Source organism: Arthrobacter ulcerisalmonis, assembly GCF_900609065.1.
Classification (GTDB): Bacteria; Actinomycetota; Actinomycetes; order Actinomycetales; family Micrococcaceae; genus Arthrobacter; species Arthrobacter ulcerisalmonis.
In genome coordinates, this window is the sequence record NZ_UXAU01000019.1 from 55,440 (window position 1) to 112,182 (window position 56,743).

Here is a 56,743-nt window from a genome sequence, read left to right on the forward strand (position 1 = left end):
CAGGGCTTTGCACGGTGCCTGCGAGCTGGGGCAGGAAATTCCCCTGGACCTCTATCAGGCGGTGGCGGGGGTGCTGGCCTTTGTGATGGCTCTCAAGAAGCGCGGCTCCGCCGCTGGGGTGCATCGAATGGTGGCGGCATGAATCGGGCAGTGATGAGCGTACGACACGAACAAAGGACCGCACCATGAACAAGGGACTATCCCGGCTGGTAGTGCCGATTGGGATTGTGGGCATTGTGCTCCTGCTGGTGGTGCCCGTGCCGGCGCCCCTGATGGATTTCCTCATCGTCTGCAACATCCTGCTGGCCTTGCTGATCCTCCTGACCAGTATGTTCGTCAAAAAGCCGCTGGACTTTTCGGTCTTCCCGTCGCTGCTGTTGGTGGCCACCTTGTTCCGTTTGGGACTGAACGTGGCCTCCACCCGGCTGGTGTTGGGGGAGGCCTACGCGGGGCAGGTGATCGAGGCCTTCGGCCACGTTACGGTGGGCGGTTCGCTGATCATCGGTGCCGTGGTGTTCTTGATCCTGGTGGTGATCCAGTTCGTGGTGGTCACCAAGGGTGCCGAACGCGTGGCCGAGGTGGGCGCCCGCTTCACCCTGGACGCCATGCCGGGCAAGCAGATGGCCATCGACGCGGACCTGAACGCCGGGCTGATCACCGATACCCAGGCACGTGAACGCAGGGCCGAAGTTTCCGCCGAGGCCGATTTCTACGGTGCCATGGACGGTGCCTCGAAGTTCGTCAAGGGCGACGCCATTGCTGGCATCATCATTATCATCATCAACTTTGTGGGTGGCATCGCCATTGGCATGCTGCAGCGGGGCATGGAGATGGGCGACGCACTCAGTACCTATGGCCTCCTGACCGTGGGTGATGGCCTGGTCACCCAGATCCCGGCGCTGCTCATGGCAGTGTCCACCGGCATGATCGTGACCCGCTCCAACGCAGAAGCGGACATGGGCAGCACGGCCTCCGCCCAACTGATGCAGGCACCCAACGCGCTCATGATTGCCGGTGTGGCAGCTGTGGCCATGGCCCTGATCCCGGGCATGCCGCCGCTGCCGTTCGTGCTGGTGGGCGCCGCACTGTTGTTCGGCTCACAGCGGGCCAAGAAATCCCAACGCTCGGACGCGGCCAGCAAAGAGTCCGAGCAGGCTGCCCTGGCACACGTGCCAGTGGATCCCAACGAGCAACTGATGGAAGAAATGCGGATCCATCCCGTAGAAATCCTGCTGGCCCCCGACATGGTGGACATGGTGTCCGGGTCCGCCGACGACCTGCTGGCCCGCGTCCGCTCCCTCCGGCACAAAATCGCCATGGACCTGGGCATCGTCATCCCGCCCGTGCGCACCCGCGACAGTGTTGAATTGGCCTCAGGTACCTACGTGATCCGGATCGCGGGGGTGGAAGCTGGCCGAGGCTCCGCTCCGGGCGGACGGATGCTGGCCCTGGGAGACTCGCTGTCCGCATTGCCGGGCCAATCAATGGTGGAGCCGGTGTTTGGGCTGGCCGGCAAATGGATCCCGGGGGAGTTGCGCCACTCAGCCGAGATGTCCGGCGCCACCGTCATCGACAGGGTCTCGGTGCTGGTCACCCACCTTTCCTCGGTGGTCACCGCCAACGCCGCGCGGCTACTCTCCCGCGAGGATGTCCGTGTCCTGACCGAAGGGGTGCGTGCTATCAGTCCGTCCGCCGTGGAAGAGCTGACCCCGGGCCTGCTGTCCCTCGCGGAGCTCCAACGCGTCCTGCAGGGACTCCTCGAGGAACAGGTCCCCATCAACGACCTCACCAGGATCTACGAGGCGTTGACCCTCCGCGCGAAGATCTCAACCGACGCCGAATCCCTGGTGGAGTCGGCCCGGCAAGCCTTGGGGCCGGCGCTCGCCGCCGGGCACCTCGATGGGAGCACGCTCAACGTGATTATGATCGATCCCTCCTTGGAGCAGTCAATGCTGGAGGACATGCGGCCGGCCGAAGGCGGTACCCAGATTGTGATGGGTCAGGACAAGCTGGATACCGTCCTGGGTTCCCTGTCGGAAGCGATCGCTGCAGCCGCCGCGGCCGGCAGGCAGCCGGTCTTGGTCTGCGCACCGACCCTGCGGCCGGCGGTTCGCCGGTTGGTGGGCCCCGGCTCCATCGCTGTCCTGTCCTACCGGGAAGTCACCAGCGCCAACGTCCGGATTGAGACGATAGGGGTGGTTCGCTATGCAGGGCAGCTTTCGGCTTAAGGGCGCAAGCCTCGAAGAGATCCATTTGAAGGCCGTGGCCAAGTATGGTCCCGGCGCGCGGATTGCCGCCGCGGAACTCGTCACCACCAAAGGCGTGGCCGGGCTCTTCGCCGGGAGTAAATACGAGGCCGTGATCCACGTTGATCCCACTGTTATCGCCGGCAAACCGGTAGGAACCGTCGACGCCGGAACACCGGAAGGTGGGACAGCGCCTGCTGGACGGTCGGCACTGTCCGGGGCGGCCGCCGTCGTGCCTCAGCCGGAAAGCGGGCCGCACCTGCTGCAGCGATCGGCGATTGCCTCGCTCCTCGCCGCCGCGGACGCTACCGAATCACGGAGTAATGCCCCGTCCGGTGCCGGCGGGGACACCGTCTCCACTGAGTCCGACGTGTTTGCGAAGGTCCTGGAACAGTTCACTGCACTGTCAGTCCCGGAACCTGCTGAGACCCCAATCCCGTCACCCGTGCCGGCCATTCCTGCAGTGGCGCAGCGACCTGCGGAACCTTCCTCCCGCACTGCCGCCGCACCACGGGTCCCCGCCCCGGCAGTCCTGGCGGGTGCCGGCGACCTGATCGTGCTCCTGGGGCTCGGCAGCGACGCGCTGGACGCTGCGCTGGAGATGTCGCTCTCGCGCGGCGGCGCTGACGTTCGAACGGCAGGGGAGCTGACCGCCTTCGGTCACCTGCATGTTGACGGTCGGGTAGCGGCGACGGCGGCCAGGGCGCAGGCGGTGGAAAACCGCCAGACCGTCATCCTCGCCGTTGGGCTGGGACGGCGCCTTGCGGCGCTGCCCCGGATGATCCCCGCCATCGAAGCACTCCGCGCGGACCAGGTCTGGGCCGTGGTGGATGTGGGACGGAAGAGCGCAGACTCCCGGACGTGGTTGGACGCCATCGCCGGCGCGCTGGAGCTCAGTGGGCTGATGTCCGTGGGCGCGGCTGGAACCAGCACCCCTGAATCCATTGATGACCTCGGCTGGCCAGTCAGCGACGAAGATCGCCATGACTGACCCCAGCAGCAACGAACCCATCATCACCACGGCCCGAAAGGTAGATTGAGAGCATGCTGGTACTCACACGCAAGCCGGGCGAACAAATCATGATCGGCGACGGAATCGTCATCACGGTACTCGAAGGCAAGGGCGACGGCGTACGGCTGGGCATTGAAGCGCCGCGCGGGGTTTCCATCCAACGCAAGGAAGTCATTGAAGCAATCGCAGCGGCCAACATGGCCGCGGCGGCCTCGGGAGCAGTGGGCGACGGCGGCGAGGGCATCCTCAAGACGCTGAGACCCCCCGCCTCCCGGCCGGCCAGCCAGCCGTCGTCGGGCCAGCCTGAGGTTTAGGCCAGGCCCAGGTATTGGGCCAGCAACGGCAGATCGGTGCTTTTTGCGGCTGCCTTTGCCCTGGCCACGGTGCCGCCGGCCAGCAAAGCTGCCAGATCGGCGTCGGGCTCCACCGGCGCACTGGCCTTCGGTGCAGCAGCCTCCACGCGTCTGAGGAACGCCAAACGGTTGGCCGCGCTACCCGCCTGGATGGCTGCATAAAGCCGCCGCAGCTCCGCGAGGTGCTCGCCCAGGAGAGTGGGCCAAACGCCAGGTGGGGCAAAGACAATGAGAGTCGGCAGCGGCGCGCTCGGCGGCGCACCCCACAGCGATGCGACGGCCGCCGACTCCACATGGCAGGACAGCAGTTCCATATTCAGCCGCTCCACCACCGACTCAATATCGGCGGCAGTAATCTTCAGCCAAGCCATGGTTTCGTCACCGGCATGCAGCGCCTGGGTATCCAACCGAAACTGGAGGAGTTCGAGGTCGGTGCGCTGTTTCCACAGGGCAGCAGAGAGGTCTTCAGCGCCCATAGCCCACACCCCCTGCGTGACTCGACGATTTGGCTCAGGAAGTTACCAAGTATTCTTCGTATTTGAGCCTACACGGCGGCGAGATGGGCTATGGTCACGAGCCGTTGCCTGGAGATGATAAATTACGTCCATAGAGTGCCATTCTGGGGGCTACTTTCGCACTGTTCTGGGGAATGGTGGGTTGGCAAGGCTCCAGTGAATTGGTGCTTCGTCTTTATGTCTCGTGGGGGGACACCGTTGAATCTCGTTGAACGCAACGAATTGGTCACCCAGCATCTTCCTTTAGTGGGATACCTGGTCTCAGATCTCTGTTCCAAAGCCTCGCATCTTTCGCGCGAGGACCTTGCATCGGTTGGTGCGATCGCCCTGATTACCTCAGCGGAGTCGTTCGATCCGACCCTTGGCGTGCCTTTCGGCGCCTTCGCCCGCCGGCGTATTGTTGGCGCTTTTGCCGATGAGATGCGCGCCAACGATTGGGCAACCCGATCGGCCCGGCGGCGGATGAAGGAAACGGCCTCCGTACAGGAGATGCTGCTGACGTCACTGGGACGTAAACCCACCGTGGCCGAGATGGCTGCAACGTTGGGCGTGGAGCGGACAGCCGTCGAGGCCGCCCTCGCCGATTCCGCCCGCACGGTGACGCCGCTGGACGATGCCGTGGTGGACACCCTGGCCTCGGACACACTTTCGCCGGAGAACTCCGTGCTGGCCGACGAACGGCTCCGCTACCTGCGGGCCGCCGTCGCCGCACTCCCGGATCGGATGCGCTTCGTCGTTGAGGAGATCTACTTCGGTTCCAGGACCGTGAAGGACCTCGCCGAGGAACTGGGCTCAACCCATGCAGCTGTCTCCCAGCAACGCTCCGAAGCCATTCGCCTTATCAGGGATGGCCTCAACGCGCATTACCCAGACACTCCGGGACAGCCTTTCGTCCCGGAGTCCCGAATCACTGCCCGCCGCCGCACCGAATACCTTGACAACCTCTCTGCCGCAACGTTCACCGGGGCCCCTGCCGCCGGCGCCAGCTCAGCCCGGTTGGACCAATCGGGCTAGTGCTGCGCCGGCTTGTCTGTTGAGGTAGCCCGCGGGATCTTCCGCAGGAACGTTGCGGCGAGGGCTGCCGTGAGGGCCATCAATACCAGTGCGATGGTGGCAGTGATGTGCACCCCGGAGTCAAAGGCCGCCCGTGCGGTGGCCAGCAGTTCCCGGGCCCCGGAGGCATCCAGGGACGCCGCAAGGTCAACGGCACCGGCAAGGGTTTCGCCGGCCTGATGGGTTTCGCCGGCTGGAAGTGACCCGCCGACTCCCTCCGGCAGGATCAGGTTCCGTTGGTAGGACGCGGTGAGGATGGATCCCAGGACTGCCGTGCCCAGCAATGCACCCACCTCGTAGCCGGTTTCGGAGATTGCTGCTGCCGCGCCGGATTTCGACGCCGGGACGGAACCCAGGATGAGGTCGTTGGAGATGGTCTCGGCGGCACCGACGCCCAGTGCCAGGATCACCAGCGCGGCCAGCAGGATTGCCGGTCCGGCACTGTGGTCGCCGAAAGCCACCAGCGCGTAGCCGGCCGCACTCAGGGTCAGGCCACCCGCCACCACGAACCCGGGCCGCACCTTGCGGACCAGCGGCACCACCAGGAGGCCGGCAACCACGGTAGCTACGAGGGCAGGGATCATCGCCACGCCGGATTCCGACGGCGACATCCCCTCGAGGAGTTGCAGGTGCTGAGCCAGGAAGAAGATGAAGCCGTTGAAGGAGAACACGGCAAGCACGTTGGCCACGATTGCCGTGCTGAAGACGGGGTTGTTGAAGAGTCCCATGTCCAGCAACGGAGATTGCAGACGCAACTGCCGGCGCACGAACACCCAGCCCATGGCCAAGCCAAGAGCGATGATGGCGATTGCCTCAGGCTCGAATCCCTTGGTAGCGATTTCCTTGATGCCATAGACCACGGGCACCATCACCAGCATTGAGAGGACGATGCTGGGGATGTCGATCCGGCCGGGTTGCGGGTCGCGGGATTCCGGGATGAAGAACGGACCCAGGACCAGCAGTGGAAGCATGATGGGAACGGCCACGAGCAGGATGGCTCCCCACCAGAAGTGCTCCACCAGCCAGCCACCAAAAATGGGGCCCAGTGCGGCGCCGCCGGAGAAGCCCGCTGCCCAGATGGCAATGGCAAGGCGGCGACGGTTGGGGTCGGGGAAGATGTTTCGGATCAGTGACAGCGTTGACGGCATCAGCATGGCGCCGAAGAAGCCCAGCCCCGCGCGGCCAGCGATCAGCCATTCGGCGGACGGCGCAAAGGCGGTGACGGCAGAAACAGCGGCAAAACCCAGGCTGCCGATCAGGAGCAGTTTTCGACGGCCAATCCGGTCGCCCAGGCTGCCCATGGCTACGAGCAAGGCGGCGAGGACCAAGGGATAGGCGTCCACGATCCACAGCAGCTGCACTCCGGTGGTCTGCAGGCTCCGCGCGATCTCCGGCAACGCAAAGGTCAGGGCAGTGTTGTCCACCGCAACCAGCAGGACGGGGAACATCAACAGTCCTAACGCCGTCCAGTCACGCCACGAGCCGCCCTTGGCGTGTTGGATTCCCAGGCCGGTTGCCTGTCCAGGGCTCATCGATGTCGTCATACTCTAACTATACCGTCCAGACGGTACAGTTACGAAATTTTTCTGGTTGCGGGTTTTTCTGCCCGTGTGTGCATGATGGGAAGCATGCCTAGAAAACCAGTCGCCCGGGACGCTGTTCTCGACGCCTACGAACGCCTCCTGATTGACGTGGGGGAGCGGGCGGCCACGCTGGATGCGGTGGCCAAGGAGGCTGGCGTTTCCAAGGGCGGCCTGCTGTACCACTTTCCCAACAAAGAAGCGCTGATCAGCGCCCTGCTGGAAAGGTTTGTCGCCCATGCTGAGGACGACCTCGCGATGATGAAGGCGGCTCCGGAAGGTGCCGCCGAATATTTCATCTCAACCTCGATCTTCGCCGATACCCCCATGGACCGGGCCTTCGTGGCCGCCAACCGATTGGCCGAAGTGGCGCACGCCGAGGCGCGGCAACGGTTCACCGCGATCCAGGGCCGGTGGCTGGATCTGATAGCCGACGACGTCGGTGCTGCCGCTGCCAAGGCGGTCCTCTATATGGGGGACGGGATGTACTTCAACGCGGTCTGGGAGAGCAGGGCTGGGATCGCCAGCCCTAACCGGGAGGCCGACGTCGAAAGCCTCATCCAGGCGGTCCGCAAACTGCGCAACTGACCTTGAGCAGCACGGTTGCAGCTGAGGGCAAGGCATAGGACAATAAGAGTCCTGTGAGACCTGTCACCTGGGTCCGCGGACACCATCCCATAATTAAATAAGCCTTTGATCTGTGGCGGGAGAGTCCTGCTTTTGGTTTGCAGGCGCCGTAGGAGCAAATCCTCCCCAGGAATCTCTCAGGCCCATGTACCGCCACGCGGAGGCGTCTCTGGAAAGTAACCCCTTGGTTTTTGGGGTTCACCGACGGTGCAAGTACACCCCTGTGGGTGCTACGGAATCTCTCAGGTTTTCGACAGAGTGGGGAGGAACCCGAACCGTTGTGGCGCTGATCGCGTTGCCTGAGTTTTTGGAGTTCCTTGTGTTTGTTCATGCGCCAACGGTGCCTCGTAGATCAGTGTCCGCTGACATGCCAATGCCTGGTTCGCGTGGTTCAGCCGTGACCGTGGGTAACCTGTTGGCCACCCAACCTTGACTCAGGCGCCTCATCGGCGCGCACCCGATTCGGTAGCACCCCAAACAGCAGCGTTGCTGGGCTGTCCACGGCGTACGTCGTGGACCAGCCACCTGAACTTTTCCTCAATCAGTTAGGACCCACACACATGGCCGTCGGAGTCTTCGATCTATTTTCCGTGGGTATCGGGCCGTCCAGCTCGCACACCGTTGGACCCATGCGGGCTGCCGCGGTGTTTGCCGAAGAACTCAAGGGTTCAGGCAAGCTGGCCGACGTAGCCTCGCTGCGCGTGGACCTTTATGGTTCCTTGGCTGCCACCGGTCACGGCCACGGCACCATGACGGCTATCCTCCTTGGACTGGAAGGATTCCACCCCGAACTGATCCTGCCGGAAGAAGTGGAGGTGCGCCTGGCCACCATCGCTGACACCGGAACCCTGCAGCTGGGGGGATCACAGCCGCTCCCATACGGTGTCGCTGACATGGTCCTGCGACCGCTCACCATCCTGCCGCGGCACACCAACGGGATGACGTTTACCGTGTCCGACGACGACGGCACCGTGCTCCACGAGGCTACCTTCTACTCCGTGGGTGGCGGCTTCATTGTCCGCGACGGAGAACAGGACGCCGCCCAGAAGGAACTTGACGAGTCAAAAAAGGAGCTGCCGTTCCCCTTCCGGACCGCAGCCGAGCTGCTGGGACGATGCCAGTCCAAGGGGCTGTCCATCGGCGAGATCATGCTGGTCAACGAGAAGGCATCGCGCACCGAAACTGAAATCCGGGACGGGCTGTTGCACATCCACTCCGTCATGGAAGCCTGCGTTGCCACCAGCCTGAAGCGCGAGGGCCTGCTGCCCGGCGGACTCAAGGTCCGTCGTCGTGCGCCCGACTGGCATGACCGGCTCCTGAAAGAAGACAAGGATCGCGACCCCAAATACTGGCAGGAATGGGTAAATCTCGTTGCCTTGGCGGTTAACGAGGAGAACGCGTCCGGCGGGCGGGTAGTGACGGCGCCCACCAATGGTGCAGCCGGCATCATTCCGGCGGTGCTGCACTATGCCTTGCATTTTGCGCCCGGCATGGACAAGGCGACGCAGCAGGATCGCGACGACGTGGTGGTGAAGTTCCTGCTGACTGCCGGTGCCATTGGCGTCCTTTACAAGGAGCAGGCCTCGATTTCCGGCGCCGAAGTTGGCTGCCAGGGTGAGGTGGGCTCGGCGTCGTCGATGGCCGCTGCTGGCCTCGCCGAAGTCATGGGTGGTTCGCCTGCACAGGTGGAGAACGCCGCGGAGATTGCCATGGAACACAACCTCGGCCTGACCTGCGATCCCATTGGCGGACTGGTCCAAGTGCCGTGCATTGAACGTAACGCGATCGCAGCTGCCAAGGCCATCAACGCGGCCAAGATGGCGCTCTGGGGTGACGGGACGCACCGGGTATCTCTGGACGAGGTTATTGTCACCATGCGCGAAACTGGCCGCGACATGTCGTCCAAGTACAAGGAAACAGCGATGGGTGGGCTGGCGGTCAACGTCGTCGAGTGCTGAGCAAGCCTCCCGGAGCTTCTACGGCCGTTTCATCATCCCTCCCGGAGCTTTTACGAGTTTTGGGTATCCCTCCCGGCGGTCTGCCGCTGCGCGGATTTCCGGCCGACGACGGCGGCCCTCCGGAGCGATGTCGCACCCACCCAGGTGCGTGACCGGTCTGCCGTGGGCCGCCGTCGTGATTTACCTGCGGCCACGGGATCTCTGGGAGGGTGGCAGCTCAGCCGCAAAAAGCTCCGGGATGGTTCGGGAAACGGTCGCGGGATCTCCGGGAGGGTTGGCAGTTCGGCCGTAAAAGCTCCGGGAGGGTCAGTTGTTGATGGCTGCCCACAAGTTGAGGGTTGAGGCGTAGGCCACCCAGGCGATGTAGGGCAGCAGGATCAGACCGGCCGCGCGGCTGAGCGGGAACGCCCACCGGATCAGGACCACCAGCACGACGGCGAGAGTTGCGATATCGACGAAACCCAACCACAGCGCCGGGGTGCCGAAGCTGGGGTACAGAGCGAAGAAAAGGGGCGTCCAGAGGAGGTTCAGGACCAATTGGACCCAGTAGAGCCGCAGGAAGCGGCGGCTGGCCGGGCCGCCCTTTCGCCAGACCAGCCACGCGGCAACGGCCATCAGGAGATAGAGCACTGTCCAAACCGGGCCAAACACCCAGTTAGGCGGAGTCCAGGGGGCCTTGCTGGCGGTGCTGTACCAGCCGTCCACGTTGCTGGTGGACGCCAAGCCGCCCAGCCCGGCCACCACAAACGAGGCGGCAATGAACCCCACCAGCACCAGAACCTGCTTCATGACGCTCCGATGCGCCGGCGCTTCGGCCGACGCTGACAGTGTCCGCTCCCCATGTGTCTGCATCATTCCACCCTTGCGAACGCAGCACGCACAGTCAAGGCGGTGGGCCAGGACGTGGCAGGCTTTAGACTTGAGGTTGCATGTCCGCACGCAGTAGCGGGGACAGTACGCGCACAAACCCTGAGATTGGACACGGCTCCCTTGCGAGAATTCACGGCACGATTCGCCACCGCCGAGGAAATTGAGAACTGGGACGAACTCGTCACGGCCAACCCCAACGGCGGCAACATGCTCCAGTCGGCGGCCTACGCGGCGGTCAAGAACGGTAGTGGATGGAAGGTCCTCTTCCTCGTGTTGGAAAGCGGCGGTACCGCCAGCTACAACCTGATGCTCGAACGATCGTTCCCTGTCCTGGGCCGGCTCTGGTACCTGATCAAGGGCCCGGACCTTGCAGTGAACACCGCCGCGACGCCCGGTGCCGACCTTGTCGCCGCGCTGGAGGCGTGCAAAGCGCTGGCCCGCACCGCGAAACTCCGGGTCTTCACCATCAAGGTGGAGCCAGACATTGTGGACTCGGAAGAGTTGCGGGCAGAGTTGGCCCACTTGGGCTTAGTCAAGGCACCCAACATCCAGTCCAACGACTCCACCGCCTTGCTGGACATCTCGGCCGACACCGAGGCAGTGCTGAAAGCTATCTCCTCCCGGGCCCGCAACGCGGTCCGCCGTGCCGAGCGTGAGGGCTGCGAGGTGGTCCGGCAAGAACCCACCCCCGAGACCTACCGGGCGTTGTACGACCTGATGGCGGACACCGTCAACGCTAAAGGCTCCATGCCGTTGCGCAGTTACGAGTACTACACGCGCTTCTGGGACGAGTTCTGCAGCCGTGGGCAGGGGAACTTCTTCTTCGCCTACGAAGATGGCAAGCCGAGCGTTGGCGCCTTCGTCATCAACTACGGCAGCAAAGCCACCTACAAGGACGGCGGCTCCGTGCAGAACCGCAAGCAGTACGGCGACTCGCACCTCGTCCAATGGACGGCCATCCAGCGCATGCAGGAACTCGGCTGCCGCGAATACGACTTTTGCGGCACCCCACCGGCCGCCCGGATCAAGGACAAGACGCACAACCTTCACGGGATGGGAATGTTCAAAACGAGCTTTACCAAGACCGTCACAGACTTTGTGGGCTGCTACGACTACATCCTCTCGCCACTGCGGCACCGGCTGTGGGTGCAGGGCGGGGAGAAAGTCTTCCGCCGGATCGAAACCGCCCGCACCGGCCAGCAGTTCTACTGACCGCGCACCCCGCAATGACAAAGGAATCCACCTTGAACGCAACCGCCACTACGGACCTCGAGTTCGTCCTCCTCAGCGACGCCGAGTTCGAGGCCTACGTACTGACCCACCCGCAGAACAGCTTCCTGCAGTCGGTGGACTTCGCCAGGTTCCAGCGCGCCCGCGGCCAGCAGGTTGAGCTTTTCGGCGTTCGTCAGGGCGGCGATCTCGTGGCTGCCGGCAAGGTGAATTACAGCACCAACCGGCTCGGTTACACGGTCGCCGAGTGCGCCAAGGGACCACTGATGGCGTACGACGACGACGCCTTGCTGGCCGCCGTCGTCCGCCTTCTGCGTGGCCGCGCGGCGGAGCGGAAGGCCGCTGAACTGCGGATCTCGCCGAACCTGCCCTACCTGGCCCGCGACGAAGACGGTGCCGAACACCCGGAACTGTTGGACAACCGGCCCCTCCTTGCCCGGCTGGGAACGCTGGGTTTCCGGCACCAAGGCCTGGACATGAACTTCGTCAACGTGAACTGGATGTTCATCAAGGACCTCGTGGGTGTGGCGGACGCCGAGGAACTCATCATGAGTACCAACTACCGCACCCGCAAGGCCATCCGTAAGGCCGAGAAAAACGGGGTGTTCCTTGAACAGGCCACCCTGGAAACCCTCGACGAGTTCTACACCGCCCTGCAGACCGCCGGCGACGAAAAGGGTTTCACGTACCGCGAGCGGTCCTACTACGAGAACCTGCTGCGCACCACCACTCCCGAATTCACCAAGCTGATGATGGCCAAGATCGACATCCCGGCCTACCGGAAGTCCATCACCGAGCGCCTGGCTGTTGAATCCGAGAGCGCAGCGCAGTTGCGCCGCGAGGTTGAGGAGACGGGCAGCAAGAAGAAAGCCAACCGGCTCAAGGTGGTCCAGGACCTCGCGGACAGCTACGAGCGGAGCCTCAAGGACATTGAGCGCTTCCCTGATTCCGTCGGGGTAGCCACCGTGGCCGCCATCCATTTCGTGTGCTACGGCGATGAGGTGGTGTGTGTCATTGGCGGCACCGTCCAGGACTACATCTACTTCAACGGCGCCACCTCGCTGTACTGGGGGATGATGCTGCACGCATTGGAGCAGGGGTACCCCAAGTACAACTTCTACGGCACGTTCGGCATCTCCGGCCAGGATGAAGAGGGCCATGGCGGCTACGAGTTCAAGAAGGGCTTCGGCGGCACGGTGGTGCAACTCGTGGGCGACTTCGTCCTCCCCGTTCGTCCCCGGATCTTCCAGGCCAACCGCCTCCTCAGGTTGGCGGCAGGTTCGGCCCGTACCCTGAAGGCTAAGCTGCCGATCCGTCGGGGCTGAGCGCCCAGCAACCACCACACCGGGAGGAGGGGCATGCCCCACCGGCCAGATCACCCAGAAGCACGGCCACACACCGACGGCCTGCCCAAAACGCAACCTCTCACAGCAGCGCAGATCCGTCAGGACGTAGCAGCAAAACGCATGCTGCGCCGGCTGGTGCAAGGCGAAAACCCGCCCACGGCACCCTTGAGCATTGTTGACCGATTGGCCGGCAGCCCTTACGCCAATCCCACCATCCAGGTGGGCGGCGTGGACACGTCTGCCCGGAAAACGCTCGACTTCGCCCTGCACCTCGCCGAAACCATGTTCCGGTACGGGGCGGGCGCCCTTGAGGTGGAGACCAGCATTATTGCCGTGACGGCTGCGCTGGGTCTGAAGAACATCGAGGTGGACATCACCAACCAGTCGGTGGGCATCAACTACGCGCCGAAGGACCAGACGCCCATTTCGCTGTTGCGGGTGGTCCGCTCCTGGACGAATAACTACGCTGGCCTGGCCCGTGTCCACCAACTGGTGACGGACATCGTGGCCGGGGGAGTGGGTCGTGATGAAGCTGTCCGCCGGCTCAACGAGGTCATCACCAGCCCTAAGCCCTTCCCACGGTGGATGGTGACCGCAGCGTTCGGAATCTTCGCCGCGGTGTTCGTTGGGGTGCTGGGTGGTGGCCCGGTGTCCTCTGCGATCGCCTTCGTGGCCAACATCGCCATCAGCCTGATGGCACGGCAATTGGGTCGCTGGCGGGTGCCGGACTTCTTCATCACCGCGAGCTGCTCTTTCGTGGTGACCATGTTGGCGTTGCTGCTATGGCAGTTCGGACTCACAGCGTCCCCGGCCATTGTGGTGGTGGGGGGAATCCTACTGCTCCTTCCTACTGGCCGACTGGTCTCCTCCGTCCAGGACGCGATCAACGGCTTCCCCGTTACTGCTGCCGGCCGGTTCCTGTCCACGCTGCTGACGTTTGGTGCCATCGTGGCCGGCATTGCCGTGGCCTTCGTGGTGGGCGAACTCACCGGACTTCAACGGATCGACGTCACCCAGACCTTCCCACCCGCCTACGACCTGTGGGTCCTCATTCTTTTCGTCGCGATCGCCGTCATGGCCATCGGCATCACGGAGCAGACTACCTGGCAGCTCCTGTTGCCTACGGCCGCGGTTGGCGTGGCCGGTTACCTGGTGCTGCTCGGCGGTGGGTTGCTGGGCATCGGCGACAGGTTCTCGCCAGCCTTGGCGGCTGTGGTGATCGGTCTGCTGGCCCGTGTGGTGGCTTTGCGGCTGGGGGCGCCGCAGCTTGTCGTTGCCGTGCCTGCCGCGCTGATCCTGCTGCCAGGTCTTGTCATCTTCCGGTCCATGTACGTGCTCACGGTGGAAGAATCGTCCATCCTGACGGGTGCCGGTGGAATGCTCAGCGCTGGCGCCATTGTGTTGGGTACGGCGGGTGGCATTGTCCTCGGCGATACGCTGGCCAGGCCATTCACCCGCAGCCTGGCGAGCAATGAACGACGCCGGGCCCGCCGACGCTAGTATCGTCACCGCCCCGGCGCCAGCACGTCAGCCGTCGCCGCGGTAGCCGCCCGGCGCCGGCAGCGGGGCGGCCCCTGCTGGCCTAGCTAGATCTGGCCGACCGGCAGTTTCTTCTCCGCCTGGAACGCGTCCTCGACGCGGCCCAGCGCCCAGTAGCCGGACAGCGAAACTTGCTTGCGGTCCAGCCCGCGCTGGACGTAGAAAACATCGCGCAGGGCCTTCATGTAGCCACGTTCGCCGTGCGCAAAGACGTCAGCGGTGCCGCTGGGCCATTCGGCGGCCGCAACAGCGGAGACCAGCAGGTCGCTGCTACCTGCGGGGACGCCGTTGCGCTGCAGCCATGTCACCTGGACGCCGGCAGGGGCAGTGAGCGGCTGGATGTCGGCCGCGGAATCCACTTCCAGGAAGGCGAGCCCGGTGGCGTCTGCCGGCAGTGCTTCGAGGCTGGCGGCGATGGCTGGCAGCGCTGATTCGTCGCCGGCGAAGAGGTACCAGTCGGCGTCGGGATTGGGGTTGTAGCCGCCGCCGGGGCCGGTGAAGATCAATGTTTCGCCCGGTTGCGCGGCGGCAGCCCACGGGCCGGCCAACCCTTCGTCGCCGTGCACCACGAAGTCGATGGCCAGTTCGCGGGCAACCGGGTCAACCCACCTGATGGTGTACGTGCGGGTGACCGGCCAGTGTTCGCGTGGCATTGTTTCGCGGATGGTCGCCAGATCCAGGGGGAGCGGGTAGTCCACCCCGGGCTGCGGAAAGATGATCTTCACGTAGCGGTCAACAGAGTCATTATTGGTGAAGCTGGCAAAACCGTCCCCGCCCGCGACGATCCGCACCATGTGGGGAGAAAGTTGCTCGCGGCGCAGCACTTCCAACGTGGTCTGTGGGCGGTTCTTCTTGGTGGCGCTGGCAGCAGCGGGAACAAAGCTCATAAGGACAGCCTAAGCTAGGGCAGTGCCGGCAACTCCCACGTTACTTCCGCAGCGCCCTGCTCCACCAGCAGCCGATTGACCGCGCTGAACGGCTTTGAACCGAAGAATCCGCGCGACGCCGACAACGGGCTTGGGTGCGCGCTGGACACGATCGGCGTCGCGCCGAGGAGGGGCCGGACGCTCTCGGCATCCTTGCCCCACAACACTGCCACCAACGGCGCCGGCGAGCCGTCCGCTGTGGTGCGTTGCGCGAGGGCGGTGATGGCCGCCGTCGTGATCGCCTCCCAGCCTTTCCGCCGATGCGAGCCGGCCGCACCCGCCCGCACGGACAGCACCTTGTTCAGGAGCAGGACGCCCTGGCCAGCCCATGCGGACAGGTCCCCGTGGACGCGCGGCGGGATCCCCAGGTCTGCATCGAGCTCGCGGTAGATGTTCGCCAGGCTGCGCGGAATGGGCCGGGTGCCCCCGGCCACGGCGAAGGACAGGCCCACCGCATGCCCCGGCGTGGGGTACGGGTCCTGGCCCACAATGAGCACCCGCACCTGGTCGAAAGGTTGCGCAAAGGCACGCAGGACGTTCGACGGCGACGGCAGGATATGGTGCCCAGCGTCGGCTTCGGTGCCCAGAAAGGTCAGGACATCGCGGAGTTGCGGTTCAACGTCGGCCAGGGCCTGGGCCCAGCCTGGCGACACCAGGTCGGACAAGGGCAGCTCAGCCAGCGCTGCGAAGCTATCCCGCTGAGTTGCGGGTGGGTCAAGATCGAAGAGCGCGTCAGGTTCAACCATTCCTTCATTGTGGCAGGGCGCACCTGCGGCCGGCGGCGGTACGCAAATGACAACGGTGTTATTCGTCCGTAGCATGGGGTAGGAACACCGTAATGCCAGCGAAGGGAGCATGCCGTGGCGGAACCAGCACGCGAGCACCTGCCCACGCCGGACTCAAAGCCGTCGCTCCTCGCCGATTTCACCCTCCGAGAGTCGCCGCTGGGCGAGCGCGAACAGCAGATGCTGGCCCTGGAACGGCAATGGTGGAAGTACGCCGGAGCCAAGGAACAAGCCATCCGCGAGCTGTTCGACCTCTCAGCCACCCACTACTATCAGCTGCTGAACGCGCTGATCGACAGTGACGATGCGCTGGCCCACGATCCCATGTTGGTCAAGAGATTGCGTAGACTACGTACGTCTCGCCACCGCGCCCGGACAGCGCGGCGCCTGGGGTCCGACGCATAGACTCCCACGCTGATTCTTCAGCGGCAATCAACAAGGATGTCACTCCCTCATGACCAAGTACGCCCGTGATGAATTCGACAAGGTCCCGCAGACCGCGTCCCGCCAAGGTGTTCATCGGACCGCTTCGGCAGCATCCCGGGTGCGGCTCTGGCCCGTCTTGGCAGTGGGCATCGCGGCCCTGGCCATCGGGCTGGTCTGCTTCCTGGTCCTGCCGGGGCTGGGTTTCACCGCATCATCCGCCGGCTCAAGCCCATCGGCTGCCAGCACCGCGAGCAGCGAACCCACCACTTCTCCCGAGCCGAGCGCCACAGCCAGCGAATCGCCGTCGGCCGAGCCGTCAGCGGAACCTTCTGCCGAGCCCACAGCCACGCAGCCCACCGAAACCACGCCTGCGGCAGACAAAACCCAGCCCGTCGCTGTCTATAACGCAGCCGGCGTCGCTGGCCTGGCCGGAAGCGTCAGCGCCACAGTCCAGGCCGACGGGTGGGCCCTGGGCCAGGTCGGAAACTGGGCCGGCGCCCCGCAGCAAACCTCGGTGATCTTCTACGCCGGCGCGGAGCAACTGGCCAACGCCCAAGAACTGGGCGCCCTCCTTAACATCCCCACTCTGGTCAGCAGCACCGAATTCCAGGTCCCCCTGGTAGTCGTGGTGGGACCCGGATTCCGCTAAATCGTCCTGCGGTTACGCCTGAATAACGTTTGCCGACCGGCCCGTCACGGACCAGCTGTGCCAGGGTCACCTTGGCTAGAGTGGGACATCAGGCATCGGTGTGGGACGGCGCCACACCCCGGCGCGGCAGTCCTTCGACCAACGGAAAATGGGTGGATGAGCATGGCACTGGGAACCGTCAAATGGTTCAACGCGGAGAAGGGCTACGGCTTCATCACGGTTGACGGCTCTGGCAACGACGTTTTCGTCCACTGGTCCGCCATCCAGGGTGACGGCTACCGGGCCCTCGATGAAGGCCAACGCGTGGAACTTGACCTCGGCGAAGGCGAAAAGGGTCCGCAGGCCGAGAACGTCCGGCCGGCAGGGTGACGGCACCGATTCGAGGACGCGGCGTTCGAACCGCTGCGGCTGCGGTGCTGTGCGCGATATTGACGCTTTCGGCTTGCTCGTCCGTTCCCGGCAACGCCCGCACTGACGCGGCGCAAGCCTCAGGAGACGGTGTGCTCCGCGTTGGGCTGATCCTCGACAGCACCGGCGATGGCGCGTTCCTTAACGACTCCCAGCAGGCCGCGGCCACCTTGGCGGTCCGTGAAATCAACGCTGCCGGTGGCCTCAAGGGCCGCCAAGTGGAACTCCTGCCGGCAAAGCCTGGCGAAGACACCGCAGCCCAGGCGCACGCTTTGGTGGAGTCCGAAGCCGACGTGGTTATTGGCCCCACCGACTCAAGCCATGCCAGCGCTGCCATCGACGTCCTGTCCCGTGCCCGCACCCCGCTCATCTCGCCGGCAAACACCGCTGCCGCCCTGTCCACCGTCAACAGTGGCGGATACTATTTCCGCACCGCAGCGGCAGATGTGGCGCAGGGGCCGCTCCTCGCCAAGCTTGCCAAGGATTCCGGTGCCGCGACCGTCTCGTTGCTCTACCAAGACGGCGCGTACGGCAAAGGCGTGGCGACGGCGGCAGCTGAGTCCGCCCGGGAACTGGGGCTTGAGGTGCTGGGTAGCACGCAGTTCACCAGCGGTGCGGCCGGTCCGGCGGCCCAGGCCATTGCTGCGTCGGCGCCGGACGCCGTCATCATCGTGGCCCGCGAGGGCGCGCAGGGTGCACTTGCCGACGTGGCCAAGGCCGGCGTGCAGGGCACCCGTCTGGTCCTGAGCGACGGCGCCTTTGCCCGGTACGGCACTGCGCTGCCCGCCAAATCCCTTGCCGGGGCACGTGCGCTGGTCCCCGGCGGACTGCCGAGCGCTGGCTTCCAGGCTCGGCTCCTGAGCGTCAACGCCAAGCTCAAGGACGTCTCGTTTGCGGCTGAGACGTTCGATGCCGTCACGTTGGCAGCCCTCGCCGCCGCCAAGGCAGGAGACGACGCCGGCCGTTCGATTGCTGCAAACCTCATCGCCGTTTCCGGCGGGTCCGCCTCGGGAACCCCTGGCCCGGTCGTTGCCCCTTGTAAATCCTTCACGTCTTGCCTACCGGCTGCGACAGCTGGGGCGGCAATGAGCTACGACGGCGAATCCGGCCCCATTGACTTCGACGGCAACGGTGACATCACCACTGCTGGCTACACGGTCTTTACGTATGGTGACGACAACGAACCCCAAGCCACGGGAACCGAGAAAGCTGGCCGGTCAGCGCCGTAAATCGCGTCGTGACCAGACTTTGCGGAGAGCTGAACAGCCATGTAGGCGCTTGCACTCACACCTTGAGAGTGCTAATTATTGAGTTAGCACTCTGACGTATCGACTGCTAAGCAGCGCTCGGTTTCGGCCGGCGTTGCGAGGCATCGAGTGATGAGCGAGAGAAACACCTTCCTGAAGTGAGATCCGGACCCAGGGGCATACAGAGGCCGCTGGCAAGGATCGTCCGTCGCGGGCACTGCAGTGGAGGTTCATTCTTAACGACTGTCCCGAAAGGACTACTGCCGTTATGGCCAAGATCATTGCATTTGATGAAGAGGCACGCCGCGGCCTTGAGCGGGGCCTGAACATCCTCGCCGACGCCGTCAAGGTCACCCTCGGCCCGCGTGGCCGCAACGTCGTCCTCGAAAAGAAGTGGGGCGCCCCCACGATCACCAACGATGGTGTTTCCATCGCCAAGGAGATCGAGCTGGACGATCCTTACGAGAAGATCGGCGCCGAGCTGGTCAAGGAAGTTGCCAAGAAGACTGACGATGTCGCTGGCGACGGTACCACCACCGCCACCGTCCTGGCTCAGGCCTTGGTCAAGGAAGGCCTGCGCAACGTTGCTGCCGGCGCCGACCCGCTGTCCCTCAAGCGTGGCATCGAGAAGGCTGTCGAGGCGGTCACCGCTGAGCTGCTGAACTCCGCCAAGGAAATCGAAACCAAGGAAGAGATCGCCGCCACCGCATCGATCTCTGCTGGCGACGAAGAAATTGGCGCCCTGATTGCTGAAGCCCTGGACAAGGTCGGCAAGGAAGGCGTTATCACCGTTGAGGAGTCCAACACCTTCGGCCTGGAGCTCGAGCTCACCGAGGGCATGCGCTTCGACAAGGGTTACATCTCCGCCTACTTCGTCACCGATGCAGAGCGCCAGGAAGTTGTCCTGGAGGATCCCTACATCCTGATCGTCAACTCCAAGATCTCCAACGTCAAGGAACTGGTTGCTGTCCTGGAAAAGGTCATGCAGTCCAACAAGGCGCTGCTGATCATTGCCGAGGACATCGAGGGCGAGGCACTTGCCACCCTGATCGTCAACAAGATCCGCGGCACCTTCAAGTCCGTAGCCGTCAAGGCTCCGGGCTTCGGCGACCGCCGCAAGGCCCAGCTGGCTGACATTGCCGTCCTCACGGGCGGCCAGGTCATCTCCGAAGAAGTTGGCCTCAAGCTGGAGACTGCTGGCCTGGAACTCCTGGGCAAGGCACGCAAGGTTGTTGTCACCAAGGACGAGACCACCATCGTCGAAGGTGCTGGCGACGCTGACCAGATCGCTGGCCGCGTTTCCCAGATCCGCGCCGAGATCGAGAACTCCGATTCGGACTACGACCGCGAGAAGCTGCAGGAGCGCCTGGCCAAGCTGGCCGGCGGCGTTGCAGTCATCAAGGCCGGTGCAGCCACCGAAGTTGAGCTCAAGGAACGCAAGCACCGCATCGAAGATGCAGTGCGCAACGCCAAGGCAGCTGTCGAAGAAGGCATCGTCGCCGGTGGCGGCGTAGCCCTCATCCAGGCCGGCGCCAAGGCGTTTGCCAACCTGAACCTCACCGGCGACGAAGCAACGGGCGCCAACATCGTCCGCGTTGCCATCGACGCTCCGCTGAAGCAGATCGCCTTCAACGCTGGCCTTGAGCCTGGCGTTGTCGTGGACAAGGTCCGCGGCCTGCCCGCAGGCCACGGCCTGAACGCAGCAACCGGCGAGTACGTCGACCTGCTGGCTGCTGGCATCAACGACCCGGTCAAGGTCACCCGCTCTGCACTGCAGAACGCGGCCTCCATCGCTGGTTTGTTCCTCACCACTGAGGCAGTCGTTGCAGACAAGCCTGAGAAGAACCCAGCACCTGCTGGCGGCGGCGACGACATGGGCGGCATGGGCGGCTTCTAAGCCTTCCTGCCGGGCTCACGTCCCGTGCTTTTCCTGAAAGCGGCCTCCTCGAAAGAGGGGGCCGCTTTTTGCTGTCCCGTTGCTGCCCCGCTGTGGGTCTCCGGGAGCTGGCAGTGCTCGACACCTGAAATGTCCGGGTGCTCTGGCAGGATAGTCCGGTGACGATAATTGCAGCGGCTGACGGTTCGGCCTTGGGAAATCCCGGTCCCGCCGGGTGGGCCTGGTACGTGAATGATGACTGCTGGAGCGCTGGCGGCTGGCCGCACGGCACCAACAACCAAGGCGAGCTGATGGCCGTCCTGGATCTTTTCCGCGCCACGGCACATCGCCCGGAGGAAGATTTGCGCATCCTCTGCGACAGCCAATACGTGATCAACTCGATCACCAAATGGATGCCAGGCTGGAAACGGAAGGGCTGGCGCAAGGCAGACGGTAAGCCTGTCCTGAACGTGGACCTCCTCAAGGATCTCGACCGCGAGCTCGCTGGCCGGAAGTACACCTTCGAATGGGTCAAGGGCCACGCCGGACATCCCCTCAACGAAGCGGCGGATGACCGAGCCCGGGCCGCAGCCACCGCCTACCAACAACGCGTGGCGCCGCGGATCGGTCCTGGCTACCTCGACTCGACAGCGCCCCGCAGCGGCGCAGCGGAAATGTCAGACGACGGCGCGTCGGCTGGCGGCAGAAATAGCGTGGCAGGGCGGGGGACAGTCACCAGCGCCTCGGCCGGACAGGCTGCATCCGGCTGGAGGGGGGCAGCGGAGGTCAACAGCAACCCCAGTTCGAGCACCTCCCTGCCAACGCACCAGCCGGCCCTCTATGACGAACCAGACCTGTTCAGCGAGTTGGCAGCGTTCGAGGCGGACGCCGTGTCCCAGCACGACGCTGACGACTCGGCTGAGAAGCTCGTGACGGCACTCGAGCGCGACCTGCTGAGTCCCCAGGTTCGAGGTGACATTGGCCAGACGGCTGTCCTCCTGCACCCGGAGTTCGTGGAAATCGGCAGCTCCGGCAGGATGTGGAGCCGGGATGCCATCATGATGGCGCTCGAAGAAGACCCGGGCGAACGCATCGAGATGGAAGTCCTCAGCACCGACCGCATCAGCGACTCGTCGATCCTGCTGACCTACCGGAGCCTGGCGCGTGCCGGCTCGTCGTTGCGGAGTTCCCTCTGGGTCCTCGACGGTGCCCGCTGGCGGCTGAGGTTCCACCAGGGCACCCCCGAAGCGTAAGGCCTCGCCGATGTGTAGGGCGTCGGCCCAATGGTGTGCAGGGGCAGCTGGGTGCCGGGTCACGGCCGTCAGGCCCTGCGATACAGCTAGCTGAAGCGCATCGCATTCCCTTGCTCCACCTGGGCATAGGTGTTGGCTGCTGACGCCAGCGCCGCGTTGATGGACGCCAGGGAAGCCTCAACCCGGCCCTGCGTCAGGGTCCACTCCATGATCAACGCCTGGAAGTTGGTGGCAGCTGCGCCCCGCCAGGAACCCTGCAGCTCGTCCAGGCCCTGCCTCATGGCATGCACGTCCGCGCTGATCCGATCCACGGTGGCCTGCACGTTGGCCGACTTGACCTGCAACAACTCGGTGTCGACAGAAATGATGCTCATCGGATGGCTCCCTGTTTCCAGCGGCAGCGAGGCTGCCAGGCCCGGGAGATCCGGGCGATGAGACCAGCCTAGGAATGCCCGGCGTCGGCCACCAGCCGCCCAAGGCTATATGTGGATAACTCCGTCGTTGGCTGCCCCGGGAGGTCCGTCCACCAAACCTGCGTCGTCAGTATGTGCGGTGTCTGAGGCTGGGCCGTCGTCGCGCACCGGGAGGCTGACCACCAGGGTCGCGCCGCCGCCGTCGGTCTCCACAAGCTGTACCGAACCGCCATGGGCACCCACAATGGCTGCCACGATCGCCAAGCCGAGCCCGCTGCCGCCCGTCTCGCGGGTGCGTGAGGTATCGGCACGGTAGAAGCGCTCAAAAACCTTGGCGGCATCGTCGGTGGAGATGCCGGGACCGTGATCCCGCACTTCAATGACGGATCTGGATTGGCCATCTACGCTCTGAACCCCTACCGCGAGTTCGATCGGGCTGCCGTCGGGGGTGTAGCGCAGGGCATTGCCCACCAAGTTGCCCACCACCTGGCGGATTTTCGCCTCGTCACCCAGGACGGGGGCAGGGGTGCCAGGGCCGCCGTCGAGCCCCACCAGGGTCACCACCCGCTCGCGATCGCTGGCCTGGGTGTCCACCACCGCGTCATGGGCGATGAGTTGCAGGTCCACGGGCTTCTGCTGCAACGGGCGCTGCTCATCCAGGCGGGCCAGCAGCAGCAGGTCCTCCACCATGGATCCCATCCGCTTGGCTTCGCTCTCGATCCGTCCCATGGCCGTGGCAACGTCTTCCGGCGTAGCCAGTGCGCCGTGTCGGTACAGCTCGGAGAAGCCCCTGATGGTCACCAGGGGTGTGCGAAGCTCGTGCGAGGCGTCGGCGGCGAAGCGGCGCATCTTCGATTCGGATGCCGTGCGTGCGGCGAAGGCGGTCTCGATGTGGGCGAGCATGGCGTTGAGCGAACTGCCCAGCCTGCCCAGCTCGGTATGGGGGTTGTCCACTTCCACGCGCCGGGAAAGATCACCCGCAGCAATCGCGGCTGCCGTCTTTTCAATCCGCGCCAACGGCCGGAACGATCGCGTCACCGTCCAGCTGCCAATCAGCGAGGCGAGGAGGAGCGTCGCCAGCCCCACGGCGGAGGCCACCAGGGTGGCATGCCCCACCACGGCATCGACGTTCCGCAGTGGCAGCCCAATGACGACGACGGCGGGCTCGTTGTTGCTCAAGACGTTCACCGCGACGACGCGCCAATTTTCGTCGTCGGAACCGCGCACCATATACGGGGCGCCGTTGCGGCTCTGCGCCTCGAACACGGAAATACTGGCGATGTCCGGCTGATTGTCTTCCTTACCGCCGAACGTGTACGGGGTCTGGCCGTCGCGGTAGAGGATGAGCGAGTAGTCGGTGGGCACCATCGGATTGGGCGCCTGCAACTGCGTGAAGGATCCCTGCTGGCTTGCCAGCTTAACGGCGGCATAGAGTTTGTCGTCCACCTGGCTCTGCAGGAACGTGTGCAGAAGCGTCATGGTGATGGCGCCGGCTACCGTCAGGGCCACCACCAGCAGGGCCATGATCATGGCTACCAACTGGCTCCGAAGCGACGCGCTCTTCCACTGCTTAACCAAGATCAGCGCTTTTCAGCCGTCCGGAGCACGTAGCCCACGCCGCGCTTGGTCTGGATCAGTGCCGGTGCCTCAGGATCGAGATCGACTTTGCGGCGCAGATACGAGATGTAGGACTCTACGATCGAGGCGTCGCCGTTGAAGTTGTACTCCCAGACGTGGTCCAGGATCTGGGACTTTGACAGCACCCGGTTGGGGTTGAGCATGAGGTAACGCAAGAGCTTGAACTCCGTGGGAGAAAGCTCAATGACGGTACCGCCGCGGCGCACCTCGTGGGCGTCGTCGTCGAGCTCCAGGTCATCCACGCGGATGACGGCGTCATCATCATCCATCGCGGGCTGGGTTCGGCGGAGCACGGCCCGGATCCTGGCCACCACCTCGTCGAGGCTGAACGGCTTGGTGACGTAGTCGTCGCCGCCCACGGTCAGCCCGGTGACCTTGTCCTCCGTGTCATCCTTGGCGGTCAGGAACAGCACCGGGAAGTGTTTGCCGGACGCGCGCAGGCGCCGGGTGACAGTGAAACCATCCATGTCGGGCAGCATGACGTCCAGGACCGCCAGGTCGGGGGAGTGGGCCTCGGCAGCAGCCAGGGCATCACGACCGTTCGCTGCGGAGACCACCTCGAACCCGGCAAAGCGCAGGGACGTGGACAACAGCTCGCGGATGTTGGGTTCGTCGTCCACAACAAGGAGCTTCGCTTCAGGGCCGTTCTTGTTCATGTTCCCATCATGCTCCCAGACACTGGGAGTTTTCTGGATGCACGGTGGGAGTCTGGTGTGGAAAGCAATGAGGAGCAGGTCAGTGCGGAGGGCTGGCTGGGCTGACTACCAGCCCAGGGTGCCTGGTTCGCCCTTGAACGGCCCCACCACCCGGGACGTAATCCAGCCGCCGTAGAAGCCGCCGGCCTGGGGTTGCACCCGCTCGCCAGCCACCTCGCAGCAGTCCACCAGACCCGGGTAGACGGCCACGAGCCCTTTCAAGGATTCGAAGCCCGGCGTCGGATCTGGGTAGTACCAGGCCGCACGCTCGGCAGCGATCCCACCACCATGCACACTCAGATATGCGGCCATGCCCTTGAACTCGCAGAAGCTAGTCCCCGGCGCCGAAACCAGGCTGCCGGGGATGAACGCCGCAGCTGGCACGTAGTAGACCGGCGGGTGACTGGTCTCCAGGACCCGCACGGACTCGGTGGTCTCCAGGATCAGTTCGCCGCCCTGGTAAATCCGGACCAGCTCGTCGCTTGGTTCTACCCGCGGAGGCCGAGGGTAGTCCCAGACTGACTCCTGGCCAGGGCGCGGAATGGGGCGGTTCTTTGCAGGCTTCATCCCACCAGTCTGCACTGCGCTAAACCCAGGCGCTCACTTAATGGTGGGAACCCAACAGCGCCCCAGAACGTTCCGGGCCGGACGTATTCCCACTGTCGGGGGCCGGGAATACAGTGAGGGGTGTTCAGCCTTCCCGTCGTCACTCCGGACCTTCCGGGGCAGCAGGACCCCAACGCCAGGCGAGGCAACACCAGCAGTTCAACGTATTGTGGCCTATCGAAGGGGAATTGACCATCATGACCGATGGAAATGCAATCGAAAGCAACGGCGCCACCGACCGCAGCATCCGAGACTGGGCTGACCTGGCCGAGGAAATGTGGTCCTACCTCACGGGCAAAGGCGCCGCCATCAACTACCAGTTTGTGGACATGACGGTGGAAGTTCCCCGTGACATTGGGCCGGACGCGCCGCGGGCCACGTGGAAGCTCAATGGGAGCCTCCGGGTGACCACCAGCGATAAGGATGCCGCCGGGTCCGATCTGAATCGCAGCTGAGCATCATGGCGCAGTACCGCCTGGACGTTGACCTGGACTTCACTTATACGGATGAGTCGGGATCCGTCACCACGGGTACCGCCCGTGGCGCTGGAACGGAAGTGACAGTGTCGCTGGACAGCCTTGCGCCCATGGGAGGTGGTGGCATGCCGTCGCTCGAGGACGTGCGGCCGTTCGCGGACATGTTGGCGGGCAAAGGGGTCAGTGTGACGTTAGCGGGCCCTGACGGCGCCATCGTCAGCCTGGGCGCAGTGAACAGCCCCGCATCCCAACGGCTGGTGACCAGGAGCGCCAACATCAAGCTGGGCAAGCTTGGTGCCCTGATGCCGCTGGTTCGGCAGGGTCGGCGCAAAAGCACCGCAGCATCCTTGTTGCCGCCGGCAACTCCGCTGCCGTTGCTGCCCACAGTCCGGCGGAAGGTCATCCGCCGGATCACCACCACCCACTACACCAGGGGCAGCGGACGGCCGCGGCTGATCTTCGTCCAGGACGCAGCCAGCTGGACGGGCCAGGTTCCCCGCGAAGTCCTCCTCGACGCTGAAACCTTGACCATCGGCAGCGACCCGGGGTCCGGGCTGCTGCTGGAGGGCCTCGACGGCGTGCACGCGGAGATCCGCCACGACGATCAGGACGAGTACGTCCTGGTGCCGCACGGCCGCGTCAGTGGAAGCGTCTCCGGCAACGGCCCGGCTGTGCTCCGCACCGGCGCCCGGATCCAGATGGGGCAGTGGTGCCTGGCGTTTTTCAGGGAGGAATTCGCGGATCACGGTCGTCCCCACGGTGGCCGGAGCGGCGGCGAACTGGCGTACGAACGCCCGCAGTTTGACCCCCGGACCGGCACCATGGAACGGGACAGCAATGAGAGCGTTACGTAGGGTTTAGCCCGGCGCGTCCGCATCCTTGGCATCGAGGATGCGGTAGGCGTAGCCCTGCTCGGCCAGGAAGCGTTGCCGTTTGGCAGCGAATTCCTGGTCGAGCGTGTCCCTGGCCACCAAAGAGTAGAACCGGGCGGCCCGGCCATCCTTCTTGGGCCGTAGCAACCTGCCCAACCGTTGAGCTTCTTCCTGCCGTGAACCGAAAGATCCCGAAACCTGGATCGCCACCGACGCCTCGGGCAGGTCGATGGAGAAGTTGGCCACCTTGGACACCACCAGCGTGTGGATGGTGCCTGCCCGGAACTCGTCGAAAAGCCGCTGCCGTTCCTTCACCGGAGTGTTTCCCTTGATGACGGGGGCGCCCAGCCGCTCACCAAGTTCGTCGAGCTGGTCAATGTACTGGCCAATCACCAGCAACTGCTCGTCCCGATGCTTGGCGACGAGGCGCTCCACCACCAGGGTCTTGGACTCAGAGGTAGAACACAGCCGGTACTTGTCAGCGTCCTCAGCCATGGCGTAGGCCACCCGCTCGTCGTTGGGCAGGTCAACCCGCACCTCAACGCAGTCAGCCGGGGCAATATAACCCTGGGACTCAATGTCTTTCCAGGGCGCGTCGTACCGTTTGGGCCCGATCAGGCTGAACACCTCGCCTTCCCTGCCGTCTTCCCGGACCAGCGTGGCGGTGAGACCCAGCCGCCGCCGGGCCTGCAGGTCTGCCGTCATCCGGAAGATCGGTGCCGGCAGCAGGTGGACCTCGTCATAGATGATCAAGCCCCAGTCGTGCCCGTCCACCAACTCCAGGTGCGGATACAGGCCGCCCCGCTTGGTGGTGAGGACCTGGTACGTGGCGATGGTTACGGGCCGGACTTCCTTGACGGCACCCGAGTATTCGCCGATCTCCTCTTCCGTCAACGTGGTCCGCTTGAGCAGCTCGTCCTTCCACTGCCGCGCCGCAACGGTGTTGGTGACCAGGATGAGGGTGGTGGTGCATCCCGTGGCCATCGCTGCCGCGCCCACCAAAGTCTTACCCGCACCGCAGGGCAGGACCACCACGCCACTGCCGCCGGACCAGAAGTTCTCGCTCGCCAGCTTCTGGTACGGACGCAGCGACCAGCCGTCCTCGGTCAAAGCGATCAGGTGGGGCGTGCCGTCCACGTAGCCGGCAAGGTCCTCCGCCGGCCAGCCGATCTTGAGCAGCAACTGCTTGAGCTGGCCGCGCTGCGAGGCATGGACCACCACCGTCTCACCGTCGATCCGTGGGCCCAACAGTGGCTGGATTTTCTTGGCCCGGATCACTTCCTCCAGGACAGGGTAATCATCGGTCCGCATCACCAGTCCGTGTTGCGGATCCTTCTCCAACCGCAGCCGCCCATACCGGGACATGGTCTCGGCAACATCCACCAGGAGTGCGTGCGGCACCGGGAAACGCGAGTACTTCAGCAGCGTATCCAGCACCCGTTCGGCGTCGAGCCCTGCCGCCCTGGCATTCCACAATCCCAGCGGGGTAAGCCGGTAACTATGCACATGTTCGGGGGCGCGCTCCAGTTCGGCGAACGGCGCAATAGCGTGCCGGGCTTCGGTGGCGAGCTCATGATCAACCTCCAGGAGGATGGTCTTGTCGCTCTGGACAATCAGGGGTCCGTCGTTCACGCGGGTCCTTTACTGGTGCAGTTCCTCTGCAACCTCGATATCGATGATGCGGTGCACGGAGAGAACGCGTTCGGTCTCCTTGGCGGGGTCAAACACGCGGACACGGCCGCCGCTCACAGACAGCGGAACAACCAGCTCCCGGCTGGCATTCCCCGCACTGTCCACCACGTTCATGCTGATCTTCTGCTTGAGCCTGATGGCACGTTGGAGTGCCTCCAACCCCAGCTGCGTGGCCGCCTCAGCCCCGGCCCCTGCACCAACTGCGGAGTTCCCGACGCCGGTACCCCCTTGCCGCAGGACCGCCAGCTGAGCGTCCATGTCCTCTGCCGGCGGAGCCAGCCCGGGTGCCGAGTAGGTGGGTCTGCCGCCATCAACTGGCACGCTGTGCGGTGTTCGCCGGAATCGGGCGGCTGGCCCGTCGCCACCGTCCACTGCGGGGGAGAGGCCAAGGCTGCGGAGCGCCTGTGCCGCCTCACGCGGAGCGGCAGTGGAAATGAGGACTGTGGGCGCGATCCGGGCCAGGCCGAGGGCGGCGGCGCGTGGCCCGGCGAGGAGTGCGTCCAAGGCGGCTTCGTCGTCGCACTGGATAAAACTGGCGGCGGGACCTACCCGAACCCTGCTATGGCGCGCGGCGGTGTCCTTGACCAGGTATTCCAGCGGCTGCGGGATGGCCGTGGCGGAGTGGTCGCGGAGGAACGCCAGCAGCCCGTCCGCGTCGTACCCCCCGTCCAGGGCGCGGCGAATCGAGGCCACAGAAAACCTGAAGATGCCCGCGGGCCCCTGACCCTCGGCGTCGGCCATCACCAGCAGCTGCTCGGAGAGGGTGGGGGCGAGGTAGCCGGGTGCCACAGCGGTGAGGTCGGCCTGCAGCAGGACATGGTTGAGGGCGGCTGGCAGGTGTTCACCCAAAGCATCGAGAGCCGTATCCTGCTGGTTTGCCGCCACGGCACAGCCGAGCTGGCTCAACGCACCGGAACCCACCAACCCCAAAAGCTCGGCCTCGGCCAACACGCCCCTGATCAACGAGCTGAACCGCCTGGCCATCCGGGGCTGCGACCATTCGGCACGTTGCAACACTGCTGCTGCATCAAGGACAGGTGACATGTCCTCGGGGAGGTCCGCCTGCTCGGTGAGTTCCCAAAGGATTTCCAGGATCCGGCGGCGCACCACCGGCGCATCGGGCCGCTGTGCCTCTGCGGACAAGGCCACGATCGGGCTGCCACCCGTGGCGCGGTGTGCAGGGTTGACGCCCTGCTGGCCCACCAGGGACGGCACGCGCTCGCTGGCCAGCCACGCGTTGACCAACCACAGCCACTGCTCTTGGCGCGGCAAAGTCAGCCACTCAAGATCCGCCGGCCGGGTCCACGCGCTGATATCCACGTCCAATCGGATCAGGCCAGCCAGGCCGCACAGCTCCAGGAGTACACCCGCTTGGGCCTGGTCCACCCGCAAGACATCCGCCAGTCGACGGGTTTCACGGACGCCTACGCCGCCGCTCCGCAGCGTTGCGAGCGGCTGGTTTCCCACCGCGTGGACCAGCTCGGACACCACGCGTAACGTCTCAGAAATCGCGCTGAGGGCTGCGTTCCGGCGAAGCACAGCAGTGGTCTTGCCCATTTCGGGGACCGGTGGCACCAGGGTGAAATCATCGATGACCGCACCCCCGCGCAGGGACAGGCCCACGCTGTGCGGCAGTTCCACGTGTGCAGCGTCCAACGGCACCAGCAGGCCGTGCGCCAAAAGCCAATCCACGGGCCCGACGTCGGTGCCAGCAGCCGAGATTGCCGTCTTTCGTTGGGCCTGGGGTACTGCACCCATGGCCCAGTTCCGGAATCGTGCCAGAAGGGCGGCTGTCCGGTCCGGTGCCGTGGCAAGGATCTTTTGAAGGCCCGCCGGCGACGCTGTCCAGTGCTGCAAGGCTAGGGCAGCTTCCATGGGAGTGGTGGCGGGGTGGATGGCTGCGCCGCTGCGGCGCAGTTCGGCCACCACAGCCACAGCGCGTTGGGCAAACATGGGTTGCAGCCGAACCAGCTCCGTGTAGCTCCGGCCGAGCCCTGCCGGATAGATGCCCACCACGTCCTTCAGCGCCCCTGCTGGCAGGTAGTGCGGTTGTGCCGACGCAGCTGCGGGAGCGCCAGGCGGAGCTGCGGCGCGTTGCACGAGTGCCAAGGCCTGGAGCTCGGCAAGGATCTGGTCGACGTCGGTGGCCGTGGCGCCGGTAATTAGTTTGTGCACTGCGGCGGCAGGCGCGCTGTGGCCTGTGTCGGTATTGGTGCACAGGTGCAGTGTCTCTAGGACCTGAAGCTGGGGTTTGGCGAGCCGTTCCAGCGCCCGTTGCACGCTGACCCTGGAACTGGCCCGTGCCGCCAGGGCTGCGAAGTCTGGCACACCGGGGGAGATGAGATCCGGCCGCGCGGCGAATAGTGCCCGCAACGAGTCATCGCTGCGAGCCGCCAATTCCATGCTGAGCGCGCGAATGAGGGACATCAGTCCAACGTTACCGCCGCTCCGGCTTTCCTGCCCGACGTCGAGCGATCACGCCGTCAATCACGAGGAACAGCATCAGCATGAAAGCCAGCGGCAGTCCATACAGTGCGGTGTAAGTGACCCAGGTCGGTGCCACGGCGCCGCCAAAGGCCAACGCCATGACGGTTCCCACAGCTACAAGGGAGAGAACGGCAATCACGGCGGCAGCGATCATCAGGGGCCGGCGGTACTGCGAGGGAGTCATGGGAACCACGCTACAGCGCACTGCCGATCGGCAGTGAATACCCTCGTGGCGGCGACGCGCAAAGCGGGGTTGGCGGGCTGGGCAGGATAACCTTGAAAGATACAGGCCATATTGGTGCAACTGCCATCCCCTGAACCCGCACAACAGTGCGGATGCGGTGGTGGTCAACCAGGTCCCCCGACATTGAACAAAGAAGGTTGATTGCATGCCTACCGGCAAGGTCAAATGGTACGACAAAGATAAGGGCTTCGGTTTCCTGGCTGGCGAAGATGGGCAGGAAGTGTTTTTGCCCAAGTCATCGTTGCCTGAAGGCGTGACGGATCTTAAGGCGGGCACCCGCGTGGAATTCGGCGTCGCCGATGGCCGCAAGGGCGCCCAGGCACTGGGCCTGCGCGTTCTGGACAAGACGCCGTCCATCGCCAAGGCCAAACGGCCCAGCGCCAAGGACCTCGCCCCGTTGGTGCAGGACTTGGTGAGCGTCCTGGACAACCTGTCCGGCACCCTCTCGGCCGGTAAATACCCGGAGGGCAACAAGGGTAAGGCCATCTCGGCCGCCCTGCGCAAGGTTGCCGACGAGCTGGACGTCTAACAGCCATGTCTGAGGAAGCTGAACAGTCCACAGCGGTGCAACAGGACCCCATTCCCGTTGCCCCGGCTGAGCCAGCTGCGCCTGCTTCTGGGCTGCCTGGCATTTCTGCCTCGCCAACGCGCCGCGCCGGAGTTCCGGTGTGGCGGGTTGGAAAGCCCGATCCCTTCCTGGCCGCAGCCGTCACCGAGGCCCGCGCTGCTGTCGAGGGCATCACGGTACCCGGCGCGATTGGTCCGCACCTTGCGGCCAAGAGCGAGGGCGATCGCTTGGTGACCCACCTGTTCGAGTCCAGGCTTGCCGGGTACCAAGGGTGGCAGTGGTACGCCGTCCTTACCCGGAACTCGCGGTCCAAGGCGGTCACCGTCAGCGAGCTCGGCATGGTGCCCTCGGAGGACTCCATCCTGGCCCCGGAGTGGGTGCCCTGGGCTGAGCGGGTTCGCCCGGAAGATGCGCAAGAGCACCATGCCGGCGATCAGGACGTGCCGGTTGCCCATGCTGTGGTTGCGGCTGACCAGGTGCCCGATCAGGACGGCCAGGACGACGACGCCGACTCTCCTGACGGTGCCGAGCCTGACCAGGCTGACGGGGCCTAAGCCCACAGCGGTAGGTGGTTCCGGGAATCACGACCACAACGAAACGGCGCCGCCCGACGTTCACGTCAGGCGGCGCCGTCGTCCGTTCTGCAGGAGGACCGGGGCGCTATTTGCGCAATTCGCCCACCACGTAGTCGATGCTTGCCAGCAGTGCTGACACATCAGCCGGTTCAATGGCGACGAACGTGGCGATGCGAAGCTGGTTGCGGCCCAACTTACGGTACGGTTCGGTGTCTACCACTCCGTTGGCCCGGAGTACCTTGGCCACCGCGGCGGCGTCGACCGAGTCGTCGAAGTCGATCGTGGCGATAACATTTGATCGCTCATCCGGGTTGGTCACAAACGGTGTTGCATAGTCCGAGGCCTCAGCCCAGCTGTAGATCCTGCCGGCAGAATCTGCTGTCCGCGCGGCGGCGAAATTCAGGCCCCCGTTGCTGTTGAGCCATTGCACCTGGGCGTCCAAGGTGACCAGGGTGGACAACGCCGGGGTGTTGTACGTCTGGTTCAGCCGGGAGTTGTCGATGGCCGTCTGCAGGTCTAGGAAGTCCGGGATCCACCGGTTGGACGCCTTGATCCGAGCCGCGCGTTCCAGTGCCGCAGGGGAAAACAGACCAAGCCAGAGGCCGCCGTCGGAGGCAAAGTTTTTCTGCGGCGCGAAGTAATAGACGTCGCTCTGGGCCACATCCACGTCCAGGCCGCCGGCCGCCGAGGTCGCATCCACAAGGACCAGCGAACCTTCATCGGCGCCCGCCACCCGACGGACCGGGGCGCAAACACCGGTGGAGGTCTCGTTTTGCGGCCAGGCGTACACGTCGACGCCTGCTTCAGCCTGCGGGCTGGGGCGGGTGCCGGGTTGGGACGTGATGATGGAAGAGGCTGCCAGGAAAGGGGCGTTGTTGGTCGCGGCGGCAAACTTTGAACCAAACTCGCCAAAGGAGAGGTGCTGAGCCTTCTCTTCGACCAGGCCAAAGGCGGCGACGTCCCAGAATGCTGTGGACCCGCCAACCCCGAGGACCACTTCGTAGCCCTCCGGAGCGCGGAAGAAGTCACTCAGGCCGGACCGGACGGAACCGACCAAGTTCTTGACCGGCGCCTGCCGGTGCGAGGTACCCAGGATGGTCTTCGATGCCGCAGCGAAGGCATCGACCTGTTCCTGGCGGACCTTTGATGGCCCGGCCCCGAACCGGCCATCCACGGGCAGGAGGTCGGCGGGGATCGTGATGCTGGTATCGCTCACAGGTGCTCCAATGTCGGCGGGGTGTGGCTGGGCCATAGGGGCTTCTCGCCGGCCGCTCGACAGGAGCGGCCGCGGCCCGGGCCTCCTTTATTCTGCCTGAAGTGCAAACCGGCACAGAACTGCCAGCGTCACAGTCCACACATTGAGACAGCAGCCCCACCAGTGCAACTAATCGGACTAACTCAAAATAGGCTAAGCTCGTCAAGGGCTACGTCGCGGGCAAAAGCGATACGGTGGAACAAACGCAGGGTATGGCGCTCGAGGAGCTGAGTTTGATGACGGATCTGATCGACACAACGGAGATGTACCTTCGCACCATTTTGGAGCTCGAGGAAGAAAACATCGTGGCACTGCGGGCTCGCATTGCCGAGCGGTTGCGGCATTCAGGGCCCACCGTTTCGCAGACTATCGGCCGCATGGAGCGCGACGGGCTGGTGGTTGTCTCCGGCGACCGGCATTTGGAACTGACGGACACCGGCCGGAAACGGGCCACCGAGGTCATGCGCAAGCACCGGCTGGCTGAACGGCTGCTGGCCGACGTTATCGGCCTTGACTGGGCCTACGTCCATGACGAGGCCTGCCGCTGGGAGCACGTGATGAGCGAGCGGGTGGAAAAGCGGATCTACGAGTTACTGAACCACCCCACCGAGTCGCCGTACGGGAACCCGATTCCGGGCCTGGCGGCACTGGGTGGCCAGGCCGGCAAGGGCTTCTCCGACGGCGCCATCAGCCTTGTCGAGGCTATGAAGACGTACGGTCCAGCGTCCTCGGTTGGCGTGATCCGGCTCGCCGAGCCAATCCAGGTCGAACCCGAGCTGCTGCTGCAACTCGATGAGGGCGGAATCCGGCCCGGTGCCGCTGTTTCGTTGGAGCGTGTGGGAGATTACATTTCCGTGCGCGTGGCCGGTATTGAGGGTGCCCTCGAACTGCCGCCTGAAGTGGCAGCACACGTTTTTGTGGCCATTAGCTGACCACTTGGTTTGCCCTCCTCGTAGCGTGTTGAACCCCCCAGTGCAAAGATAACGGAATTGTTACTTTGGCTGGGAGGCGGATATAGTTGAAGCTAGGCGTTGATACGTAAGCGTTACCGAATCCGGAGCCGAGCTCTGCCAGCGGATTTGGCGCGTTCATCATTTATCTGGCAGAGGCGGGGGAACCACAACTGGCAGCGAAAGCTGCCTTGGGGTGAAGTCCGCTAGCAGCAAGCCTCTCCAGCGTTGGAATCCCAAGGGATATCTCTGTGCCGAAGCTTGTCCACGGCGGACCGGGTCTTTATCACTCTCTGACCCGAATCCGACAGCTAACTTCGTAGGCTTTCCAGAGAGGAACCCTTCTTGACTAGCCAGACCACCAGGGGTCGCCGTAGAGCGGACGCTCCCTCTCCGGCCCCGCGCGCTGCCGTTGCCAGCTCTGTAGACCGGCCGCGTGACGTACACCGCGATGCCCGCCAGCGGCGTGGACCCTTCCGCCAGATCACCGATTTTGCTTCCGCCAGTGGCATCGGACAGAAGGCTGGCATCGCCCTCGCCGCCACGGGCTTGGCGCTGACCGTGACTATTCCGGCCACCAGCCCCGTCTTGGCCACGGAGGCGCCCGGCACAGATGCGGTGGCAGCAACAGTCCCACAGCCACAGATCTCCGCTGAAGCCTCAGCTCAGCTCGATTTCAACCGGTCTGCCGTTGTGACCAAGGCTGACCCTGACGGCAAGCTGAAGCAACTCCTTAGTGCACAGTCCGCCGGCTCCGTGACCCGTGCTGCCTCCGCTGGCAGCCTAGGTTCGCCACTGGCGTCCTTGACCACCGCGTCGCCCTTCGGCTACCGCGTCAGCCCCATCACTGGTGGCTCGGGCGACTTCCACCGCGGCCAGGACTACGTGGCGCAGTGTGGGACCTCGGTCATGGCTGCTGCTGCTGGCACCGTTACGTTCGTTGGCTGGCACCAGTACGGTGGCGGAAACCGCGTGGTGATCGACCACGGCAACGGCTTGGAGACCACCTACAACCACCTTTCATCCTTCACGGTCAAGGAGGGTCAGACTGTCTCTCGTGGTGATGTTGTGGCCCTCAGTGGCACTACCGGGGCTTCTACCGGTTGCCACCTCCACTTCGAGGTTCAGGTCAACGGTGAAGTAGTTGACCCCACCGGTTGGCTCTAATAAGTAATGGCCAACTACCGGTTCCCCGTTACCGCTCGTGACCTGAACGTGACATTTGATCCGGACTGCTGTACCGTCTAGAGCGCATCACCTTTACCAAAGGTGATGCTCTTGAGTGGATTGCCTAGCTCTGCCACCGCTCAAGGTCCGTTCGCATCACATCGTCTGGCAGGGGCGGGGGAACCAATTGTGGCCTTTCTTGGAAAGGCCTAGGGGTTAAGTCGCAAAGCTTCTTCGGAAGCCATGTGGCCGGGTGACTCCCATCCGAATCCGACAGCTCACCTCGCAGGCATTGGGAGAGGCTACCTTCTTGTCGTCACGCATCAATTCCGCACGCCACCGTGCGCTACCGATTCGCACCAGCCCTTTGAGCACCGTCTCAAAAGCTGTCAGTGCAAACGCCGGTACCGTCGGTCGCCAGGCTGCAGTCCTCGCAGCCGCCTCTGGCCTCATCCTGACCATGGGCCTGCCCGCCACGGCAGCTGACACCACCGCTGGTGTGTCTGCTTCCACCGAATCGGGCGCAGCACAGACGGCACTGGCCGTTACCGCTGCACCCACCGCCACCGTTTCCTTCGAGCGCACCGTGGTCAAGACCGTGGCCGCACCGAAGCCGGAGCCGGTCCGGGCTCAGTCCACCGAACGGGAGACGGCAGCAGCTACCACTGCCGCTGGCCGCACCGCTGCCACTGCCGCCCAGGCAGCAACGGCAGCAGCGCCGGAAACCAAGGCTGTCGAAGTTGCTCCCGCTGCAGCGTCAACGTCTGGCATCGCAGCCATTGCCTACACCGGCATCGGCCGTCCTTACGTCTGGGGCGGCACCACCCCTAATGGCTGGGACTGCTCAGGCTTCACCCAGTGGGTTTACGCCCAGGCTGGCATCAGCATTCCCCGCGTCAACGCGTGGAACGCCATGACCCCCACGTCCAACCCGCAGCCGGGTGACTTGGTCATGCAGAACGGCGGCGCACACGTAGGCATCTACGTTGGCAACGGCATGATGATCAGCGCGTTGAACCCCTCACAGGGCACCTTGCTCCACGCTGTGGCCGCAACCGGCTCTTCCTCGTACTACACACTCAGCAAATAATTCTTGGGGCTTCGGCCCCAAGAATTTTTGTTTGCACCACCCTTCCCCATCCCTAGCAAATCCCCGTTCAGACCATGCCGGAATTCCCCCAAGCTTCCGGCCTGGCCGACGCCCGGCCTGCCATCAGCAGGGTCCGGGGAAACGAAAGAGAGAACTGATGACTACTCGTGCTACCGCACGGCATCGCGCCGAAGTCACCACAACCAACTCAATCGCAGTCCTTGCCAAGACCGTTGGCGGCAACGCCGGTGTCTTCGGACGCCAGGCAGCTGTTATTGCAGCAGCGTCCGGGTTGGTGCTGACCAGCGGCCTCGCGGCCAACGCAGCTGATGCCAACGTCAAGCGTGAGTCCGCTCCGCTGTCCGGCGTGGAAGTTGGCTCCACTGTTGCCACTCCCATCTCTGCAGCTTCCACCATCGCTATCACCTTCGAGAAGCCGGCAGTCACCACCACGCCCGCTCCCGTTGTTGAGCCTGAGCCCGTCGTTGAGGTCCAGGAAGCTGAGCCCGTAGCTGCTGCAGCACCCGCTGCCGCTGTTACCGCTGCACCGGCAGTAGCTGCTGCAACGGCAAAGGTCACCACCAAGGCCGCTGCCCCCGCCGCGCAGGCTCCCGCCAGCAACAAGGGTGCAGCGATCCTCTCAGCTGCTTACGCCCAACTCGGCGTGGTGCAGGACTGCACCATGCTGGTCACTAACTCCCTGGCAGCCGTGGGCATCAACTTCCACGACTGGCCCGCTGGCTACCTGGGCCTCGGCCGCACCGTCAGCGCAGCGGAAGCACAGCCCGGCGACCTGATCTACTACGCCAACGGCGGCTCGGGCATGGCCCACATTGCTGTCTACGCAGGCAACGGCCAGGCCGTCCATGGCGGATTTAACGGCAACCAGACCATCGTCTTCAGTGCCAACGTGGGTTCCGGCCCCGTGTTCATCCGCGTCAACTGATTCGAACGCTACCTTGGGCCCCCGCAGCTTCGGCTGTGGGGGCCCATTGTTTTAACGTTCCGTAGGTATTCTGCCGACACGGCGACCCCTCGCCGCGGAATTAGCTGATGCCCTGCATCGTTGTTTACTCTTGTCATGTCGATCCATAGCCCGGACATGCCGAGGGCAGCCGGCCCTCGTGCCCCTGACGGGTGCGGCCGTGAAGAGGAACGCGCATGCGCACTCTCGTTCTGAATGCTGGATATGAACCCCTTGCGGTTGTCACCTTCCGCCGGGCTCTGGTGCTTGTGCTGACGGGAAAGGCAAGCGTCATCGCAGAAGGTGACGATCCCGTCGTGGGCCCCCAGGAAATCCTGGGCAGGCCGTCCGTCATTTTGCTCAATCGATACATCCGTCCGCGCTATAACGAAAACGCTGCCGTCAGTAGGCGCGGGGTCCTGCGCCGCGATGCGCACGTCTGTGCCTATTGCGGGAAGGCTGCACACACGATCGACCACGTGCAGCCAAAGTCGCGCGGCGGTGCCGACTCATGGGACAACTTGGTGGCCGCCTGCCTCCGCTGCAATAACAACAAGGGTGACCATACTCCAGCGGAGATGGGCTGGAAGCTGCGGTTCGTGCCCGGTCCGCCGCATGGGGCCATCTGGCAGATCAAGGAACTGGAGAAGCCAACTCCTGCCTGGGACCCGTTCCTGTTGCCCGAGCGGGCCGCCTGACCCTGGCTGGTCAGGAGATGTGGTTCCCCGTTGCCGTGGCTAGGCTAGGGGAGTGCCCATAGCCCCGCTAGCCCTCGACGCCGTCATCCTGGCGGGAGGCAGGTCCGCACGACTGGGCGGCGTCTCCAAGGCCACCCTGGTGCTTGCGGGCACCACCCTCCTTGGCCATGCAGTCCAGGCCGCTGCCGGCGCAGGAGTGCGGCGGATAGTGGTGGTGGGGCCCACCATTGGTTCGTTGCCAGCCGACATCCTGACCTGCCGCGAAGACCCTCCGTTTGCTGGCCCCGCTGCGGCTATCGCCTGCGGGTTGGGGGCGCTTGCTGCCGCCAGCCCGGCCGAGGTAGCGTGCGAGCCATGCCATGTCCTTGTCCTGGCCTGCGACATGCCGCTGGCCGCTGGCGCCGTTGCAATCCTGCGGGCCGCCTTGCCGGCGGCCGTCGCTGCGGGCAGGCGCGGGGTGATGGCCAGCACGTCGGCAGGGGAGCGGCAGTTCCTCCTCGGTATTTATGACACAGATGAGTTAAAATCGGCGGCCCGCGGACTCCAGGCCAAGGGTCGCTTGGTCGACGGTTCCGTTCGCTCTCTCCTTGCTAATCTGGATGTGCAACTGGTCACCGTTCCCAGCGAGTACACAGCGGATGTGGACACCTGGGCCGATGCCGCAGCAGGTGGAATCGCCGGAGCGCACGGCTCGGAGGCAGGCCAAGAATGCCACGGCCCGAACAACCCTGGAGGCGACACATGACAAGCCAAGAAGAAACACTCGAAGAATGGTGCCGGCTCCTGCTTCAGGCTTACCACCTTGATGGTGTCCGAGTGGATGTGGCAGCCATTCTGTCGTTGGCCGGGGTGGCTGCGCACTCGGTGGTGCGGCCAGCGGCGCCACTGACCACGTTCGTCGCTGGCTATGCCGCTGGGTTGGCTGCGGCGCAGGGCGAATCAGCTGACCCCGAGGCCATGGCTGCAGTGCTTGGCGTGGCCCGCACTCTGGCTGCCGACTATGAGCCGGCTGCCAAGGGAGCGCCCGGCGAATGACCACAGAGCTCGTCGACGAGTCCGGCCTAGGTCATGCGCAAGAGCCTGGCCAAGACGCCGAACAAGAACCTGTCCACCTTGATCACACCTGGTGGGAAGCCCGGCAGGTCGCTTTCGACGCGGCCACGCCCATTCCGGCTGGCCCCGTAGCCTTGGAATTGGCGTTGGGCCGTGTCCTGGACCACGACATGGTGGCGCTGCACGACATGCCGCACTATGCGTCGTCGGCCATGGATGGGTGGGCTGTGAACGGCTCTGGACCGTGGATCGTTGCCGACGCCGGGACCAGGCTTGCACCCCACCAGGCAAGTCCCATTGCCACGGGCGGGCTGATCCCGCCGGGAGCCAAGGCTGTCCTGCGGAGCGAGTCTGCGGTGCTGGGGGTCGACGGTGAGGGGCTTCCCATCTTGCGTGCGGGGGGAACCGCAAAGCCTGGCGAGCCTCGAAGCGGGCAGCACATCCGGAACGCGGCAGAAGAAGCGAGGGCCGGTGATGTGCTGGTCAAAGCTGGGGTGTGCCTGAACCCGGCGCACTTGGCCGTGGCGGCGCTGGCGGGCTATGACACCTTGCGTGTGCAGGGCAAACCGGTGGTCCGGCTGCTCCTTACCGGAGGCGAGGTGGTCCAACAGGGCCTGCCGGAACCCGGCAAGGTACGCGACACCTTCGGCCCGCAACTGGCGGCGGCCGTCCTGATGCTCGGCGGGCTCGCGGGCGGACACCAACGGATCGGCGACTCGTACCGGGAATGGTTGGCCGGCTTGGACGACGTGCTCCCTGACCTGCCGGGGGCGCCCGACCTGCCTGCCGACGTCGTGATTACCACCGGCGGAACCGGCCGGTCCGGTACCGATCACCTGCGGCGCGCGGTCGCTGAACTTGGCGGCAGGCTGATCATTGACGGGGTGGCCATGCGGCCCGGCCACCCCGTGGTGCTGGCGGAACTGCCCGATGGCAGGTTTGTGCTGGGCCTGCCGGGCAATCCGTTGGCCGCCATGCTGGCCTTGTCCACTATTGGTGCGCCACTTCTTGCCGCGCTGGGCCACGGTTCCCTCCCGCAGGTGCAGGAGGTGCCGTGCGGGACGGTACTCGATGCCGAGTTGGGCCGGACCAGGTTGCTGCCGTTCCGGCTGGTCTATGGGATGGCGTCGCCCGCCCAATACGCCGGCTCGGGCATGATGCGCGGCCTTGCCGAGGCAGACGGGGTCTTGGTGGTTCCACCGCACGGGGTTCAACTGGGCGAATCCGTCCCGGCCTTCGCCCTGCCATGGGGTCCGCCGCTGCCCAGCACCCCGGACCCCACGGCGGGGGCCAAACCGAGGACTCCCACAGCAGGCGGCGCCAAACTGCGGGCGAAAGCGCCAGCCGGACCCGTGGACTGGAGCGCGCTCTTTGACTGACGTAGACGCACGAGCAACCAGGAGGACCACACCATGGGCCGGATGACGCAACGCCGCAAGGTGCACAGATACGTCCTGGACGGGTCGCCGGCTGCCCGCGAATTCCCTGTCCGGCACAAGGAAGACGTGCTGGCTGTGGAGGAACCGCTGGAAATCCGCCTTGGGACGCTGAGCCATTCAGTCACCATGCGCACTCCCGGGGACGATTTCGACCTGGTGGCTGGCTTTCTGGTCTCCGAGGGCACCATTTGGCAGCCGGAGCAGTTGGTCTCCCTGCGGTTCTGCGCCGGTGAGGATGAGAACGGCGTGCAGACCTTCAATGTGGTCGAGGCACAGTTGCGCCCCGACGTGGTAGTCCCGGATACCGCCCGGCGCTCCTATACGTCCAGCGCCTGCGGGATCTGCGGGACGGACTCGGTAGACCAGGTCGCAAAGACCGGGCACTACAGTCCCGCCCAGGATCCCGTCCGCCTCGATGCGGGCGTCCTGGCGGCCCTGCCCGACCTGCTCCGGGCGGACCAGCGCATCTTCGACGAGACGGGCGGCGTGCATGCGGCAGGCCTCTTCCAGGTGAGCGACGACGGCGGGGTGCGGCTCTTGTGCGTCCGGGAGGATGTGGGACGGCATAACGCCGTGGACAAGGTGGTGGGGTGGGCGCTGCGGGAAGGCCTGTTGCCCCTGCGGGGCACAGTGCTGCAGGTTTCCGGCCGGGCGTCCTTCGAGTTGGTGCAGAAGGCAGCCCTCGCCGGCATTCCGATCCTCTCGGCTGTCAGCGCGCCGTCGTCCCTGGCGGTGGAGCTCGCCGAGGCCAGCGGGTTGACCCTGGCGGGTTTCAGCCGCCGGACTAGCCTTAACGTCTACGCTGGCGACCGCCGAATCATCCACCCGCTGCCTGCCTGATCGGCGCCGCCCGCCCACGGGCGAGGGGTTGGCCCGCCGGCTACCAGCCGGTAGATTTATCCATCGACTGGAATCATTGACTCGCACAACCGCTAAGAGGGCATACTTTGCACGACGATCGACGGCTCACTGAAGCCCGGCTCGAAAGGTTCGTGCGCGAGCGCATCACGCCAGCCATCTACGGGCGTAGCATCCCGCTGCTGCTCAGCAGTTGGACCGTTCCCGACGAGCCAGTCCCCGCTAGCGAGGCCATCCACCAGCGGTTCGGTCCCCAGGAACACGCTGCCCGCTGGGGAAAGCCGTGGGGCACCACGTGGTTCCGCCTGCAGGGCGACGTCCCAGCCGGCTGGGGGAGTGCAGACACCGCTGTGGAACTCATCGTGGACCTGGGCTTCAGTACCGTCACGCCTGGTTTCCAATGCGAGGGCATCGCCTGGCGTCCAGATGGGACCCTCATCAAGGCCATCTCGCCGCGGAACCAGTACGTACCACTGGAACTTCTGGGCGGCGGCTCGTCTGTCGACATCTATGTTGAAGCGGCCGCCAACCCTGATGTGGCGCAGGGCTGGACGTTTGCGGCTACGCCCTACGGTGACACGTCGACGGCGGGTTCCGAGCCGCAGTACCGGCTTGGAACCATAGCAATTGCCGAGCGCCACCTGACCGTGTGGGAACTCCAGCAGGACATTTGGACCCTGTCAGGGCTGATGGCGCAGCTGCCCGTGGACCTGCCCCGGCGCCATGAGATCCTCCGGGCTTTCGAGCGCATGCTCGACGTGATGGATCCCGATGACGTTGCCGGTACCGCTGCCGCCGGCCGTGCAGAGATCGCCGGTGTGATGGCCAGGCCAGCGTATGGGTCCGCGCATCAGCTGGTGGCGACCGGGCACGCCCACATCGACTCGGCTTGGCTGTGGCCGGTCCGGGAAACCATCAGAAAGTGCGCCAGGACTTTCGCCAATGTGCTGGCCCTCATGGACGCCAACCCGGACTTTGTCTTTTCGTGTTCATCTGCCCAGCAGTTGGCGTGGATGAAAGAGTCTTACCCGGAGCTTTTCCTCCGCATCCAAGCGAAAGCTGCCGCCGGCCAGTTTGTACCCGTGGGTGGGATGTGGGTGGAATCCGATACCAACATGCCAGGCGGAGAGGCCATGGCCCGGCAGTTCATGGAGGGCAAGTCCTTCTTCTTGGCCGAGTTCGGCATCGATTGCCAGGAGGCGTGGCTACCCGATTCGTTCGGCTACTCGGCCGCCTTGCCCCAAATCGTGAAATCAGCCGGCAGCAGATGGTTCCTGACGCAAAAAATCTCCTGGAACCAAACCAACAAGATGCCGCACCACACCTTCAACTGGGAAGGAATCGACGGCACCCGGCTCTTGACCCACTTTCCGCCGGTGGACACCTACAATTCCGAGCTCAGCGGCGCAGAATTGGCACACGCTGAGCGGAACTATCGCGATCATGGCCGCGGCACTGTCTCGCTCGTTCCGTTTGGCTACGGCGACGGCGGGGGCGGACCCACGCGCGAGATGCTCGCGGCCGCTGCCCGCACCGCCGATCTGGAGGGCTCTCCGAAGGTCCGGCTGGGTTCAGCGGAATCGTTCTTTCGGCAGGCCGAAGACGACTACCCTGATCTTCCCGTTTGGGTTGGCGAGATGTACCTCGAATTGCATCGCGGTACCTACACCAGCCAGGCGCGGACCAAGAAGGGCAACCGCCGCAGCGAGCACCTGCTCCGGGAAGCTGAACTGTGGTGCAGTACAGCAGCGGTGCGCGTCGGGTTCGACTACCCTGCCGAGGAGCTCAAGCGGCTGTGGCGGCTGGTGCTCCTGCAGCAGTTCCACGACATTTTGCCGGGTAGTTCGATCGCCTGGGTCCACCAGGACGCGGAACGGAATTACCAGGCCATTGCGGCGGCCCTCGAGGCGCTGATCGGCCAGGCAACCCGGGCGTTGGTGGGCGAAGGCGATCGGACGTTCCTGCTCAATGCTGCTCCGCATGCGCGCGACGGCGTGCCGGCCCTCGGTGTGGACGAGCCACTCGCTGCGCCGACACGAGTCACTGTCACCGCCCAGAACGGCGGGCACGTGCTGGATAACGGGATCATCCGGGCCCAGTTGAACGACCAGGGCTTGCTGGTATCGCTCCAGGATTACGCCAGTGGCCGTGAGGCCATCGCCCCCGACCAGGTCGGTAACCTGTTGGAGCTGCACCGGGACACTCCGAATGCCTGGGACGCGTGGGACGTTGACGAGTTTTACCGGCGCAATGTCACTCCGGTGACGGGTGTGGACCGGATCTGGGTGGACGCCACCGATGCCGAGGCCACCGTGGTGGTGGAACGAAACGTTGGCGCCTCCGCTATCACGCAGCGTGTGACGTTGGCCGCCGGGAGCCCATCATTAGCCATCACCACCACCATTGACTGGCAGGAGCGCGAGAAGCTCCTCAAACTGGGGTTCGGCCTGGACCTCCGCGCGGACAGGTCAGCGGCCGAAACCCAATTTGGCCACGTCTTCCGGCCCACTCACACCAACACCTCATGGGAAACTGCCAAGTTTGAAATCTGTGCCCACCGCTGGATCCACGTTGCGGAGCCCGGTTATGGCGTAGCTGTGAGCAATTCGTCCACCTACGGCCATGATGTGACCCGCACTGTTCGGAATTCCGACGGCGGCACTACCACTACCGTTCGGCTCTCCTTGGTGCGCGGACCCAAATTCCCGGACCCGGAGGCAGACCGCGGGAGCCACGAATTCAAGCTCACCATCAGGCCCGGCGCGGGTATCGCCGAGGCCGTGCAAGAAGGGTATCGGACCAACCTGGCGCCACGCCTGACCCGGGGCGCAACCCCGGTACAGCCACTCTTCTCCGTGTCTAACCCGGCGGTGGTCATAGAGGCCGTCAAATGTGCCGAAGACGGCTCCGGCGATGTGGTGGTCCGGCTTTACGAATCGATGGGACAGCGTTCAGAAGCGACCATCACGGCGCACTTTCCAACCACGGGAGTAGGCTCAGTGGATTTGCTGGAACGGCCCACAGAAGCTGCGGGAGTATCGGCAGGTCAAGCGGGAGCGGCCCTGATGCTGCGGCCATTCCAGCTGATCACTCTGCGGTTCAGCAGGAAACCAGAAGTGCGGAAGATGCCTTAAACAGGCTGAGTGGGGGCGGTCATCATTGACCGCCACCACTCATCCCCCCAATGTGCGTAAAGGCCCCCCGAGGCGGGACGCATCAAAGAATTATCCCCGTTCAGAAACGCATCGCGCCCCAACCTTCACACATTCATGATTGTGTCACACACTAATGATTTTGTGAAAGCGGAATGGTTACTTTTCAGTATATTTCGCCAGCCGCCTGGCAGAGCGCGCGCTCAGTACCTTCGCGGTCCAGATCAGGACCAGTCCTACCACGAAGCACAGGATGGCTGTGTAGTTCATGATGAACCGCAGCGGCCCCAGCTCGTCAGGAAACATGGGAAAGAACAAGGTGCCGATCGCGACAATTGAACCCAACCCGAAGAAGCCTGCCGCTACCCTGACCATCATCGGGAGGTGCCTGTTGGCGGCAGCGCGCGCCAGTACGGGCAGGAGGGCCAGCGCGACGAACGCAGGGTAGGCGCGCCCCGCAGCGCCGTAATACTCCACCAACGCATAGTGCCAGGCGTCCCGCCCGGAAACCGAAACCAGGCCAGCGGACGATCCGGTGGAATCCATCACGGCGAAGATGGCGATGACAGCCAGTGAAGTAACTGCCAAAGCTACCTTGCCCACCGGGCCCGTCAGGGTTCTGTAGGCCCGGTCGTCACCAAACCCGCGGGTGGTGCGTACCCCCACAAAGAAAAGCGCTGCGAAGATGACGAAGCGCAACACCAGGTTGGCCAGGTTGAATCCACCCAGGACCTGATCGATGGCCACATAAGGAGCCTCGATGCTCAGCAGGATCGCCAAGGTCATTAGGCCGAAGATGCAGAACAGGGACCGATTCTCACCCCGGAGTGCGCTGGGAACCCTGGCAACGGCGGCCAACCCACAAGCGGCCAGTGTTACCCACTGAAGTACGGCTATCATCCCAGGTTCTCCCAAATTTTTTCTTGCTGATTGTGCTCGTGCTCCTGTCGCCGCAGGACTTTTTCAAGTGCCTGCAGGCGTTCACTGGCCAGGGCAGTGAGATCACTGGCAGAAAGTTCGTCGACGGCCGCCTGCCGGGCGCCCGGGGGCCAGCCAGCCTCCGACTCGGTAATCAGGCCGGTGGCAACCAGTCCACCCACGGGACCCACGCCAGCAGCGTGGGCGGTCGCCAGCGCCAATTCCGGGGTCAGTCGGTTGGCGGTCAGCTGCGCCGAGTAGTTCTGCGGGGCGATCCCGGTGGCGGCCGAGACGCGGTGCCGGACCTCGCCGTCGTCGATGGCATCTACCCAGTTCTTCACCGAGGTGGGATGTGGCGGCGGGCTGGGGATGTGTCGGAGCGGGCTGCGGACCTGAGTTGCGTCAATCGCCGGCCGGGCCAGGACTGCGCGCAGGATGTCCGGCGTGGACACCTGGCTGACCAATTCGGAGCGGGTGGGAGGCGGCAGTGGTCCGCCGAGTTCCCTGAACGGCTCGAAAGCAGCCAAAGCCGTCAGCGGGTTGATGCTGTACGCGCGGCTGATGCTGACCACAGTGCCTTCGGCGACCTTCCCGCGAACCAGTTGCTGCGCCAGCGTGGTGCGCTTGATCCCGGACACCCGGCAGACATCGGCAGTGCTGACGCCGGGGGCAATGCCGTGCAACCAGCGCTGAAACGCTTTGGCAGGTAAGGGCATAGGGATCTTTCAGGAGTGGAAGGTACCTCTCAATTTTACCCTGCTCCGCTCCCTCGATTTTACCTGCGGACCGAAGTCGAGTAGGGTTGATGGTCGAGCCCGCTGGTCCGTACACCCCCCAAGTCCGGACCAGCGGGTTCTTTCATGCCTGCGGCCTGAACCCCCTCGAATTTCGCGCCAGCGCTGGCCACGGCGGGTGTCGGAAGCGGTGCCGTGCACCTGCTGGAAGGACTGACCCATGACTGCAACCCTGGTTGCCAAGGACGTTGCAGGCGGTCACGGCCACCGCCAGCTTTTTGCCAATCTCTCACTGACCGTCGCCCCGGGCGATGTTGTTGGCGTGGTGGGTGCCAATGGTGCCGGCAAGTCCACGCTGCTTCGGCTCCTGGCCGGCGTGGACCAGCCACAGGAAGGCACCGTGAGTCTGGCCCCAGCCGACGCGTTCGTTGGCTGGTTGCCGCAGGAGCACGAACGCGTGGCAGGTGAGACAGTGGCCGGTTACATCACCCGCCGCACCGGTTGCGCGCAGGCCACCGCAGAAATGGAGTCGACCGCAGAAGCGCTTGGCGTTGGAGCCCCCGGCGCTGACGATGAGTACGCCCGCGCCTTTGACCGGTGGATGGCATCAGGCGCTGCAGACCTCGACGACCGGATCCCGGCGGTGTTGGCCGAGTTGGGCCTGACCGCCGATGCCGACGCAGCCATGACGGGACTTTCGGGCGGGCAGGCGGCCCGCGTGGCCCTGGCAGCCTTACTGTTGAGCCGCTTCGATGTGGTGCTGCTGGACGAGCCCACCAACGACCTCGACCTTGCAGGCCTGGCCACCTTGGAAGCCTTCGTCAAAGGGCTGCGAGGCGGAGTGGTCCTGGTCAGCCACGACCGGGAATTCCTGGCTCGCTGCGTCACCACGGTGGTGGAGTTGGACCTGGCCCAAAACGCTGTAGCGGTCTACGACGGCGGCTATGACGCCTTCCTCGAAGAACGCGCCGTGGCCAAGCGGCACGCGCGGGAAAAGTACGACGAATTTGCGGCCACCAAAGCGGACTTGGTGTCCCGGGCGCGGACGCAACGGGAGTGGAGCTCTCAAGGCGTGCGCAACGCCATGAAGAAGAGCCCTGACAACGACAAGATCCGCCGCGCGGCCAGCACAGAGTCCTCCGAAAAGCAGGCGCAGAAAGTGCGCCAGATGGAATCTCGAATCAACCGGCTGGACGTGGTGGAGGAGCCGCGGAAGGAATGGCAGCTGCAGTTTTCGATCGGCAAGGCGCCGCGCTCCAGTGCTGTGGTGGCCACCCTGCGTAACGCGGTCATCACCCAGGGCGCTTTCACGCTGGGACCAGTTAACCTGCAGCTGAACGCAGGCGAGCGCATCGGCATCACCGGCCCCAACGGTGCCGGAAAGTCCTCGCTCCTTCGCCTGCTGTTGGGAACCACCCCGCCGGACTCAGGCGACGCCAGCATGGGCGCCTCCGTAGCCGTGGGCGAAATCGACCAGGTGCGAGGCCTGCTGGCCGGGCACCTTACCCTCGCTGCCGCCGTCGAACGCGTCCTGGTAGACCTCACCCCGGCCGAAGTCAGAACCTTGCTCGCCAAGTTTGGGCTCAAGGCCGACCACACCTCCCGGCCGGTGGACTCCCTGTCGCCGGGCGAACGGACGCGGGCAGCGTTGGCGCTCCTGCAGGCGCGCGGCGTGAACCTGTTGGTCCTCGACGAACCGACCAACCACTTGGACCTCCCAGCCATCGAGCAGCTGGAAGAGGCGCTCGAAAGCTACGACGGCGCCCTGCTGCTGGTGACCCACGATCGCAGGCTGCTGGAGAACGTCCGGTTGGATGTACGTTGGGATATGGACAATGGCGTCGTCACGGAGCAACACATCACGCATGGCCGCTAGGCATCACGGCTGGTTGGACCAATGGGGGATCATCGATAATCTAGGCGCGGAGCAATCACCATGAGCATGGAACGGGTAGCCTGGGGCTCCCTCTATAACATCACCCGGGCAGAAAGCGGTTCAAAACCGTTCTCGAAAGTGACCCTGAAGCGCGTGGTGGCCTTCGCCCGGCCCTACCGCAACAAGCTGATTGCCTTCGTCCTGCTGTCCGTCGCCATGGCATTCCTGGCGGTGGCAACGCCAGTTCTGGCCGGTCAGGTAGTGGACGCCATCGTGGCCAAGTCCGGCTTCGAGCTGATACTTCAACTTGCGCTGCTGATCGCCGTAGTGGCTGTAGCGGAGGCTGGGCTGGGCCTGGTGACCCGCTGGCTGTCGTCCCTGATCGGTGAAGGCGTGATCGTTGACCTGCGCACCCAGGTCTTCGACCATGTGCAGAAAATGCCGATCGCCTTCTTCACCCGCACCCGGACCGGCGCGTTGGTGAGCCGGTTGAACAACGATGTCATCGGTGCCCAGTCGGCTTTTGCCGGCACCCTCTCCGGGGTGGTCAGCAACGTGGTGGCGCTGATCCTGACCCTGATTGTCATGCTGGGCACGTCCTGGCAGGTCACAGTGTTGGCCATGATCCTGTTGCCAGTGTTCCTGGTCCCGGCCCGGCGGATGGGCTCCCGGCTCGCCGACCTGCGCCGTGAAGCCGCCGAGCACAACGCAGCCATGGGTACGCAAATGCCAGAGCGCTTCTCGGCGCCCGGCGCCACCCTGGTCAAGCTCTTTGGCCGGCCCGCCGATGAATCGCGGGAGTTCGCGCTCCGCGCCGGCCGCGTGCGCGATATCGGCGTCCGTACCGCCATGCTGCAGTTCACGTTCGTGACTGCCTTGACGCTGGTCTCTGCACTCGCCCTGGCGCTTGTCTATGGCATGGGTGGCTGGTTGGCCATTGGTGGACAGCTCGCCCCCGGCGACGTGGTGGTCCTGGCATTGCTGCTGACCAGGCTCTATGTCCCGCTGACGTCCCTGTCCAACGCTCGCGTGGAGATCATGAGCGCCCTGGTCAGCTTCGAGCGGGTCTTCGAAATCCTGGACCTCAAGCCGTTGATCCAGCAGAAACCGGAGGCTGTAGCGGTGCCCACCGGACCCGTTGCCGTGGAGTTCGACGCCGTCCGTTTCGGCTACCCCGCCGCGGACAAGGTCTCGCTCGCCTCCCTCGAAGACGTTGCCACCCTTGATACCCGTGGCGGCGAGGAAGTCCTGCACGGCATCAGCTTCCGGGTGGAACCGGGCCAAACGGTGGCCCTGGTGGGTTCCTCAGGAGCTGGCAAGTCAACCATCGCGCAGCTGCTGACCCGCTTGTATGACGTTGAATCAGGTGCCGTCCGCCTCGGTGGTACAACCGCAGGAACGGGCACCGATCTGCGCGACCTGACCTTCGATTCACTGCGTGACACGATTGGCATGGTCACCCAGGACGGCCACCTCTTCCATGAAAGCATCGCCTCAAACCTGCGGCTGGCACGGCCGGACGCCAGCGAAGCAGACATGTGGGAGGCCATCCGGCAGGCCCGGTTGGAGACGATGATCCGGTCTCTTCCCGATGGCCTGGACACCGTGGTGGGGGAGCGCGGCTACCGATTGTCCGGAGGCGAACGCCAACGGCTCACCATTGCCAGGTTGCTCCTCGCCCAGCCGCGCGTGGTGATCCTCGACGAGGCCACGGCCGCGCTGGACTCCACCAATGAGGCCGCCGTCCAGGCCGCGCTGGGCGCTGCGCTGGAAGGCAGGACAGCGGTGGTCATTGCCCACCGGCTCTCCACCATCCGGGCTGCAGACGCCATCCTGGTGGTGGAGGACGGCAGGATCGTGGAACGCGGCACGCACACCGACCTCCTGGTTGCCGATGGGCGCTACGCAGAGCTGTACCGGACCCAGTTTGCGGAGGCGACCGTCGTGGCGCAGGACGCGCTGCCGGAAGCCTAGGCAGCTGCCAGGTACTGCGGCCGGGGCACTGGCACGGCAGGAGTCTGTCAGCCTGGCACTGGCTTAGCCGCCCGGCTGTTTGGTCAGCGGCTGTTCCGTCCGCGGCCGGTCCGTCAGCGCGTCGGCACGGGTCAGCAGGGCTGGCAGGACATGTCTGGTCAGTAACGGCGCCAGATCAGTGGGCCAAGGGGCGTTGAGGTCCAGCCAACGAATTTCGACGATCTCCGCAGCGGGAGCAGCTGTCCACGCGCCAGGAGCCCGGAAGACTGTTGCTTCAATGTCCGTAGCCGCCTCATTGGCGGCGTCCGCGATCCACACGCCCAGGGTGATGAGCTCCTGCGGGCTGATGCTGATGCCCACTTCTTCGGCCAGTTCCCGCGCCGCGGCATGGACGGCAGATTCGCCCGGTTCGGGTTTGCCGCCCGGCTGCATGAACATGCTGGTACCACGTTTCCGAACAGTCAACAGCCGGCCGTCAGCATCGAAAACACAGACAGCGGAGACGATAATCCGAGCCCTCACGCTGGGCCGGCCGAAGTTCCAGGGACTTTGCGGGTGTCAGGCTCACGTACGCCCGCTGGGGAACCTTGGAGTTGCAGCCTGGAGGTGAGGAGGTAGTCCTTCTGTGGACCTTGCACGTCCCAGGTATACCCAAAGCTGAATGTATCGCCATAGGTATACGCCACACGGTATGTGTCTGGATCGCACCAGTGCTGATCCGCCGCTGCGTTGGCGCTGAAGGACATCTGGTGGAAAGGGCGGCCGTCAGCGAAGAACACTGCCAGCGCATCGCTCCGTTGGGTGCTGCGAAGGAGGTAGGCCCGCGTGGCCGGACCCGAAAAGGTGGGCCAGCGGACGGTTCCTTCTTCGCGGAGTTCCAGGCCGCCGTCGTGCGTGGGCAGGAACCGGACCACGCCCGTGAAAGTTCCGTTGATCCTTGCCGTGCGGTCCAGGAGGTTGCGCTGCACGGCCCACGTGCTGGGCGTCGACGCACCAGCTAAAAGGTAGGCCCGGAGATCGAAGTCTTCGGCGTGATGGTTCAAGTGCCCTCGATTGGAATCGAACCAACGACACCGGCTTTAGGAGAGCCGTGCTCTATCCACTGAGCTACGAGGGCGGGCAATCCGGTCGAATCGGCAAGCCGGTCCGGCCGGACACGGATACCAGCATACAAGGTGTGGAGCCGTACTACGCTCAAAGCATGAGTGCAGCCCCGATGGCCGGCCCCGCGTCGGCACGCGTTCCAGATACCACCTCTCTCCGCCACTACGTGGGTGCGTGGGCTGTGCTCAGCGTGCTGCAGTATTTCGCGGCGGAGGCAATCGTGATCGCTGGCTGGGGTGGTCCGCGACCGTACAGCGTCCGGACCGGATACATCAGCGACCTTGGGGCGCTGTCCTGCGGGATCTATGCCGGCAGGGACGTGTGTTCGCCGCTTAACTGGCTGATGAACATCTCGTTCGTGGCGCAGGGGCTGGGGATGATGCTCGGTGCGGCGTTGCTGACCTCGGCACTCCTCTGTGTGGCTGCGAGGCCTGACTGTCCCGTGGAACTGGGTCGCCGCCTGCCGTGGGTGGGAGCGTTCGTGGTCCGCGTTCTCACGGCTCTCGCTGGCACCGGCACCGTGGTAGTGGGGCTGGTACCGGAAGATGTGGGCTCACCGTGGCATTTCATTGGCGCCGTCACGTACTTCCTGGCTGGCGCTGGTGCGTTGCTGGTACTGGGAATCCTCTGGCTGGGAAAAGCGCGGATGGCGTGGTTCCTGCTGGCCTGCGCCGTGGTGTCCCTCGCAGCTTTGGTGACCGGCGGCCTGACCGGGATGGACGTGCCGGAGCCCGGAACCCTGGAGCGGTTGATGGGGTATCCGGTGACCGTGGGCATGGCGGCAGCGGGCCTGGAAATTGCCCGTCAGGTGCGGCAACAGCGAAAGCTCCGCGCCGCCGTCGTGGGTTGAGCGGCCCTAACCGGCGGTAGCTGCGGACTTTCGTGACCGACGACGGCGGCCGCCCACCACAACGGCTGCACCACCGGCGAGCAGGCTGAGCACCAACAAAACCCAACCCGCAACAGTCAGGACGGACGCCAAGGCCACCTGATCGCCGCTCGGCGCCGCGTTCGCCAACACCGAATCGATGGTCACGTTGGCCCAAAGCCGGACCACCACGAACAGGAGTGGCAGCGCCCACAAAGCCCAACGAAGTGACTTCTTCGCCACGTTGGTGCCGATCAGGAGCAGCCAGGTGAAACCGAAAATCAGCGGGAAGAGGGTCCCGGCGGTTTTGTGGACAAAGTTCAGTTGACCCCGGGCGTCATCGTCCATGATGGTGCGGAGTTGGGCGATGTGGTTGGCATCGAAGCCGCCGAACATTGAGTCCGGGATGGCCAAGCCGTCGGTCAGTTGGCGGAGCTGGTCAAGGGTCAACAGATGGACGTACCAGAAGAGGAACAGGCTGGCCACCACACCCGCGATCAGGATGGTGTTGGTGTTGCTTTGGGCCTTTTGTGGGGTCCTGGCAGTGCTCGGATTGATGACCGCAGGAAGCTGATGCTGCGGCACCTCCGCCTTGGAGCCGTGCTTCTTGATTCGCTGCGCAGGAGTTTTGGACATGAGCCCATTATCCAGCCCCATAAACTGAAGTCATGACCACCGGCAGGTACAGCGCAGTTGAACTCGACCCCACCTTGGATGACTACCAGTTGGCGGCGGCCCTGGTGCGGGAGGCTGGCAACCTGGCGCTCCTCATGCGGATGGGCGGCTTGAACGCACAGCAGAAGACGTCCGTGTCCGATGTGGTGACCGCCGCAGATCACGCCGCCGAAGCGTACGTCCTTGCCCAGCTGCAGCGTTGCAGGCCGGAGGATGGGATCCTCGGCGAGGAAGGGGCGTCCGTGCAGGGCAGCAGCGGCCGTACCTGGGTCATCGATCCTGTGGACGGCACATACAACTTCCTGCACGGATCCACCTACTGGTGCTCGGCGATCGCGCTGAAGGACAGCAACGACGTCGTGCTGGGGGCGATTTTCCAGCCTGAGGAGGACAAGTTGTGGCTTGGCGGCAAGGACCAGGCGGCAACCCTTAACGGCGATGTGCTGGACACTTTCCACGGTGATCGCAACAACACCACCGTTGCCGAGCTGGGTGCAGCTACCTACATCCACCCCACCTGGCTGATGGACCCCATGTGCGCCATGCCCTGGCACGCGGCAGCAACGTCGGCGGCGGCGCTGCGGATGTTGGGGTCAGGCTCGTGTGACCTGGGCAGAGTGGCAGATGGCCAGCTGGGTAGCTGGTTCCAGCACAGCTGCCCGGAGTGGGACTGGCTGCCCGGGAAGGCGATTGTCACGGCCGCTGGCGGCGCTGCGGACACCGTCCGCGTCAACGGCCTGGACTGGTTCATCGCGGGCGGGACGACGGCGGTCAACGACCTCCGCGCGGCCCTCCGGTCCGGCTCCGTCGCCTGAGGCTCCGCCCGAATTTGGGTGCCACGCCGCCACCTCTGCGGCGCGTTTTCCACAGGCTGGAAGTCCTTGTCGGTCCCACCAACTAGACTTGGAGGCACGATGGATATGTTGTTTGACCCCTATGCCGATGGACCGTTCAAGGCCAGCCCCGCCGCTTCCGCCCGCACCAAAGCAGGCCCGGATGCGGTGTCCCTGATGGTGGCTGGCGGCCTCAGCGGCGGCGGGAGCGGGGCGCCTGGCACTGCCAATGGCCGGCTGGGTGGCGCTGACCCTCGTGGCAGCGGGCAGCAGGGCGATGGGCAGTCTGGCGCCGAACAGCACCACGGCAGGCACGGCCTGGATCCCGCAAAACTGGTGGCCGGGCTAAACCCGCAGCAAGAAGAAGCGGTCAAGCACGCCGGCAGTGCACTGCTGATCGTGGCCGGTGCAGGCTCGGGCAAAACCCGGGTCCTGAGTAACCGGATCGCCTACCTGATCGCTACGGGTCGAGCCCACCACGGTGAGATCCTTGCCATCACCTTCACCAACAAGGCCGCCGCGGAGATGCGTGAACGCATCGAGGCCCTGGTGGGTGGCCGCGCAAAGATCATGTGGATTTCAACGTTCCACTCCTCCTGTGTGCGGATTCTCCGGCAGGAAGCCGCAAACGTTGGGCTCAAATCCAACTTCTCGATCTACGACTCTGCGGACTCCCTGCGCCTGGTGACGCAGGTATCCAAGGCCCATGATCTCGACCCGAAGAAGTTTGCGCCCAAGGCCATCCAGCACAAGATTTCGGCGTTGAAGAACGAACTGATTGATGCCGATTCCTACTCCTCTGACGCTAACCACAACGATCCGTTCGAACGGGCCGTCGCAGAGGTCTACACCGGTTACACGCAGCGGCTGCGCCAGGCCAACGCCATGGACTTCGATGATTTGATCGCCGAAACGGTGTTCATGTTCCGGGCCTTCCCGGCACTCGCCGACTCGTACCGCCGTCGTTTCCGGCATGTCCTGGTGGACGAATACCAGGACACCAACCACGCCCAGTACGCCCTGGTCCGGGAAATTGTGGGGGAGGGGCCCGGAGCCTCTGAACTCACCGTGGTAGGGGACTCCGACCAGTCCATCTACGCTTTCCGCGGCGCGGACATCCGGAACATCGTCGAGTTCGAGAAGGACTACCCGCAGGCGCGGACCATCAAGCTCGAACAAAACTATCGGTCAACGCAGAACATCCTGACCGCCGCCAACTCGGTGATTTCGCGCAACCCCAACCGGCCGGACAAGAAACTCTGGACCGCTGAGGGCGAGGGCCACAAGATCATTGGCTACGTCGGCGAAAACGAACACGACGAAGCCCAATTCATCGCCAAGGAAATCGACCGGCTGCAGGACGAGGACAACCTGCGCCCCGGCGACGTCGCCATCTTCTATCGGACCAACGCCCAATCCCGCTCCATCGAGGATGTCTTGGTCCGCGTGGGCCTGCCCTACAAGGTGGTGGGTGGCACGCGATTCTATGAGCGCAAGGAAATCAAGGACGCCTTGGCCTACCTGCGGGTGCTGGTCAACCCGGACGACGACGTCAATCTCCGCCGGGTGCTCAACGAACCAAAGCGGGGCATCGGCGACCGCGCGGAAGGTGCCGTGGCTGCCCTCGCCAGCCGCGAACGCACGTCCTTCATGGCCGCGGCCCGTCGCGCCGAGCACGCGCCGGCCATGGCCACCCGATCCGTTAACGCCGTCCTGGGATTCGTCAAGCTCCTGGATGACCTGGCGGAGGTGGCAGCAGGATCAGGTGCTGCGGCTGCACTTGAGGCGGTCCTGGAACAGACCGGCTACCTTGCCGGCCTGCGGTCCAGTACCGACCCCCAAGACGAATCCCGGGTAGAGAACCTCGCCGAACTCGTCGCAGTGGTCCGGGAGTACGAGCAGGAAAACCCTGAAGGATCGTTGGGAGCGTTCCTGGAGCAGGTGTCGTTGGTGGCTGATGCCGACCAGATTCCCGATGCCCCCGGCGCAGACATTGACGCCGCCGTCGCGGAAGCCAAACGCCTGGGCGTGGTCACACTCATGACCCTCCACACGGCCAAGGGCCTGGAGTTCCCGGTGGTTTTTCTGACTGGCATGGAGCATGGGCTTTTCCCGCACCAGCGCTCAGCCACGGACCCGAAGGAACTCGCTGAGGAACGCCGGCTCGCGTACGTGGGACTCACCCGCGCCCGGCAACGGCTGTACGTGACCCGGTCAGAGGTTCGGAGTATGTGGGGCCAGAGCCAGTACAACCCGCCCAGTCAGTTCCTTGAAGAAATTCCTGCCGACCTTGTTGACTGGAAGCGTGAGGGCTCGGCTCGGCAGTCCTGGGCGGGCGGCGGTTCCATCGGCTCGGGGCGTTACAGCGGTTCTTTTTGGGGCGCTGGCTCGGCGCGGGGACCGGCCGCCGACTCTTCCGCCGGTTTCAATGCCGACGTTCCGGCGTTCATTGCCAAGAATAGGGTGCAGCCGCAGAAGGAAGTCCTCGCGGTCAGTGTGGGCGACAAGGTCAACCACACCAGTTTCGGAAACGGCACGGTCCTCGCCCTGGAGGGCGCGGGAGACAAGATGGTGGCCAAAGTGACGTTCGCCGTCGGCGAGAAGAGGTTGCTGCTTCGCTACGCTCCGCTCACCAAGTTGGACGCTTGATTCCGGTGCGTGCTGCCGGTGCAGTCTTCGTTGCGGCCTGGCTGTTGGCCGCCGTCACCGCTTGTTCGGTCACGACGCCGGACGCAGGCTACGTGCCACCGGCGCCGCTTCCGCCCATGGAACAGTTGGCCCAGGCGCCGTTGGTGGATCCGGAGTCCTTTGCCGGCGGCACGGACGTCTTGTCGTTCAGCACTGAGGACCGCACCATCGTGTGCTCGCTGACCTCGGCACGTGGTGAGCACGTGAAGTTGGCCTACGAGCAGAACAATTACGACGATTCCGCCAACAACAAGCTCGCCGTGGTGCCCGTGGCCCACTGCG

The 56,743-nt window shown here is 64.6% G+C and carries 54 protein-coding genes, 1 tRNA gene and 3 riboswitches (2 of these 58 only partly in view); of the genes, 36 read left to right on the top strand and 19 right to left on the bottom strand.

Translation table 11 applies throughout. The features are described 5' to 3' along the window. The 4 genes in view from PSET11_RS05905 to csrA are tightly spaced (at most 53 nt apart) and all read left to right on the top strand, a layout consistent with a single transcriptional unit that may run on beyond the window. Positions 1–142, top strand: the end of a protein-coding gene (locus tag PSET11_RS05905; protein ID WP_124091182.1) for an EscU/YscU/HrcU family type III secretion system export apparatus switch protein. 935 nt of this gene lie to the left of the window's left edge; only the last 142 of its 1,077 coding nucleotides appear in the window; its start codon lies off the left edge, out of view; it ends in the stop codon at positions 140–142. 43 nt (positions 143–185) lie between these two features. Further along, positions 186–2,228 (top strand): flagellar biosynthesis protein FlhA, encoded by a 2,043-nt coding sequence (locus PSET11_RS05910; RefSeq protein ID WP_124091183.1) that lies wholly within the window; start codon positions 186–188, stop codon positions 2,226–2,228. Further along, positions 2,206–3,237 carry a hypothetical protein gene (locus PSET11_RS05915; RefSeq protein ID WP_124091184.1) on the top strand — a complete coding sequence of 344 codons (1,032 nt, stop codon included), beginning with the start codon at positions 2,206–2,208 and terminating at the stop codon, positions 3,235–3,237. The genes PSET11_RS05910 and PSET11_RS05915 overlap by 23 nt, the downstream gene beginning before the upstream one ends. A gap of 53 nt (positions 3,238–3,290) precedes the next feature. Beyond that, the gene (gene csrA / locus PSET11_RS05920) at positions 3,291–3,572 is read left to right on the top strand and encodes a carbon storage regulator CsrA (protein WP_124091185.1); all 282 of its coding nucleotides are present in this window, start codon (positions 3,291–3,293) and stop codon (positions 3,570–3,572) included. Here csrA and PSET11_RS05925 read toward each other — a convergent pair. Beyond that, positions 3,569–4,087 (bottom strand): hypothetical protein, encoded by a 519-nt coding sequence (locus tag PSET11_RS05925; RefSeq protein ID WP_124091186.1) that lies wholly within the window; start codon positions 4,085–4,087, stop codon positions 3,569–3,571. The two genes, csrA and PSET11_RS05925, sit on opposite strands and share 4 nt — an antisense overlap. A 237-nt stretch (positions 4,088–4,324) precedes the next feature. Between PSET11_RS05925 and PSET11_RS05930 the strand changes: the two genes are divergently transcribed. Further along, positions 4,325–5,140 (top strand): sigma-70 family RNA polymerase sigma factor, encoded by an 816-nt coding sequence (locus tag PSET11_RS05930; RefSeq protein WP_124091187.1) that lies wholly within the window; start codon positions 4,325–4,327, stop codon positions 5,138–5,140. On the opposite strand, the gene PSET11_RS05935 is transcribed toward PSET11_RS05930, so the two are convergent. Further along, on the bottom strand, positions 5,137–6,711 hold the full coding sequence (locus PSET11_RS05935) for an MFS transporter (protein ID WP_203415920.1): 1,575 nt from the start codon (positions 6,709–6,711) through the stop codon (positions 5,137–5,139). The genes PSET11_RS05930 and PSET11_RS05935 overlap by 4 nt on opposite strands. A 96-nt stretch (positions 6,712–6,807) precedes the next feature. Between PSET11_RS05935 and PSET11_RS05940 the strand changes: the two genes are divergently transcribed. Together PSET11_RS05940 and PSET11_RS05945 are read left to right on the top strand one after the other, a co-directional pair. Further along, complete coding sequence (locus tag PSET11_RS05940; RefSeq protein ID WP_124091189.1) at positions 6,808–7,347, top strand: TetR/AcrR family transcriptional regulator; 540 nt, start codon at positions 6,808–6,810, stop codon at positions 7,345–7,347. Positions 7,348–7,453: 106 nt separating this feature from the next. Further along, a riboswitch (glycine riboswitch) is annotated at positions 7,454–7,549 on the top strand. A 397-nt stretch (positions 7,550–7,946) separates the two neighbouring features. Further along, on the top strand, positions 7,947–9,344 hold the full coding sequence (locus PSET11_RS05945; protein WP_124091190.1) for an L-serine ammonia-lyase: 1,398 nt from the start codon (positions 7,947–7,949) through the stop codon (positions 9,342–9,344). A 306-nt stretch (positions 9,345–9,650) separates the two neighbouring features. Here the strand turns inward: PSET11_RS05945 and PSET11_RS05950 are convergent, their stop codons facing one another. Continuing rightward, the gene (locus PSET11_RS05950) at positions 9,651–10,199 is read right to left on the bottom strand and encodes a TspO/MBR family protein (protein WP_124091191.1); all 549 of its coding nucleotides are present in this window, start codon (positions 10,197–10,199) and stop codon (positions 9,651–9,653) included. Between the two features lie 135 nt (positions 10,200–10,334). Here PSET11_RS05950 and PSET11_RS05955 point away from each other — a divergent pair, with 135 nt between their 5' ends. Genes PSET11_RS05955 through PSET11_RS05965 form a run of 3 tightly spaced genes read left to right on the top strand, consistent with a single transcriptional unit; the run spans position 10,335 to position 14,290 of the window. Continuing rightward, entirely contained in the window at positions 10,335–11,426 is a 1,092-nt protein-coding gene (locus PSET11_RS05955) for a lipid II:glycine glycyltransferase FemX (RefSeq protein ID WP_238989051.1), read from the top strand. A gap of 32 nt (positions 11,427–11,458) precedes the next feature. Next, complete coding sequence (locus PSET11_RS05960; RefSeq protein WP_124091193.1) at positions 11,459–12,769, top strand: peptidoglycan bridge formation glycyltransferase FemA/FemB family protein; 1,311 nt, start codon at positions 11,459–11,461, stop codon at positions 12,767–12,769. A 33-nt stretch (positions 12,770–12,802) separates the two neighbouring features. Further along, the gene (locus PSET11_RS05965; RefSeq protein ID WP_124091194.1) at positions 12,803–14,290 is read left to right on the top strand and encodes a threonine/serine exporter family protein; all 1,488 of its coding nucleotides are present in this window, start codon (positions 12,803–12,805) and stop codon (positions 14,288–14,290) included. Positions 14,291–14,376: 86 nt separating this feature from the next. Here PSET11_RS05965 and PSET11_RS05970 read toward each other — a convergent pair whose 3' ends face one another. Together PSET11_RS05970 and PSET11_RS05975 are read right to left on the bottom strand one after the other, a co-directional pair. After that, a complete protein-coding gene (locus tag PSET11_RS05970; protein ID WP_124091195.1) occupies positions 14,377–15,216 on the bottom strand; it encodes a siderophore-interacting protein in 840 nt (279 codons plus the stop codon). 14 nt (positions 15,217–15,230) lie between these two features. Further along, positions 15,231–16,001 (bottom strand): uracil-DNA glycosylase, encoded by a 771-nt coding sequence (locus tag PSET11_RS05975; protein ID WP_124091196.1) that lies wholly within the window; start codon positions 15,999–16,001, stop codon positions 15,231–15,233. A 114-nt stretch (positions 16,002–16,115) separates the two neighbouring features. Here PSET11_RS05975 and PSET11_RS05980 point away from each other — a divergent pair, with 114 nt between their 5' ends. The 6 genes from PSET11_RS05980 (at position 16,116) to PSET11_RS06005 (ending at position 21,899) form a co-directional block, all read left to right on the top strand. Beyond that, on the top strand, positions 16,116–16,445 hold the full coding sequence (locus PSET11_RS05980) for a DUF3263 domain-containing protein (protein WP_124091197.1): 330 nt from the start codon (positions 16,116–16,118) through the stop codon (positions 16,443–16,445). A 49-nt stretch (positions 16,446–16,494) separates the two neighbouring features. After that, positions 16,495–17,115 (top strand): LytR C-terminal domain-containing protein, encoded by a 621-nt coding sequence (locus PSET11_RS05985; protein WP_124091198.1) that lies wholly within the window; start codon positions 16,495–16,497, stop codon positions 17,113–17,115. 162 nt (positions 17,116–17,277) lie between these two features. Next, complete coding sequence (locus tag PSET11_RS05990; RefSeq protein WP_124091304.1) at positions 17,278–17,484, top strand: cold-shock protein; 207 nt, start codon at positions 17,278–17,280, stop codon at positions 17,482–17,484. A 131-nt stretch (positions 17,485–17,615) separates the two neighbouring features. After that, on the top strand, positions 17,616–18,752 hold the full coding sequence (locus PSET11_RS05995) for an ABC transporter substrate-binding protein (RefSeq protein WP_345788818.1): 1,137 nt from the start codon (positions 17,616–17,618) through the stop codon (positions 18,750–18,752). 286 nt (positions 18,753–19,038) lie between these two features. Next, complete coding sequence (gene groL / locus PSET11_RS06000; RefSeq protein ID WP_124091200.1) at positions 19,039–20,667, top strand: chaperonin GroEL; 1,629 nt, start codon at positions 19,039–19,041, stop codon at positions 20,665–20,667. Positions 20,668–20,825: 158 nt separating this feature from the next. Further along, positions 20,826–21,899, top strand: a complete 1,074-nt coding sequence (locus PSET11_RS06005) for a ribonuclease HI family protein (protein WP_124091201.1) — start codon at positions 20,826–20,828, stop codon at positions 21,897–21,899. 86 nt (positions 21,900–21,985) lie between these two features. On the opposite strand, the gene PSET11_RS06010 is transcribed toward PSET11_RS06005, so the two are convergent. The 4 genes from PSET11_RS06010 to PSET11_RS06025 all read right to left on the bottom strand — a co-directional run bounded on the left by PSET11_RS06010 (position 21,986) and on the right by PSET11_RS06025 (position 25,212). Next, positions 21,986–22,273: a WXG100 family type VII secretion target gene (locus tag PSET11_RS06010; RefSeq protein ID WP_124091202.1), complete on the bottom strand. Its 288-nt coding sequence runs from the start codon at positions 22,271–22,273 to the stop codon at positions 21,986–21,988. A 105-nt stretch (positions 22,274–22,378) separates the two neighbouring features. Then, on the bottom strand, positions 22,379–23,890 hold the full coding sequence (locus PSET11_RS06015) for a sensor histidine kinase (RefSeq protein WP_203415915.1): 1,512 nt from the start codon (positions 23,888–23,890) through the stop codon (positions 22,379–22,381). Between the two features lie 2 nt (positions 23,891–23,892). After that, a complete protein-coding gene (locus PSET11_RS06020; protein ID WP_124091203.1) occupies positions 23,893–24,606 on the bottom strand; it encodes a response regulator transcription factor in 714 nt (237 codons plus the stop codon). 105 nt (positions 24,607–24,711) lie between these two features. Then, positions 24,712–25,212, bottom strand: coding sequence for a DUF427 domain-containing protein (locus PSET11_RS06025; protein WP_124091204.1), 501 nt, complete (start codon positions 25,210–25,212; stop codon positions 24,712–24,714). 236 nt (positions 25,213–25,448) lie between these two features. Here PSET11_RS06025 and PSET11_RS06030 point away from each other — a divergent pair, with 236 nt between their 5' ends. Together PSET11_RS06030 and PSET11_RS06035 are read left to right on the top strand one after the other, a co-directional pair. Continuing rightward, on the top strand, positions 25,449–25,706 hold the full coding sequence (locus PSET11_RS06030; protein WP_124091205.1) for a hypothetical protein: 258 nt from the start codon (positions 25,449–25,451) through the stop codon (positions 25,704–25,706). A 5-nt stretch (positions 25,707–25,711) separates the two neighbouring features. Then, the gene (locus PSET11_RS06035) at positions 25,712–26,581 is read left to right on the top strand and encodes an FHA domain-containing protein (protein WP_124091206.1); all 870 of its coding nucleotides are present in this window, start codon (positions 25,712–25,714) and stop codon (positions 26,579–26,581) included. 3 nt (positions 26,582–26,584) lie between these two features. Here the strand turns inward: PSET11_RS06035 and PSET11_RS06040 are convergent, their stop codons facing one another. Genes PSET11_RS06040 through PSET11_RS06050 form a run of 3 tightly spaced genes read right to left on the bottom strand, consistent with a single transcriptional unit; the run spans position 26,585 to position 30,962 of the window. Next, positions 26,585–28,231 (bottom strand): DNA repair helicase XPB, encoded by a 1,647-nt coding sequence (locus PSET11_RS06040; RefSeq protein WP_124091207.1) that lies wholly within the window; start codon positions 28,229–28,231, stop codon positions 26,585–26,587. A 9-nt stretch (positions 28,232–28,240) separates the two neighbouring features. Further along, on the bottom strand, positions 28,241–30,718 hold the full coding sequence (locus PSET11_RS06045; RefSeq protein ID WP_124091208.1) for a helicase-associated domain-containing protein: 2,478 nt from the start codon (positions 30,716–30,718) through the stop codon (positions 28,241–28,243). Positions 30,719–30,728: 10 nt separating this feature from the next. Further along, positions 30,729–30,962: a hypothetical protein gene (locus tag PSET11_RS06050; RefSeq protein ID WP_124091209.1), complete on the bottom strand. Its 234-nt coding sequence runs from the start codon at positions 30,960–30,962 to the stop codon at positions 30,729–30,731. Positions 30,963–31,167: 205 nt separating this feature from the next. On the opposite strand from PSET11_RS06050, the gene PSET11_RS06055 reads away from it, so the two are divergent. After that, the gene (locus tag PSET11_RS06055; RefSeq protein ID WP_124091210.1) at positions 31,168–31,551 is read left to right on the top strand and encodes a cold-shock protein; all 384 of its coding nucleotides are present in this window, start codon (positions 31,168–31,170) and stop codon (positions 31,549–31,551) included. A 5-nt stretch (positions 31,552–31,556) separates the two neighbouring features. Then, positions 31,557–32,144 carry a DUF3027 domain-containing protein gene (locus PSET11_RS06060; RefSeq protein WP_124091211.1) on the top strand — a complete coding sequence of 196 codons (588 nt, stop codon included), beginning with the start codon at positions 31,557–31,559 and terminating at the stop codon, positions 32,142–32,144. Between the two features lie 106 nt (positions 32,145–32,250). On the opposite strand, the gene serC is transcribed toward PSET11_RS06060, so the two are convergent. Continuing rightward, positions 32,251–33,381: a phosphoserine transaminase gene (gene serC / locus PSET11_RS06065; protein ID WP_124091212.1), complete on the bottom strand. Its 1,131-nt coding sequence runs from the start codon at positions 33,379–33,381 to the stop codon at positions 32,251–32,253. A gap of 275 nt (positions 33,382–33,656) precedes the next feature. Here serC and PSET11_RS06070 point away from each other — a divergent pair, with 275 nt between their 5' ends. The 10 genes from PSET11_RS06070 to PSET11_RS06110 all read left to right on the top strand — a co-directional run bounded on the left by PSET11_RS06070 (position 33,657) and on the right by PSET11_RS06110 (position 44,773). Then, complete coding sequence (locus PSET11_RS06070) at positions 33,657–34,352, top strand: iron-dependent transcriptional repressor DtxR (protein WP_124091213.1); 696 nt, start codon at positions 33,657–33,659, stop codon at positions 34,350–34,352. A gap of 159 nt (positions 34,353–34,511) precedes the next feature. After that, positions 34,512–34,711: riboswitch (cyclic di-AMP (ydaO/yuaA leader) on the top strand. 4 nt (positions 34,712–34,715) lie between these two features. Beyond that, positions 34,716–35,537 (top strand): M23 family metallopeptidase, encoded by an 822-nt coding sequence (locus tag PSET11_RS06075; protein ID WP_124091214.1) that lies wholly within the window; start codon positions 34,716–34,718, stop codon positions 35,535–35,537. Between the two features lie 135 nt (positions 35,538–35,672). Next, a riboswitch (cyclic di-AMP (ydaO/yuaA leader) is annotated at positions 35,673–35,843 on the top strand. 61 nt (positions 35,844–35,904) lie between these two features. Continuing rightward, positions 35,905–36,627, top strand: a complete 723-nt coding sequence (locus PSET11_RS06080; protein WP_124091215.1) for a C40 family peptidase — start codon at positions 35,905–35,907, stop codon at positions 36,625–36,627. A 157-nt stretch (positions 36,628–36,784) separates the two neighbouring features. Next, a complete protein-coding gene (locus PSET11_RS06085; RefSeq protein ID WP_124091216.1) occupies positions 36,785–37,573 on the top strand; it encodes an NlpC/P60 family protein in 789 nt (262 codons plus the stop codon). 215 nt (positions 37,574–37,788) lie between these two features. Then, complete coding sequence (locus PSET11_RS06090) at positions 37,789–38,289, top strand: HNH endonuclease (protein WP_124091217.1); 501 nt, start codon at positions 37,789–37,791, stop codon at positions 38,287–38,289. Positions 38,290–38,341: 52 nt separating this feature from the next. After that, positions 38,342–39,034, top strand: a complete 693-nt coding sequence (gene mobA, locus PSET11_RS06095; protein ID WP_238989052.1) for a molybdenum cofactor guanylyltransferase — start codon at positions 38,342–38,344, stop codon at positions 39,032–39,034. After that, positions 39,031–39,324, top strand: a complete 294-nt coding sequence (locus PSET11_RS16860; RefSeq protein ID WP_238989053.1) for a DUF6457 domain-containing protein — start codon at positions 39,031–39,033, stop codon at positions 39,322–39,324. The genes mobA and PSET11_RS16860 overlap by 4 nt, the downstream gene beginning before the upstream one ends. Beyond that, a complete protein-coding gene (locus PSET11_RS06100) occupies positions 39,321–40,721 on the top strand; it encodes a molybdopterin molybdotransferase MoeA (RefSeq protein ID WP_124091218.1) in 1,401 nt (466 codons plus the stop codon). Before PSET11_RS16860 ends, PSET11_RS06100 begins: the two co-directional genes overlap by 4 nt. A 33-nt stretch (positions 40,722–40,754) precedes the next feature. Beyond that, positions 40,755–41,621: a formate dehydrogenase accessory sulfurtransferase FdhD gene (fdhD, locus tag PSET11_RS06105; protein WP_124091219.1), complete on the top strand. Its 867-nt coding sequence runs from the start codon at positions 40,755–40,757 to the stop codon at positions 41,619–41,621. Positions 41,622–41,728: 107 nt separating this feature from the next. Next, positions 41,729–44,773 carry an alpha-mannosidase gene (locus tag PSET11_RS06110; protein ID WP_124091220.1) on the top strand — a complete coding sequence of 1,015 codons (3,045 nt, stop codon included), beginning with the start codon at positions 41,729–41,731 and terminating at the stop codon, positions 44,771–44,773. Between the two features lie 177 nt (positions 44,774–44,950). Here the strand turns inward: PSET11_RS06110 and PSET11_RS06115 are convergent, their stop codons facing one another. Continuing rightward, entirely contained in the window at positions 44,951–45,691 is a 741-nt protein-coding gene (locus PSET11_RS06115; RefSeq protein WP_124091221.1) for a hypothetical protein, read from the bottom strand. Continuing rightward, the gene (locus PSET11_RS06120) at positions 45,688–46,425 is read right to left on the bottom strand and encodes a hypothetical protein (RefSeq protein ID WP_124091222.1); all 738 of its coding nucleotides are present in this window, start codon (positions 46,423–46,425) and stop codon (positions 45,688–45,690) included. The genes PSET11_RS06115 and PSET11_RS06120 overlap by 4 nt, the downstream gene beginning before the upstream one ends. Before the next feature lie 238 nt (positions 46,426–46,663). Between PSET11_RS06120 and PSET11_RS06125 the strand changes: the two genes are divergently transcribed. Together PSET11_RS06125 and PSET11_RS06130 are read left to right on the top strand one after the other, a co-directional pair. Continuing rightward, a complete protein-coding gene (locus tag PSET11_RS06125; RefSeq protein WP_124091223.1) occupies positions 46,664–48,319 on the top strand; it encodes an ABC-F family ATP-binding cassette domain-containing protein in 1,656 nt (551 codons plus the stop codon). A gap of 60 nt (positions 48,320–48,379) precedes the next feature. Continuing rightward, positions 48,380–50,293 (top strand): ABC transporter ATP-binding protein, encoded by a 1,914-nt coding sequence (locus PSET11_RS06130; RefSeq protein ID WP_124091224.1) that lies wholly within the window; start codon positions 48,380–48,382, stop codon positions 50,291–50,293. A 63-nt stretch (positions 50,294–50,356) separates the two neighbouring features. Here the strand turns inward: PSET11_RS06130 and PSET11_RS06135 are convergent, their stop codons facing one another. From PSET11_RS06135 to PSET11_RS06145, 3 genes are all read right to left on the bottom strand, one after another. Next, positions 50,357–50,815: an NUDIX hydrolase gene (locus PSET11_RS06135; RefSeq protein WP_124091225.1), complete on the bottom strand. Its 459-nt coding sequence runs from the start codon at positions 50,813–50,815 to the stop codon at positions 50,357–50,359. Beyond that, positions 50,812–51,336, bottom strand: coding sequence for a DUF6314 family protein (locus tag PSET11_RS06140; protein ID WP_124091226.1), 525 nt, complete (start codon positions 51,334–51,336; stop codon positions 50,812–50,814). Before PSET11_RS06140 ends, PSET11_RS06135 begins: the two co-directional genes overlap by 4 nt. Before the next feature lies 1 nt (position 51,337). Next, positions 51,338–51,410 (bottom strand) — tRNA-Arg (locus PSET11_RS06145). A gap of 84 nt (positions 51,411–51,494) precedes the next feature. Between PSET11_RS06145 and PSET11_RS06150 the strand changes: the two genes are divergently transcribed. Next, entirely contained in the window at positions 51,495–52,247 is a 753-nt protein-coding gene (locus tag PSET11_RS06150; RefSeq protein ID WP_124091227.1) for a DUF998 domain-containing protein, read from the top strand. Between the two features lie 6 nt (positions 52,248–52,253). On the opposite strand, the gene PSET11_RS06155 is transcribed toward PSET11_RS06150, so the two are convergent. After that, positions 52,254–52,901 (bottom strand): hypothetical protein, encoded by a 648-nt coding sequence (locus tag PSET11_RS06155; RefSeq protein ID WP_124091228.1) that lies wholly within the window; start codon positions 52,899–52,901, stop codon positions 52,254–52,256. Between the two features lie 32 nt (positions 52,902–52,933). Between PSET11_RS06155 and PSET11_RS06160 the strand changes: the two genes are divergently transcribed. The 3 genes from PSET11_RS06160 to PSET11_RS06170 form a co-directional block, all read left to right on the top strand. After that, on the top strand, positions 52,934–53,755 hold the full coding sequence (locus tag PSET11_RS06160) for an inositol monophosphatase family protein (RefSeq protein WP_124091229.1): 822 nt from the start codon (positions 52,934–52,936) through the stop codon (positions 53,753–53,755). 99 nt (positions 53,756–53,854) lie between these two features. Further along, on the top strand, positions 53,855–56,422 hold the full coding sequence (pcrA, locus tag PSET11_RS06165; RefSeq protein WP_124091230.1) for a DNA helicase PcrA: 2,568 nt from the start codon (positions 53,855–53,857) through the stop codon (positions 56,420–56,422). Continuing rightward, positions 56,419–56,743: the beginning of a hypothetical protein gene (locus tag PSET11_RS06170; RefSeq protein WP_377947401.1), read on the top strand. The gene runs 371 nt beyond the window's last position; only the first 325 of its 696 coding nucleotides appear in the window; the start codon lies at positions 56,419–56,421; its stop codon lies beyond the right edge, outside the window. Before pcrA ends, PSET11_RS06170 begins: the two co-directional genes overlap by 4 nt.

Coding starts and splice junctions, on each gene's coding strand:
- PSET11_RS05935 (WP_203415920.1), bottom strand. CDS start 6,711: ATGAGCCCTGGACAGGCAACCGGCCTGGGAATCCAACACGCCAAGGGC.
- PSET11_RS06155 (WP_124091228.1), bottom strand. CDS start 52,901: ATGTCCAAAACTCCTGCGCAGCGAATCAAGAAGCACGGCTCCAAGGCG.
- PSET11_RS06050 (WP_124091209.1), bottom strand. CDS start 30,962: ATGACTCCCTCGCAGTACCGCCGGCCCCTGATGATCGCTGCCGCCGTG.
- PSET11_RS06010 (WP_124091202.1), bottom strand. CDS start 22,273: ATGAGCATCATTTCTGTCGACACCGAGTTGTTGCAGGTCAAGTCGGCC.
- PSET11_RS06060 (WP_124091211.1), top strand. CDS start 31,557: ATGTCTGAGGAAGCTGAACAGTCCACAGCGGTGCAACAGGACCCCATT.
- PSET11_RS06100 (WP_124091218.1), top strand. CDS start 39,321: ATGACCACAGAGCTCGTCGACGAGTCCGGCCTAGGTCATGCGCAAGAG.
- PSET11_RS05925 (WP_124091186.1), bottom strand. CDS start 4,087: ATGGGCGCTGAAGACCTCTCTGCTGCCCTGTGGAAACAGCGCACCGAC.
- PSET11_RS05915 (WP_124091184.1), top strand. CDS start 2,206: ATGCAGGGCAGCTTTCGGCTTAAGGGCGCAAGCCTCGAAGAGATCCAT.
- PSET11_RS05970 (WP_124091195.1), bottom strand. CDS start 15,216: ATGAGCTTTGTTCCCGCTGCTGCCAGCGCCACCAAGAAGAACCGCCCA.
- PSET11_RS16860 (WP_238989053.1), top strand. CDS start 39,031: ATGACAAGCCAAGAAGAAACACTCGAAGAATGGTGCCGGCTCCTGCTT.
- PSET11_RS05985 (WP_124091198.1), top strand. CDS start 16,495: ATGACCAAGTACGCCCGTGATGAATTCGACAAGGTCCCGCAGACCGCG.
- PSET11_RS06035 (WP_124091206.1), top strand. CDS start 25,712: ATGGCGCAGTACCGCCTGGACGTTGACCTGGACTTCACTTATACGGAT.
- pcrA (WP_124091230.1), top strand. CDS start 53,855: ATGGATATGTTGTTTGACCCCTATGCCGATGGACCGTTCAAGGCCAGC.
- PSET11_RS05975 (WP_124091196.1), bottom strand. CDS start 16,001: ATGGTTGAACCTGACGCGCTCTTCGATCTTGACCCACCCGCAACTCAG.
- fdhD (WP_124091219.1), top strand. CDS start 40,755: ATGGGCCGGATGACGCAACGCCGCAAGGTGCACAGATACGTCCTGGAC.
- PSET11_RS06120 (WP_124091222.1), bottom strand. CDS start 46,425: ATGCCCTTACCTGCCAAAGCGTTTCAGCGCTGGTTGCACGGCATTGCC.
- csrA (WP_124091185.1), top strand. CDS start 3,291: ATGCTGGTACTCACACGCAAGCCGGGCGAACAAATCATGATCGGCGAC.
- PSET11_RS06070 (WP_124091213.1), top strand. CDS start 33,657: ATGACGGATCTGATCGACACAACGGAGATGTACCTTCGCACCATTTTG.
- PSET11_RS06055 (WP_124091210.1), top strand. CDS start 31,168: ATGCCTACCGGCAAGGTCAAATGGTACGACAAAGATAAGGGCTTCGGT.
- PSET11_RS06090 (WP_124091217.1), top strand. CDS start 37,789: ATGCGCACTCTCGTTCTGAATGCTGGATATGAACCCCTTGCGGTTGTC.
- PSET11_RS05910 (WP_124091183.1), top strand. CDS start 186: ATGAACAAGGGACTATCCCGGCTGGTAGTGCCGATTGGGATTGTGGGC.
- PSET11_RS05940 (WP_124091189.1), top strand. CDS start 6,808: ATGCCTAGAAAACCAGTCGCCCGGGACGCTGTTCTCGACGCCTACGAA.
- PSET11_RS06045 (WP_124091208.1), bottom strand. CDS start 30,718: ATGTCCCTCATTCGCGCGCTCAGCATGGAATTGGCGGCTCGCAGCGAT.
- PSET11_RS06130 (WP_124091224.1), top strand. CDS start 48,380: ATGAGCATGGAACGGGTAGCCTGGGGCTCCCTCTATAACATCACCCGG.
- PSET11_RS06115 (WP_124091221.1), bottom strand. CDS start 45,691: ATGATAGCCGTACTTCAGTGGGTAACACTGGCCGCTTGTGGGTTGGCC.
- PSET11_RS06020 (WP_124091203.1), bottom strand. CDS start 24,606: ATGAACAAGAACGGCCCTGAAGCGAAGCTCCTTGTTGTGGACGACGAA.
- PSET11_RS06030 (WP_124091205.1), top strand. CDS start 25,449: ATGACCGATGGAAATGCAATCGAAAGCAACGGCGCCACCGACCGCAGC.
- PSET11_RS06150 (WP_124091227.1), top strand. CDS start 51,495: ATGAGTGCAGCCCCGATGGCCGGCCCCGCGTCGGCACGCGTTCCAGAT.
- groL (WP_124091200.1), top strand. CDS start 19,039: ATGGCCAAGATCATTGCATTTGATGAAGAGGCACGCCGCGGCCTTGAG.
- PSET11_RS06085 (WP_124091216.1), top strand. CDS start 36,785: ATGACTACTCGTGCTACCGCACGGCATCGCGCCGAAGTCACCACAACC.
- PSET11_RS06125 (WP_124091223.1), top strand. CDS start 46,664: ATGACTGCAACCCTGGTTGCCAAGGACGTTGCAGGCGGTCACGGCCAC.
- PSET11_RS05950 (WP_124091191.1), bottom strand. CDS start 10,199: ATGATGCAGACACATGGGGAGCGGACACTGTCAGCGTCGGCCGAAGCG.
- PSET11_RS06160 (WP_124091229.1), top strand. CDS start 52,934: ATGACCACCGGCAGGTACAGCGCAGTTGAACTCGACCCCACCTTGGAT.
- PSET11_RS05945 (WP_124091190.1), top strand. CDS start 7,947: ATGGCCGTCGGAGTCTTCGATCTATTTTCCGTGGGTATCGGGCCGTCC.
- PSET11_RS05965 (WP_124091194.1), top strand. CDS start 12,803: ATGCCCCACCGGCCAGATCACCCAGAAGCACGGCCACACACCGACGGC.
- PSET11_RS05990 (WP_124091304.1), top strand. CDS start 17,278: ATGGCACTGGGAACCGTCAAATGGTTCAACGCGGAGAAGGGCTACGGC.
- PSET11_RS06025 (WP_124091204.1), bottom strand. CDS start 25,212: ATGAAGCCTGCAAAGAACCGCCCCATTCCGCGCCCTGGCCAGGAGTCA.